The organism is Candidatus Pelagibacter sp. FZCC0015 (assembly GCF_007833635.1).
Classification (GTDB): Bacteria; Pseudomonadota; Alphaproteobacteria; order Pelagibacterales; family Pelagibacteraceae; genus Pelagibacter.
On record NZ_CP031125.1, the window covers coordinates 114,264 to 171,934 of the forward strand.

Below are 57,671 nucleotides of genomic sequence, written 5' to 3' on the forward strand. Positions count from 1 at the left end.
AGCCATTATGTGATCTAAAAATTTTCTAGCATCAGGACCTTTGAATTCATGTTTTGAAAAGTTGGCAACTTCGATTAAACCAACATTTTCTCTTACATTAATAACTTCTTTTGATACATAATCATGAGATCTTGATCTTTTTATTGTTGGTTCCTCATGAGCATCTTCTTTATTATTTGCAAACCACAAAACATTTTCCAATCCAAAGCTATCTCCCATAACAGCACCTTGATTTACAAAACGATCATACAGCGCAGTAGTTTTTTGTTTTCTTCCTTTTGGTAAAGTTTCATTAGGAAATGTCATTATAAATCTTCGTTCATAGTTTTCTGAAGATTTTATTGTTCCATATTGAGGGGATGCATAATCTCCAAATCTTGCAACATCCATTGCCCAAACATCAATGGAAGGTTCACCATCAATAATCCATTCAGCTATACATTTTCCAACACCTCCTCCTTGACAAAAACCAGCCATCACACCAACTGCAACCCAATAATTTTTCATTCCTGGTACTGGACCAATAAGAGGACTTCCATCTGGACCAAAGGTAAAAGGACCATTTACTATATTTTTTATTCCTGCTCGCTCTAATGCTGGCATTCTCTCAAATCCAATTGCCAATCTATCTTCGATATTATCTAATTTTGGTTCAAGTAGTTCATGACCAAAATTCATTGGTGTACCTTCTACTTTCCAAGGGGTTGATTTTGGCTCATAAGTTCCAAGCAACATTCCTTTGCCTTCTTGTCTAAAGTAAATATTTCCCTCAAAATCTGTACCTATAGGTAATCTTTGATCACCCATTGCTTCAATTTCTGGAATAGGTTCAGTGATTAAATAATGATGCTCCATTGGTTGAACAGGAAGATTAAGTCCAGCTAATTGTCCAACTTCTCTTGCCCACAAACCACCCGCATTAATTACTATTTCAGCATTGATATTTCCTTTTTCAGTAAAGACATCCCAGGTTCCATCTTCTTTTTGTTTCGTGTCTTTAACAACCGTGTGAGTGTAATATTTTCCACCATGAACTTTTGCGGCTTTTGCAAAAGCATAGGTAACTCCTGATGGATCAACTTCACCATCAATCGGATCCCACAATGCAAGCAAGTATCTAGACGGATCAATTAATGGGTGTTTCTTTTTTACTTCTTCTAAAGAAATAAATTCTTGATCCAGCCCCATGTATCTTGCTTTTGATCTTTCTCTCTTTAAATAATCAGCCCACACTTCATTTGATGCTAAATAAAAACCTCCGCTAGGTTTAAATCCAGTTGAATGACCAGACTCTTTTTCAATCTCTTTATATAAACCTATTGTGTAAGCCATCATCCGAGAGATATTAGGGTCAGATGAAATTACATGAACATTACCTGCAGCATGCCACGAAGAACCTGATGTTAGTTCATTTCTTTCAAGTAAAATACAATCCTTTAATCCAAATTTAGATAGATGATAAAGTATAGAGCACCCAACTACACCTCCACCTATGATTACTACTTTGGCATGCTTTTCCATTAATATTTAATTTCCTTGTTTACTTTTTTCAAAGATTTATCAGTGCCGTGGTGAAAATGTTTGCTCATATCTGGCATATATTTCATTGAAATTGGTTTTTTACCAATTGCAACAGACATTTCTCTGACATGATGAGCTTCAGCACCACAACATATACCAATAAAATTTATTTTATTCTGAACACAATCTTTTGCAAATTCTGCCATTTCAAATCTGTTACAAAATAAATTATCTAAAGCTACGGGGAATGCATTTCCACCAGGAATACAATCACAACCATGATCAGTAATATTTAAAAAACCAGGTTCTACCTCTGTAGTTCTGTAAGGAACTGGAAGTCCTGATACATGACATGAAACTTTGTCTCTAACTTTTTTTAAAAGTTTCATTGTCATCTCTGGTCCTCTGTAACAATTTAATCCAACTACATCAGCACCTAGATCTTCCATCATCTTACATGCGTCTTCAGCACTGTGTCCTTCTCTAGTTTTATCCCCTCTAGGAATTGCAAAATTGCATACCGCAATAAGTCCAGCATCCTTAATTGCTTTTAGTGCAATTTTCATTTCATCAGTCCAGCTTATTGTTTCAGCAATAACAAAGTCAACTCCAGCCTCTTTTGCCCAAGCAACTTGCTCTTCGTACATTTGTTGACACTGCTTATGAGTATTTGAATCACCTGGATCAAATACGTTTGTATTTGCCACATCTCCACAAACCATCAAATCTAAATCTTTAAATTCAGCCGCAGCATCTTTTGCAATTTTAAGAGCACCTTTTTGCATTGGTTCTAGAAGATGTTCTTTGCCAATTATTCTAAGTTTTTCTCTATGACCATAATAAGTAAATGCTTGAACAACATCTGAGCCTGCTCTGATAAATTCTCTATGTAATTGCGTTACTACCTCTGGATGTTCTAAAACAACTTCTGGAACAAATGGTCCTGCTGAAAGATAACCTCTTCTTTCCATTGCAAAAAGATAGCCTTCTGCACACATTATTGGACCTTCATTTAATCTTGTAATTAGATCTTTTTTCATAATTTACCCTCTCATTTTGTTAAGTTGGTTGCAACCCACTTATGAAACATCAAAGTAGGAGTATCCATTACAGGTGAAAAATTCCCACCATTGTAAGCTGGGGAATTTCGCCCGTTTTGCATTCCTTCTATTGCAGTTACATCTTCATTCATAACTTCTTGCCAAAATGCAAAATTTTTTTCTCTTATGTCTTTAAACTCATCACTAGAGGCACTTTCGTCTCCAACATAATATAATTCAAAATGTTCTTTAGTTTGATTGTTAGAAATTGGCTCTAACCAAAATGCATAGAAATGATCAATATGTATTCCTAACATTACGTTTGGATATAATGATACATATTCAGATTTTTCAGAAAGTTCAGTAGGCCAGTTAGGAAAGCATTTAAATTTAATGTTTCCATCAAACTGTTGTGAATATTTATTACTTCCTTGTCCTGAAAAATTTAAATTCTCATCTTCAATATGATAGTGATCTGAAATATTTGAAACTTTATTTAGTTCTGGATGTATCCACGGCAAATGATAACTTTCACAATAATTCTCAATTGCAAATTTCCAATTACTATTTACTGTCATATTAAAATATCCTTTATCAGTTGAGTGTCTAATTAATTTTTGATCTTTTTTAGAAATAAACTTAGACCATCTATCCTCTAGAGGTTTAATAAAATCTTCAAATGGCTTTGCGTTAGAATTAATATTAATAAAAATTAAATCCATCCAAATATTTGAATTAATTTCTTTTAAGTTACTATTATTTTTATCAAACCCTTTAACCTCATGTTTTCCTAGTCCTCCTATATGTGGAGTAACAGTTAATTTTCCATTAAAATCATAGGACCAGGAATGATAAGGGCATCTAATTACATTTTTTAATTTACATTCCTGATCAACTAGTTTGAAACCTCTATGACTACAAACGTTATGAAAAACTTTTACTTCGTTCTCTTTGTTTCTAACTATTAGTATTGGTATTCCTAAAAGATTAAAAGGTTTTGCATCGCCTGGATTTGGTACAGAACTTGCAACCCCAATCATCGTCCAATTATTTTTAAATATTTTTTCTTTCTCAAACTCTAAATAATCATTATTCAAATAACATTCATTAGGTAATCCATGAGCTTTCTCTATAGGATTTTTAACAACTTCAATTTTATTTGGATCTAAGATATCTGATAATTTTTTATTTAAATTCATAAACCTCCTTTTTTTAATTAATTAAAAAATTAATCGAGGCTTAAAATTATCTTTCTCTAATTATGATTTGTTGAAAAACAGTTTTGCAATTTAAAATATAAACAAATTCTTTGAAAAAAAAATTTGCAGAAAAAGTCATTCTTAAACCCTAAACAAAAATTTAGGTCAGTTAAAGACAATTTTACTTCAACCAATAGTTGAATTAAATTTGCATTATAAGCCTCAATATGTTCAATTTAACTTTTAAATGAATCAAATGTTGGGAGATATAATGAAGATTAAAAGAATACTTCTTTCACTAGCTGTTGTGTTTGGTCTTACTTCTTTTGGAAGTGTTGCAAATGCAGCTTGTGGAAATATAACGATCGCTAATATGAACTGGGCTTCAGCAAACTTTATGGCTGAAGTTGATAAGATCATATTAGAAGAAGGTTATGGATGTTCAGTAGAATTAGTACCTGGTGCTACAATGCCTACGTTTACATCTATGCAAGAAAAAGGTGAGCCAGATGTTGCTCCAGAATTTTGGGCTAACGCTGCTATCATCGCTTTGAATAAAGCTGTTGATGAAGGAAAAATGCACTCACTTAATAAAGCGCCAATTACTGGTTTGGGTGAAGGATGGTGGGTATTACCTCACACACTTAAAAAACATCCAGAGCTAACAACTGCTGAAGCAATTTTAGCAAGACCAGATCTGTTTCCTCATCCAGAAGATCCATCAAAAGGTGGTTTTCATATTTGTCCTCCAGGTTGGAACTGTGAGCTAAGTAATAGAAATCTTTACAAAGCTTTTGATATGGAAGCAAAAGGTTGGGCTATTGTTGAAACAGGTTCTGCTGCAGGATTAGATGGTTCTATTGCCAAAGCAGCTGAGCGAGGTGAAAACTGGTTTGGTTACTATTGGTCACCAACAGCTATCATTGGTAAATATGATATGAGAGCTGTAGATATGGGAGCTTGGGGTGGAAAAGATAACTGGGATAAATGTATAGTTTTACCAGAACAAGAATGTGGAGACCCTAAAGCAACTTCATGGACAAAATCTGAAGTTTACACAATCGTAACTGACAATTTCAAAAATACAGCTGGAAGCGCTGGTATGGAATACTTTAAGAAGAGAACATACCCAGGTCCAGTTATGAACGGTATGTTAGTTTGGATGGGTGAAAACCAAGCAGAAGGTGCTGATGCTGCAATTGAATTCCTTAAAACTCAAGAGAGCGTTTGGAGTAAATGGGTTTCAAGTGATGCTGCAAAAAAAATCAAAAAAGCACTTTAATTAAAAATATTATCAAACCCGCTTCGGCGGGTTTGATTTAATAAAAATTATGGACTTCTTTAATAAAATTCCTGTAATGGATAGAACAGCTCTTAGAGAGCTTAAAAAAGGAATTGACTCTAGTTTCAAAGAATTTTCAAGAGCTTATGGAGATGGGATTGAGGGTTTTTTTGATCCACTATTACATTTTTTAATTTGGTTAGAAAAATTATTAGTAAACAGTCCATGGCCTTTAGTAATTGGTGTATTTGCTTTATTAGCTTGGATTGGATCAAGAAGTATTAAGCTTGTAATTGGTACAGTGGTTTGTTTCTTGGTAATTGGCTATTTTGGAATGTGGAAAAATTGTATGGCGACCGTTGCAATAATATCTGTTTCTACATTAGTTTGTATTGTTGTTGGAATACCGATTGGAATTGTAATGTCAAAATCCGCTAGAGCAGAAAAAGCAATTTTACCTGTTTTAGATATGATGCAAACCATTCCAAGTTTTGTGTATCTTATACCTATAATTATGCTTCTTGGTATTGGTAAAGTGCCTGGTTTACTTGCTGTATGTATTTATGCCCTACCCCCTATTGTAAGATTAACAAATCTAGGGATCAGAGAAGTTGATAAAGAGACTTTAGAGGCCAGCGAAGCTTTTGGGGCAACCCCAATGCAAAAATTAAGATCAGTTCAAATCCCACTTTCTTTACCAACCATTTTTGCTGGGATAAACCAAACGATTATGATGGCTTTAGCAATGGTAGTGATTGCTTCAATGATAGGTGTAAAGGGCTTGGGAGTCCCTATTTTACAGGCTATTTCCAACCAGTATTTAGCACTTGGAATGATGAATGGTTTAGCAATCGTGGCTCTGGCAATTATCTTTGATAGAGTAACTCAACAGTACGGACAAAGAATTCAAAAGCACAGAGGTCAGTTAAAAAAGTAAATTAGTCTCAATCGAATTTTCTAGACTCATATTTCAAAATAAATAAAGATCTTCCCTATGAATTTTTCATTGGAAATAGGTCCTAAAACAGAGGTTGATACAGTTCCAGCGTTGTCTGACATTTATATAACAATGCTACCTGGGGGTGATTATAGAGAAACTGCTGATAAAGCAGTTGAACTTGTAAAAAAAGGATTTAATCCCGTACCTCATTTTCCTGCTAGATCAATGCATGATGAAAAAGAACTTAAAGATTATGTTTCTAGATGCAAAGATGGAGGCGTAAAGCAGGCCTTAATTATTGGAGGCGGGAGAGAACCAGTAGGTAAATTTGATAGTTCATTTCAACTTTTGGAGACAGGTTATTTTGAAAAAATGAAAATAGGAATTGCTGGACATCCTGAGGGGAGTCCTGATATATCCGATTCAGATTTAGAAAAAGCTATGATAGATAAAAAGCCTTACGCTGATTATATTGTAACACAGTGGTTGCTAGATCCTCAGCCTATTATAGATTTTATTTCTAAGCAAAGCGTACCAGTGCATGTGGGAATTACTGGGCCATTAAAAATATCTAGCTTAATTAAATTTGCTAATATTGTAGGGGCAAAAAATTCCTTAAACTTTCTTAAATCTAATTTTAGTAAGGCATTGGATTTATTGAAACCTAAAGACCCTAATGATTTAATTGGGAAAGTTAAATCGCATACTGATAACTTCCACATTTATACATTCGGCGGCTTGAAGGAAACTAACAAGTGGTTGAGGGAGAATAGTTATGTCTAATGAATTTGACTATACTAAATTAAAACATGTTACTTCTGTTGATCAATCAGATAGAGAAGTACCATACAATTTAAGACAAAGTGGGCCAACAAAAGTTGAAATGTTAATTTCAACAAGGGTAAGAAAGTCACCTTATTGGCATTTATCAATGCAGGCAGGTTGTTGGAGAGCAACTGTATACAATCGTATTTATCACCCAAGAGGTTATGTAAAACCTGAAGATGGTGGAGCTATGGTTGAATACGATGCGATCGTAAACCACGTTACAATGTGGAACGTTGCTGTTGAAAGACAAATAAGAGTAAAGGGTCCAGATGCAGAGAAATTTACGGACTATGTAATCACTAGAGATGCAACAAAAATTTCTCCAATGAGAGCAAGATACGTGATTTTGTGTAACGCTTATGGCGGAGTTTTAAATGATCCAATTCTTCTAAGAATTTCAGAAGATGAGTTTTGGTTTTCATTATCAGACTCTGATATTGGAATGTATTTACAAGGTGTTAATGCTGATGGAAGGTTTAATTGTACTATTGAAGAAATTGATGTCAGTCCAGTTCAAATACAAGGACCTAAATCAAAAGCATTGATGAAAGATCTATGTGGCGATCAAGTTGATTTTGATAATATGCCTTTCTACGGCTTAGCAGAAGCTAAGGTTGGAGGAAGAGATGTTGTAATTTCACAATCTGGTTTCTCAGGAGAGGCTGGTTATGAAATTTATCTAAGAAATTCTACTTTGTACGCTGAAGATATGTGGAATGCTGTGCTTGCGGCTGGAAAAAAACACAGCTTAATGGTTATTGCTCCTGCTCACCACAGAAGAATTCAAGCGGGCATTCTTTCATGGGGACAAGATATGGATCAACAACACAATCCGTTCCAATGTAATTTAGGTTATCAAGTTTCTTTGTCTGGAAAAGGAGAGTGGAACAAAACTGCTGATTATGTCGGTAAGGCTGCACTAGAAAAGATGAAAGAGGAATTAAAAGCGGGGAAAAAACCTTACAAACTTCAACTGGTTGGTATGGAATTAGGTGGTAAACCTATTGATAATTATGCACCTGACTTTTGGTTAGTTTCTCCTGAAAGTGGTGGAGATCCAGTAGGATTTTTAACATCACCATGGTGGCACCCTGAAAAGAAAACAAATATTGCAATGGGATATGTTCCTTTCGATGGAACGTTGAATGCAAATGGTTTTCCAAAAGGAAAAGTAGGAACTAAATATAAAGTTCATCTACCAGAACAATATTCAGAAACTCCAGGAACACCTGTAGATGCTGTAGTGGTGGATATTCCATTCAAAGAGTCTTTCAACGCAAATACAAGAGAAGTTGTAAAAGGCTAAAATTTACTATAGGGGAGCTAATTTCAGCTCCCCTTTTCAATTCTAATGACCAAAAGTTTTCTAATAGCAGTTTGCATTATCATTGCTATTGCTTTAATAATATTTCCATTAATTGTTTCTTATAGGGCTCAAAAAAATAAAAATAAAAAAAATTAATGTTTGCTGAATTTTTAAATATAATTTTTAAGTCAATAAAATTAGACAAAACTCTTTATTCGGATAATAAAAATTTTGGAGAAGCATCAATATACTTTGCTGGGATTATAATGATCTTAGATGGTATCGCTGGCGCAGTAGCAGCTAATACCATTATTAAAACAGCTATTGCAATGTCCGGTCTAACTGCAATAGTTACTTGGCTAATATGGGCGATTTTTATTTTTGTAATTGGAGTTAAATTATTTCCTGATAAGCAAACCAAAGTTTCATTCAAAAAAGTTTTAACAGCTGTTGGATTTGCACATGCCCCTGGTTTATTAAGATTTTTTGCAGTCACACCAGATTTAATGATACCAATAATTTTTCTTACCCAGTTTTGGATTTTTGCAGGTTTAATAATTTCAACTAAACAAATATTGAATTTAAAATCTAATTTTAAATCTTTTGGGATTGTACTTTTATCCTTTTTAATTATTGCTTTTTTATCTATCTCATTTGTAATGAGTAGAATGAATATGCTTCCAGTAAGTCAAATCAGTTAAAGTGGAAAAATAGTCTTAGACACTCTACAAGATTTACATAATTTAAACCCAGTAAGAATTAAATTTTGAGTGACACTTTCGTCTTCCTCTTTGCATTCATCACAAATATTGTTTAATTCTTCAGTATCTACCTTTAGATTTTTTTCATCTATTTTATCAATCATTATCTGTCAAACCAGCGCCTGCTGCACCCTCTTTTAAGCTGTCACTCTCTTCAACAAAAGTTTCTTCGGATAACTTGTATAAATTATTCCATTCTTCGTCTGTAAAGTTATCTTCATTTTCAAGTAGATTGACCTCAATTGTATTCGCTATCTTTGGAAATTCTTGATCAATAAAATTTGAAAAAATATTTACATTTAGATTTAGTAAAATTTTTTTTTCATCTATTTTTACATTAATTTTTTTTCCAATAATTTCTGATGAACGACTTATGAAGGAAATAAAAATTATTGGATAAGCAACATTTTTAAACTCAATTTTTTTTAAATTTTCTAAAACATTTATTTGATCTAAAAAACTAACACCTAAAGTAATTGGACAGTATGGATTGTTTGATGAAGAATTATTTTCACTAATTAAATTTAAATTTTCAAATTTACTTTTATTTTTTTGATTAAAATATTCATTAAGGTGCTTAATACCTGGTAAACTAAATAGCTCTAACAACCTTATACTTTTTCCTGTTTCCTCAGAAACTCCCCAAGAATATCCCGCTGCCTTTGAAGCTCTTTTAACAGTAGTTTCAATTTCACTCAGTGATTTCATTATTAAATATTAGTTTTATATACCCACTGCTCATCATAACTTTTTAGCTCATTTGGAAGTGGAGCACCTTGGAACATACAAATTCTTAACCATTTGTCAGATCGTGGATCAAATTTTAATGCACCAAAAAAAGATAATTTTAATCTTAGCATATCAATAGGCATTAAATCTTTACCAATTGTATTATCTTGTATTTCTGAATAAGGAAATTTTTCTACAATGAATGCTCTCCTCACGACATGTCTTAATTCAGAATTTGATGTTAAAAATTCAGCAATAGTTAAACTATTTTTTGAGACTAATAATTTGTCATAAAGTTTTTTTATATCTCTTGCTATTGCTAAAGGCTGTTCTAATTCTGATCCATGCTCCTCAAAACGATCAGCTAATCTAGGTTCCTCTTTATTTTTTGAAATAAACCAAAAGTTTTTATTATTTTCTTTTTTTTCAAAATTAATATCTAAAATGTTTGGATACTTTGCTTCAATGATATTTCGTAATTCTTCAACTTTTCTATAAGTTGGAATATTAAAATATTTTTCTTCATCTGAGCTCATTTCTTTAACCAAAGGATTTACAATATTGTTGTAGGGTTCCATCATTATTGAAACTATGTATTCGATACATTCCTCGCAAGTATTATCCTCCAACCATTGATATATTTTGTTAAAAGGATATTCGCTCTCAAAATTAAAATCTTTATCTATAAAATTTAAGAATTTTTCAACATCCTTTAATAATGAAGAAATTTTTTTTTGTTGATATTCGCTATCTGTATTCCAGCTTGTAATATTTCTTAATGATTTTTTTACACAATCTATAAATAAATCACTATCTTGACTTTCTACATCTTTGATTTCTCTAATTTTCTTAAGTGCTTTTTCTCTACTTAAAATCCAATTATTTAAAAGAGTTGGGTGATTGACTATAAATGGAGCCATACCTAGGCCAGTAGAATTGCCAATTCCCAAGTTTTTACAAATATTATCATCTAACTTAACAGCTATTTTTGGATTTTTATGATAAGCAACGTGATTAACTTGATCAAAAGTAAATTGTCTTACCAAATAAACCAACATCATTTCTAATCTGAATGGACCATTAATTTCTTCACGATTTTTAATTCTAAATCGATCTGCAAGACCAAACTTACCAGAGCCATATACTGCCGTAGTCCTATATAAATAGCCTACTTTTGATAATAAGTTTAAATCTGGCTGCTGACCTTTGCTTAAACTTTCAACTACGTGATTATAAATTCTTACTGATTTGTTTGCTCTCGATAAAGTTAATTCTTTATAAGAAAGTCTACCAACTTCTTGTTTTGGAACTTCATTTTTTAATCTTTCTATGTCTTTTTTTGTAGGAACTCCATCATGTAATGTAAAAGCTGCATCCCATTTTGTTGCAATAACTCTATCTGATCTTTCTTCGTCTTTGATTTCATTTGCAAAACAAACTAAAGAATAAACTCTTTTATTTTTTTTAAATGAATAAACAGCTTCTCCAAAACCATTTTCATTTAAATTAAATAAATCTCTTTTATATTCCCACTCTTTAAATTCATTAAGAAAACTTCTTAAAAAAGATAATTTTGATTGATGAAAAGATCCAAGCCTTGATAATTTCATTATCTTGTTTGGGTCTCTTAATTCAACTTTCATAATTAAATCGATTTATAAAAATTGTACCAGTTATTTCCAAGTATTCCATGTGTCTCTGTATCTGAAAAACCTGCTTTTTTTAGACCTTTTTCAATATTTGAGAACCCTCTTGCATCAAGAAACCAGTCAGGTTGTTTTGGAAAACCTGGTTTATTTTTCGAACCTTCACCATAATTTTTACTTTTAGACCAAGAACCATTTCTCATCCATTCAACAACAGTATCTGGATGATCTAAACAAAGATCTGATCCTATTCCTATTTTTTTTACATCCATTATTTCAGCAGTTTTTGCCACCATTTCACAAAAACTATCTAGAGTACAATTTGTGTTATCTTTTAAGTGATGAGGGTATAGTGATAAACCCAACATACCACCACTATCACTCAAAATTTTTAATAAATCTGAAGATTTATTTCTTTTTGCTGGATGCCAAAAAGAGGGATTAGCATGAGTAATTGCTATTGGTTTTTCACTGAATTCAATTGCATCAAGAGTGCTTTTTTCTGCAGAATGTGACATGTCAACCACAAGACCAACTCTATTCATTTCTCTTATAACCTCACGTCCAAAATTTGTAACTCCGCTATCTACTTTTTCATAACAACCAGTTGCTAGCAAAGATTGGTTATTATAAGTAAGTTGCATAAATCTACATCCTAATTCATAAACCTTTTCAACAAGATTTATGTCATCTTCAATTGGTGAACAGTTTTGAAAACCAAAAAATATTGCAGTTTTGTTTTCTTTATTAGCTTTATCAATATCGTGAAAGTTCTTACCAGGAAAAATTAAATCTGAGTTTTCATGAAACAATTTTTCCCATTTTTTAATTTCAAGTTGTAATTCATCAAAATCTTCATGGTAGACAATGGTAACATGGACAGCATCTAATCCAGCAGATCTATTGATCTCAAAGATTTTCCTAGACCAATTACAATATTGAAGATTATCAATTTTATAATTCATAGTATGCTTAACTCTAATCAATATGTATTTTAAATACTATTAATTTTATTGAAATTTTAAGTTAATTTTGAAATAAACAGATTGATCAATTTTCATGAAAAAAAATAGTAAATTAAAAGTTTCAATCATAATGGGAAGTCAATCTGACTATAAAGTAATGAAACTAGCCGAAAAAACCTTAAAAAAAATTGGAGTTTCATTTGAAACAAAAATTATATCTGCTCACAGAACACCACAAAGAATGTATGAATATGCTGCAAAAGTTGAGCAAAATAATATAGGAGTAATTATTGCAGGTGCTGGAGGATCTGCTCATCTTCCAGGCATGATATCAGCGCTTACACATGTGCCGGTACTTGGTGTTCCTGTTGAAAGTAAAAAACTTAAAGGTTTGGATAGTTTGTTATCAATTGCACAAATGCCTAAAGGAATTCCTGTAGGAACGCTTGCTATAGGAGAAGATGGCGCCATTAATGCTGCTTTATTAGCTGCAGCAATAATTGCTAATAATAATTCAAATGTTCGAAAAAAACTTAAAAATTTTAGAACATCACAAACTAAATCTGTAAAGAAATCTCCAAAATAAAATGTCAGAAATTACTCTTGGTATCATTGGGGGTGGTCAACTTGGAAGTATGCTTGCAATAGCGGCTAAAAAATTAAATGTTAAAACTGTTGTTTTTTGTGATGACATAGATGCGCCAGCACAAAATTTTTGTAATCAATTTGTTACAGGAGGTTATGATAATAAAGAAAAAATATCAGAATTTATAAATCAGGTTGATTTGGTCACTTATGAATTTGAAAATATTCCTTATGAAACATTAAATGAAATAAACAAATTTAAACCTGTTTTGCCAAAGCCTTCGGTTAACAGATTAATTCAACATCGATTGGCTGAAAAAGATTTTGTTAATAAATTAAATATTAGAACAACCAGATATGTTTCAATTGAAAAAAAGTCTGACATAGATGCTTTAGAAGATTTTTTACCAGGAATATTAAAAACAACAACACTTGGTTATGATGGCAAAGGTCAATATCCAATTAAATCGAGTGAAGATCTTAATTCATTGAACATTGATTTTTCAAAAGGATATATTCTTGAAAAACTTGTAAAATTAAAAAAAGAGATTTCAATTATAATTACAAGATTTAGTAATAATAAATATGAAATTTATGAACCAATAGAAAACTCACACGAAGATCAAATTTTAAAATATTCAAAAATACCTGCTGATATTAATGAAAAGATTTTTAATCAATCTAAAGATTGGGCAATGCTAATTGCTGAAGAGCTTAAATATATAGGAACTTTATGTGTAGAATTTTTTATTGATAGAAATGATAATCTTTATGTTAATGAGATTGCACCTAGAGTACATAACTCAGGACATTTAACAATAAATGCTTTTAATGTGAGCCAATTTGAAAATCATGTAAGAGCTGTATGTGGTTTAGAACAAATTCCTATAAAAAAAATATCTAATGCTAAAATGATGAATTTGCTTGGCGATCAAATTACTCATTATAGAAATATACAAAAGTTTAATGAAAATGAATTTTTCTTTGATTATTTAAAAAAAGATATAAAAGAAAAAAGAAAAATGGGTCATATCACAACTTTAGTATAAATGTTAAAATCGATAGAAGGCAATTTTGATAATCTAGAAGTTAATGAGCTTCTAACCAAACATTTTGTGGAGCTTAGAGCTGCTTCTCCAGAGGGAAGTGCTCACGTCCTAGATATTCCAGGTTTAAAAGTACCATCAATTAAATTTTGGAGTTTGTGGGATAATGAAAAACTGATTGGTTGCGGTGCTTTAAAATTTTTAGATAAAGAACATGGGGAATTTAAGTCGATAAGAATTCACGACAATTTTAGAAAACAAGGGCAAGGAATTAATGTAATTAATCATTTAATTTCTGAAGCTAAAAAACTTAAAATAAAAAGATTAAGTATTGAAACAGGAGCAGGTGATTTTTTTATACCGGCAAGAAAACTTTTCAAAAAAACTGGTTTTACAGTATGCGAACCTTTTGCACACTATAAAGAAGACATCAATTCTGTTTATTTAACAAAGCTTATTGATGATAGATAAAAATTATTTTTTAATTGTTGATCTATTTTGTTGACAAAACCCAATAAAATCTAAAGAAATCCAATATTACTTAATTATAAGTAATAATTAAACATAACAAAAAGTAAGAAGAAAAATATGAGTCTACAAGGTAAAGTAAAGTGGTTCAATCCAACCAAAGGTTTTGGTTTTATTGAAAGAGAAGATAAAGAAAAAGATGTGTTTGTACATGTTTCAGCAGTAAGAGATGCTGGTATGAACGGTTTAGATGAGGGTCAAGCTTTGACTTTCGATGTTGAAGATGGTCCTAAAGGTCCTTCAGCAGTTAACTTAAAAACTGCATAATTTCACAACTTCCTATTGGCTGAAAAATTTATTTAACTTTAATTAATTTATAATTCAGCCAATACCTTATTTAAAAACAATCTTTAAACACATTTATTAATTATAGATTTAAATTATAAAATTAATAAATTAATCAAAATTATGATTGGAATTTTAGGTGGAATGGGAACTCAAGCAGGTCTTGATTTTTGTAACAAGCTTGCGGTTCTAAATAGAGGTAAAATTGATCAAGAGTATCCATTATTTTTACTTTATAATAAATCAAATATTCCCGGAAGACCTGAATCTATAGGCTCTCAAACTAAAAATCTTTCAAACAAATCTACAAATAAAACAAGTAGAGTAAAATATAATAAAGTTTTAAAGAGCTTGCTCAAAGGTTGTAAGCTTTTAGAAAAGAATAAATGTAAATTTATAGTTATACCTTGCAATACGGCACATTATTGGTTCGATGATTTACAAAATAAAATCAATATTCCAATAATTAATATGCCAAAAGAAGTTTTCAGATTTACTAAAAAAAAATGTAAGAAAAACTCCAAAGTTGGTCTCTTAGCAACTGAAGGTACTCTTAAAACTGGAGTTTATAAAAAATTTTTTGAAAAAGATTATCAATTAATAGAGCCATCTCAAAAAATACAAAAATTATCAGTTAATAAAGCAATTAAATTAGTTAAAATGGGTAATGTAAAGGCTGCAGCAAAAGCAATTAAACCTGCAATTGATTCATTAATTAAAATGAAGTGTAAAAAAATCATTTTAGGTTGTACAGAGCTCCCTATTGCGATTTTTGCATTTAAATCATTTAAAAATGTTAAATCCTCAAAAGTTTTCTTAGACCCTAACTTAATTTTGGCTCATTCAGCTATGGTCAAGCATAAAAATTAACTTATGTCTAATAAGACTGAAAAGCCATATGTGTTAAGAGCTGCTGAATTTGTTTATGAAAATATAATAGAAATTAAAAAACAAAATCCTGAAATCAATAATATACAAGCTTTTGAAATTTTCATTACTACTAAGGATTATGACATTTTAAGTTCTGGAGAATTTCATGATAAATGGTTTTTAGAACTTAAGAATAATAAATTTATTGACCAAATAACTAAAAAAAAAATTAATGAAGAAACTTTAAGACTTTTAGAACTTCAAAAAGATTCCATGGTTAAATTTTTGATGAAGATACCAAAGCTTTATTATACTAAGAGTCATTTTCCACTAGAAATTTCACAGAGAGCTTTTGATCACTTGTGGAGAGTTTGTGAAAGCTATGAAATGTGGTGCAAAGAAACTGATCAAGAAGATTTGATATATCTAAATATTATTGAGTAGTATTATTTATATAAAGTAACGATCTAGTAACTTCTATTCGTTTTTTAAGTAATTTTTGTAAATTTTGATTATCTAATTTTTGTCTAGTCATTTTAATTCTTGTTTCAACTAATTGTCTTAAGTCTTCATCAAACGAATTTTTTTGAATTTTATTTTCTATTTCTTCCTTAACCAATGTTTCTTTAATTAAAGTTAAAGAATTTTTTCCAGTTTCTTTTTCTATATGTTGATTAATAATAAATTGAGCACTAGCTTTATAAATATTACCTGAGGTAATTGCTGTCACGCTTGGACCAACTAGTGAAAGAATAGGCACAAAACCCGTCAAAAAGAAAAAAGATAGTATAACTGTTAAAATTCTTAATAGTCTAAAACTCATAGTTGAACAATAGGTGATTTGATATTTCATATCTATATTTAATTTGTTCATTATAGGTGTTGATTTATTTGATTTTACTTAATTTATTTGTTTATTGAATATAATGATTAAAATTTTTCCTTTTATATTTATAATTCTATGGTCTTCCGCATTCATAACCACTAAACCTATTATAGATAACAGTGATCCATTTGCAGCTCTAGCTTTTAGATTTGCTTTAGTTGCCTTAGGTTTTTTTTTATTTTCTATTTATTCAAAACAAAAAATTCTAGTAAGCAAAAGAAACTTTTTTGAATCTTTTTTTAGTGGCGTCTTATTTCATGGTTTTTATCTTGGTGGTGTCTTTTACTCAATTTCAATAGGTATGCCTACCGCAATAGCAGCCTTAATTGTAACCCTTCAACCAATTCTCACAAATGCATTAAGTGGTCCAATTTTAAATGATAAAGTATCTGCAAAACAATGGATAGGTGTTTTGTTAGGATTTGCTGGTGCAGGACTTGTATTGGGTTTTGATGTTGGTTCAAAAATACCAGCAGCAGGATTGATAGCAACTATAATAGCTTTATTAGCAATTACATTTTCAACTTTATGGCAAAAAAAATTAAGTAACAACTTGCCTCTACCTGTAAGTAATATGAATCAAGCTATTGGTGGATGTATATTTCATTTATCAGCAATTATATTATTTGTTGATCCGTATATTGATTTTTCACAAACATTTATTATTGCAATGAGCCATCAAATATTTTTGGTATCGTTTGGAGCATTTACAATATTAATGTTTTTAATTAAAAATAACTCAGCAAGCAAAACTGTTTCTATATTTTTTTTAATCCCAGCAACATCTGCTTTTATGGCCTGGCTTTTTTTAAATGAAAGTTTAACTAGCTTAGATTTAATTGGATTTCTAATTACTTCTATTGGAGTTTATATCGCAACAAGAGATTGAAAATTTAAGTTTATAAAGATTCAAAACCAAACTCTAGAGAGGCGTCTGTGATAGAATGATATAAAGACTCGCCAAAACTTCTTAGAGCAAATAACCTTACTTTATTTGGATTTTCACCTAACCTATCTATTGTGAAAGCTATTCCATTATAAGTTGAGTTAATTGAATTATTGTTGTCCAATGTATTAAAATTAAAAGGACATCCTTTTTTTAGAACTTCTATTGTATCATTTCCTTCGATTTCAATAATAGCTCTAGAATTAGATAAATCTGTTACAGCAAAATCTGTATCTTCAAATTTATCCACTAAACTTTTTATTAAATCTTTTTTTGTTGAAACTAAAAGCCAGTTCTTTGGTCCATTCCACATAATCCTTGTAGTTTCATTAAATACTACTGTTAAAGGTTCATTTTTTAATTTTAAACCATCAATATCAATACTCTCAAATGAAACTGAAGAATTTTTGTACTGAACTATTTGAACAATTAATAAATTTTTGATTTCAGATATTTTAAGTATATCATCTCTATTTTTACCCTCATAATCTCCAAATTGGCCTTTCTCATGTACATTTGATAAAGCTGAAATTAATGTCATGATCTAACCCTTTCACCTTTTGGGTCTACATAATGTGATGAAACTATTTCAACTGGTATTACTTTATTTTTAAGTGGCGACATCGCAAAAAGCTTTTCACCAATCATGTTTTTTCCATCTTTCAAAATTGCCAAAGAAAAAGGATTGTCATATTCAACACTCCAACATGATGCAGATATATGACCTAACTTTGGATTTGGTAATGGTGCTTTATCATCTTTAACTAAATGTGAGCCTTCAGGTATACTTGTTTTTTTATCTAATGGAACTACCCCTACTACTCTTTGTCTATCTTCAGCTGTAAATGCAGATCGTTGTAATGATCTTTTTCCAATAAAATCTTTCTTTTTACTAACAAGACCTTCTAAAGCGTTATCGTATGGAATTGTTCTACCATCAAGTTCTGATCCAGCAACATGTCCCATTTCAATTCTAAGAGTTGATAATGCTTCTGTTCCATATGGTTGAATGTCAAATTCTTTACCGACTTCCATTATTTTTTCCCACATAAAATTTCCATAATCAGATTCAACATTTACTTCATAAGCAAGCTCACCTGAAAACGAAATTCTAAATATTCTTGCTTTAACACCAAATAAATCTCCCTCCATATAGCCCATGAATGGCAAACCTTCATTTGATACATCAGAATTTGGAAATAATTTTTGCAATAAATCTCTAGATTTAGGTCCAGCAATAGCTGCTCCAGCCCACTGTTCTGTAGTTGAAACTACGTTCACATTTAATTCAGGCCAAACTAGTTGCAAATAATATTCTAAATGAGAAAGAACGTTTGCTGCTTGAGCTGTAGTAGTGGTCATATGATAATGATTTTCTGAAATTCTTGTAGTTGTTCCGTCATCCATAACAATTCCATCTTCTCTTAACATTACACCGTATCTAGCTTTACCAACTGGTAGCTTCAACCATGCATTTGTATAAACTCTATTTAAAAACTCTGCTGCATCAGGACCTTTGACATCAATTTTTCCTAAAGTTGTTACATCACAAACTCCAACATTTGTTCTTACATTTTTTGCTTCTCTTTTTGATCCCTCAAATAAATTTTCATTTCCTCTTTTATAATATCTTGGTCTTAACCAAACACCGGCATCAACAAAAACTGCGTTATTCTTTTCATGCCATAAATGCATTGGCGATTTTCTCGTTGGTTTTGAATGTTTTCCAACTTCTCTCCCTACTATAGCTCCAATAGAAACAGGAGTATATGGGGGTCTGAAAGTTGTATGACCTACTGCAGGAACAACTTTGTTTTCAATTTCGGATACTAACTGTAATCCATTTAAATTACTTGTTTTTCCTTGGTCTGTTGCCATTCCTAAAGTGGTATATCTTTTAACATGTTCAATTGATCGATACCCTTCTCTTAAAGCTATTTCTACATCAGATACCGCTACATCATTTTGAAAATCTAAAAATCTTTTGTAATTTTTACCTTTCGGCAATGGGACACACCAAAACTTATCATGTTGAGAAGATTTTTTTTCAACAACATTTGGAATAGTTATCTGATTATCTTTTTCAGTAATTTTTTTTGATAGTTCACTTCCTGCTTTAAATGAAGTTTTTAATGTTTCATCAAGTGAAAATACTCCATTAGCTGCACCTAAAGTGATTTCATTTTGTTTTGATTGCCCTGGAACGAATGCATCAATTTCCTCTTTAAACTTTGTTTTATTTCCTGATTGTGAAGCTAAATGAATAGTTGGTGTCCAAAAACCTGAAACGCAAATACAATCACATTGAATATTTTCTATTTTACCAAGTTGTTTTTTGTCTTCTGAAATACTTGCAATATCTGCAGATTTTACTTTTTTGTATCCTTGTGCTGCAACCACAACATATGAATTTTTAATGTTAATTCCTAAATTTTTTGCTTCATCAATTATTTCTGACTCAGCGTTTTTCCTTGAGTCTAAAACAACTGGATCTACTCCATGTTTTTTAAATTCAATTGCTGTTTCATATCCACTATCGTTATTTGTAAATACCAATGGTTTTCTTCCAACTAAAACACCATATACTTTTAAATATTCTTTAGCAGCTGAAGAAAGCATAACTCCTGGCGTATCATTATTTCCAAAAACTATCGGTCTTTCAATTGATCCAGAGGAAATCAAAACTTCTTTTGCACGAATGTACCATAGTCTTTTATTAGGATGATATTTTTTGGTTGATGGTAAATGATCGCTGACTTTTTCCGACATCACAAGCATGTTGTGATCATAGTATCCAAAAATTTGGGATCTATTTTTTACAACAACATTTGGCATTGTTTTAAGTTCTGCAATTATTCCCTCAGCCCAATCTTTTCCTGATTGATTTCCAATATTGACATCACTAGTTAGTAAAGATCCACCAAATCTTGGCTTATCTTCAGCTAAAATTACTTTAGCTCCATTTTTCGCTGCAGCATACGCACCTGCTAATCCCGAGGGTCCTGAACCTGCAATTAATAAATCGCAATATTCGTATTTATGTTCATACCTTTCTTTGTCATGTTTAGTTGAAGCTACACCTAAACCAGCTGCTTTTCTTATAAAAGGTTCATAAATTCGATACCAAAAACTTTTTGGCCACATAAAAGTTTTGTAATAAAAACCTGCTGGTAAAAAAATTTTTAGAAAATTATTGATTGCACCTATGTCAAAATTAACACTTGGCCAACAATTAACACTTTTAGCCTCTAAACCCTCAAACAACTCCTGTTCTGTAGCTTTTATATTTGGCTCTGTTTCATCATTTCTATAAAGTTGAACAACTGCATAAGGTTCATCTACACCTGCTCCAAAGAAACCTCTGGGTCTGTGATATTTAAAACTTCTTCCTACTAAATGAACTCCATTTGCTAATAAAGCTGAAGCTAATGTGTCACCTTCATAACCAAAGTAAGTTTTTCCATTAAATTTAAAAGATAATTTTTTATCTCTATTTATTAACCCGCCATTTTCAATTCTAAAAGCTTGAGTCATTAAGCAACTTCCTCATCAGCTTTGAAGGTTCTGAAAATTTCATGAGTTGCGGTATCTCTCTCAACCTTTATCCATTGTCTACATCCAGAAATATGTTGCCATAGCTCTAAATGCTTTCCTCTTAAACTTTTTCTATTGTAAACAAAATTATCCCATTCTTGATCAGAAACTTCTTTATTAAGTTCTGGTCTTTTAACGCTTGCATCACCACCATACGAAAATTCATTTTGAGACCTCATTCCACAGTGCGGGCAATTTATATAAAGCATTTACGATATCCAGGTTTTTGTTCCAAGTCCCTTTTCATCAATAAGATGACCAGTGCTAAATCTATTTAAGCTATAACCAGCATTTAATTCGTGAACTCTATCTTGTGCAATTGTGTGTGCAAATGTCCATCCTGATGCAGGTGTGGCTTTAAATCCTCCATAGCACCATCCACAATTTAAATACAATCCTTCAATGTGTGTTTTATCAATAATTGGTGAACCATCCATTGACATATCCATTATACCGCCCCAAGTTCTCAACATTTTTAATTTACTTAAAAAGGGCATCATCGCTATTCCTTCGGTTAAAACGTGTTGTAATGTTGGTAAATTTCCTCTTTGAGCATAACTATTATACCCGTCAAGATCACCTCCCATTACCATCTCACCTTTATCTGATTGACTTACATAAAAATGACCAGCACCAAATGTAACTACTTTATCTAAAACTGGTTTAACTGGTTCAGAAACACAAGCTTGAAGTAAATGTGTTTCAATTGGTAAAGTCATATTTAATTTTTCAGCTAATATATTGGTGCTACCGGCAACACAAATACCAACTTTTTTTGCTTTAATATTTCCTCTTGAAGTTCTTATGCCTTTTATTTTACCTGCGTTAACATCAAAACCAATCACTTCACAATTTTGAATTATATCTACACCCATAGAGTCTGCTTGACGAGCGTAACCCCAAGCAACTGCATCATGACGAGCAGTTCCAGCACTTGGTTGCATCAATCCACCAAAGATTGGAAATCTTACGTTGTCTGAAAAATCAGCCATTGGAATAATTTCTTTAACTTGCTCTCTATTTAAAAGAACTGCATCTATTCCATTTAATCTCATCGAATTTCCTCTTCTCGCATATGCATTCATTTGTGCATCAGAATGAGCAAGGTTAATTATTCCTCTTGGAGAAAACATTACATTGTAGTTCAGATCCTGACTCATCTTTCTCCATAAATCCATTCCAAACTCACTGAACAATCCATTTTCATCGTGCATATAATTGGATCTAATAATTGTAGTATTACGTCCTACATTTCCTCCTCCAATCCAACCTTTCTCGATAATTGCAACTTTTGTAATGTTGTGCTCTTTAGCAAGGTAATATGCAGTAGCTAATCCATGACCACCACCACCTATAATTACAACATCGTATTCTTCCTTAGGTGTTGGATCTTTCCAGGCTAAATCCCAATTTTGATGATTAGAAAAAGCATTTTTAACTAAGTTAAATATTGAATACTTCTGCATTAAATAATTTTATAACAAAGAATATAAATAGTGCTTATTTTTTTTATATATATTTTTTAGAAGTTTCCAAATATCTCAAAAAAGGATAAGAAGTCACAGGTAAATGTTTTTAATTTAAAGGATTATTCATGAGCGATGTAAAGTCAGATATTCAGATAGCTAGAGAAGCTAAAATGCAACCAATTAATGATATTTTAGCAAAGATAAATGTCCCTGATGAGAGTGCAGCTTTCAGCCCAATGGGAAGACACATCGCAAAAATAAATTTGGAATATTTAGACACTCTTAAAGATAAACCAGATGGAAAATTAATTTTAGTAACTGCAATCACTCCAACTCCAGCTGGTGAAGGTAAAACAACTACTTCTGTTGGATTGAATGATGGATTAAATAAAATTGGAAAAAAATCTATTGTTTGTTTAAGAGAACCAAGTCTTGGTCCTTCTTTTGGAATGAAAGGTGGTGCAGCTGGCGGAGGATATGCTCAAGTTGTTCCTATGGAACAAATAAATTTACATTTCACAGGTGATTTTCATGCGATCACATCAGCTCACAATTTGTTATCTGCATTAATTGATAATCATATTTATTGGGGAAATAAATTAGACATAGACGTTAGAAGAATTGTTTGGAAAAGAGTCATGGATATGAATGATAGATCTTTAAGATCAATAAACATTAATTTAGGTGGTGTTGCCAACGGATTTCCAAGAGAAGATGGTTTTGATATTACTGTTGCATCTGAGATAATGGCAATCTTTTGTTTATCAAATGATCTAGAAGATTTAGAGAAAAGAATTGGGAATATTACAATTGGATATAACCGAGATAAAAAACCAGTTTATGCAAAAGATTTAAATGCTCAAGGACCTATGACAGTGCTTCTTAAAGAAGCTATTAGACCTAACGTAACACAAACATTAGAAAACAATCCTGCAATTATACATGGAGGTCCTTTTGCAAATATAGCACATGGATGTAACTCAGTTATTGCAACAAAAACTGGATTAAAACTTGCAGATTACGTTGTAACAGAGGCAGGGTTTGGCGCTGATCTGGGTGCTGAAAAATTTTTAGATATTAAATGCAGAAAATCAAATTTAAAACCTAGTTGTGTAGTTATCGTTGCAACAATCAGAGCATTAAAAATGCATGGTGGAGTTGCAAAAGAAGATTTAAAAAACGAAAATGTAGATGCACTTAAAAAAGGATTGGTTAACCTTGAGAGGCATATTGAAAATGTTAAAAAATTTGGGTTACCAGTTGCTGTTGCTGTTAATCATTTTATTAAAGATACAGATAGTGAAGTAAAAGCACTAATAGATTTTTGTAATGATTTAGGAGTTAAAGCAAGTCTTTGCACTCATTGGGCAAATGGTGGAGAAGGAACAAAAGATTTAGCAGCTCATGTTGTTGAATTATGCGAAAAAGATGAGGCAAAATTTAAATTCTTATACGAAAGTAAAACACCATTGTTCAAAAAAATTGAGACAATAGCAAAAGAAATCTATAGAGCTGATGAGGTAATAGCTGATACTAAGATTAGAGAACAGCTTAAAAACTTTGAAGCAGCTGGATATGGTGACTTACCAATTTGTGTTGCAAAAACTCAATATAGTTTTTCAACTGATCCAAATTTAAAAGGTGCTCCATCTGGTCATGCTCTTCCATTAAGAGAGGTAAGGCTATCATCTGGTGCAGAATTTATAGTAGTTATCTGTGGAGCAATCATGACTATGCCTGGCCTACCAAGAGTTCCAGCAGCAGACTCTATTAAGTTGAATAAAAAAGGTGAAATAGAAGGTTTATTCTAAATTTAAATAGTCTAACCAATTCTCTAATTCTCTCATTCTAGAAACTTTATCTAATTTATTGTTCTCAGTTTCTATATGTTTAATATGATTATCTATTTCATTTTCATCTTTAAAAGCACCTTTTTCTAAGAGTTTCTTTTTTCTAAAAATAATCAAATTGATCATTTTATTGTAAGTTATCTCAGGGTGATATTGAAGGCCCCATATATTACAGTTACCAATTTTAAAATTTATTCCTTGAACATTATTGATTGAGTTTGAAGCTAATAAAGTTGAATTTTCTGGCATAGTTACAACTTCATCAAAATTAAATGCTGGAGTATTAAATTTTTGATCTTTATTTTTATAAAGTGGATGATTTAAACCATTTTCATTAATTTCTATATTTGAAGCAATACCTCTATGAGATCCTTTTGTACATTTTTTCACTTCTCCACCAGCTGCTGTTACAGCTACTTGCATGCCCCAACAAATTGCTAGTATTTTTTTTATTTTTTTCTGACACTCTTTCATAAAATCAATTTGTCTTTTTATTTCTGGAGTATTGTTGTAGATGTTTAAACTACTTCCTCCCCAAATAAGACCATCGTAGCTTTCAAGTGCATCAATATTTTTATCGATATTTTCGTCTGAAGAAGGATTAACCACGTGGGTTTCTAATTTATCTGTGAAAAACGCTAAACTATCTTTAAGGCTTTCTGTATGTGTTTGAATTCCAGCCTCAGAAAAACTTTGATTTTCTTCTCGTAAGTTTCCTTCTACTATCAATATTTTTTTCATTAAAATAATTCTCCAGAAATACTTTTTATATACATTTCTTTTAGATCATTTTGACTTAATTTTTTGGGATTTCCTCCTGTTGATGGATCTTCAAATGCCATTGATGAAAGTTCATCTAAATCAATATTATTACAATCCATTACATCTGATAATTTGTGTGGAATATTTAAATTTTTTCTTAATTCCAAAATCCAATTTAAAAAACTATCAAAATTTTTATTTAAATTAAGATAATCACAAATCGATATTATTTTGTTTTCGATGGATGGTTTGTTAAATGTTAAAACATAAGGCATAAATATTGCGTTAGATAAACCATGGTGAACATTGAATTTACCGTTTACAGGATGGCTCAATGAGTGAATTGCTCCTAGTCCCTTCTGAAATGCAGTCGAGCCCATTGAAGCCGCTGAAAGTAAATCCATTCTAGCGTTAACGTCTTTTCCATTTGTGAATGCTTTAATTAAAGAATTTTTAATTAACTTCATCCCTTCTATCGCCATACCATCAGCCATTGGATGATATCCTGGTGCACAAAACGCTTCTAAATTATGAGCTAGTGCATCCATTCCTGTTGCTGCTGTTAATCTTGGAGATAAATCTAGTGTAAGTAAAGGATCTAAAATCACAATCGAAGGTAACATTTTTGGGTGAAAAATAATTTTTTTTACACCTGTTTCTTTATTTATGATTGCAGATGCTCTACCAGTTTCTGATCCAGTCCCAGCAGTGGTTGGAACTGCAATAATTTTTGAAATTTTTGAACTATCAGCTTTTGTCCAGTAGTCACCAATATCTTCAAAATCCCATAACGGTCGAGATTGATTACACATAAATGCTATAGCTTTTCCAACATCTAAACCACTTCCGCCTCCTAAAGCTATTACACCGTCACAGCCAGAAATATTATAAACTTTAACACCTTCTTCTACATTTTCTCCAATTGGATTTCCCGTAAAATTAGAAAAGCTAGCTAGGTTTTTAAAACTTTTTTTTAATGTTAATATTATATTTTTAGTTAAATCTAAGTTAATTAAATCCTTGTCTGTTACAAATAATGGATTTGAAATATTTAACTCTTTACAGGCTAAGGATAAATCTTCAATTCTATTTTCTCCTATCCACATAGTGGTTGGATAATTCCAATTAATACCCATAACAAAATATAATTTTATTTTTTTAAAAATTGTTAGTAAGATATATTTATAAATTTATTAATGATAGGAAAAATTCTATGTCAAAAGTAGCAATCATAGGCGCTGGTCCATGTGGACTTTCAATTTTAAGAGCATTTGAGCATTTAGAAAAAAAAGGAGAAAAAATTCCTGAAATAGTTTGCTTTGAAAAACAAGAAAGTTGGGGTGGTCTATGGAACTACAACTGGAGAACTGGTTCAGATCAGTATGGAGATCCTGTGCCTAATAGTATGTACAGATACTTATGGTCTAATGGACCTAAAGAATGTTTGGAATTTGCTGATTATTCTTTTGATGAACATTTTGGAAAGCCAATTCCTTCCTTTCCTCCAAGAGAAGTTTTGCAAGATTATATTCTGGGAAGAGTAAGTAAAGGAAATATAAAAAGTAAGATTAAATTTAATACAAGAGTTACAAATACTGTTTTTAAAAATGATAAGTTTGAAATTAGCTACCAGGACAAAGTAAATAATAAAGTTTTAAATGATACATTTGATTATGTGGTAGTCTCTTCAGGTCATTTTTCTGTACCTTTTATTCCTGAGTACGAAGGAATGAATTCTTTCCCGGGAAGAATAATGCACTCACATGATTTTAGAGATGCAGAAGAGTTCAGAGGAAAAGATGTGATTGTTTTGGGAAGCAGCTATTCAGCTGAAGATGTAGCCCTACAATGTAATAAATATGGTGCTAAAAGTGTAACAATTGGTTACAGGCATAACCCAATGGGCTTTAAATGGCCAAAAGGCATGAAAGAAGTTCATTACTTAGATAGGTTAGATGGAAAAAAAGCTATATTTAAAGACGGAACAGAACAAAATGCCGATGTAGTGATCTTGTGTACTGGATATCTTCATCATTTCCCATTTTTAGATGAAAGTTTAAAATTAAAAACACATAACAGATTATATCCACCAAAACTTTACAAAGGAGTTGTGTGGCAAGATAATCATAAACTTTTATACTTAGGTATGCAGGACCAGTTTCATACATTTAACATGTTTGACTGTCAGGGATGGTATGCGAGAGATGTGATCATGGGAAAAATCAAAATGCCTAGTGACGACGAGATAGATAAAGACATAAATAAGTGGGTTTCAATGGAGGAAAAATTAGAAAATCCTGATCAAATGATAGATTTTCAAACAGAATATACCAAAGAACTTCATGATATGTCTGATTATCCTAAAATTGATTTTGAATTAATTAGAAAACATTTCAAAGAATGGGAACACCATAAAGTAGAGGATATTCTAACTTATAGAAATAAATCGTTTTCATCTCCAGTGACTGGATCAGTTGCGCCAATTCATCATACGCCTTGGGAAAAAGCGATGGATGACTCTATGGAAACTTTTTTAAATAAATAGAAATTAATAATTTATTTTAAGTTTTTTATTTTTAGTAATCGTATCCAAAAGCGCAATCATCAATGGGATCTTACTTTTACTTATTTTTTTTCTTATATATGGAGCTATTTCATTTGCCAAATCAGCACCTTCAACAGTGTCGTTTTTCATAAATTTATTCTTAGCATTTTTAAAAGAAAATCCTTTACCCAAATATTCACCCATTTTGCTATTTCTACCTCCAACTGCACTAACATATAAATCACCTAAACCCGCTAGACCTCTGACAGTTTCTTTTTTGCCTTTAAAATGTTGAATTAAATATTCCATTTCATCAAATGATTTTCTAAATAACGCTGAAGAAGTATTATTTCCTTCACCAGATCCTATAACCATTGAATAAATGTTTTTGATAGCTGAAGAAAATTCTACTCCTATAACGTCTGTTGAATATTCTGTTGTATAATAATTGGTTGAAATCATTTTTCCAATTTTTTTAGCAATACTTATTTTTTTATTTGCAATCACAGTATAACTTTTTATTTTTCTAGCTAATTCTTTAGCTAGACAAGGTCCTTTTAGTACTGAAATATTATATTTCGTTTTTCCTAAATTTAATTGCTCAGACATGCTGATTATATTATTATTTTTTAACTTTAGACCTTTTGTTAAAACAAGAATTAGAGTTTTGTTTTTAAGATTTTTTAGATAATTTCTAATCATATCCATGCCTAGTGAACTAACTGCAATTACTATCAAATCCCATTTTTGATTCAAAAGTTCAGTATTAAATTTTTTAATGGAAAGTTTTTTTGATAAATTAATTTTTAAAGCTGGATGAAACTTTTTTTTATTATTTATTTTTTTTAATAAATTAAGGTTATACGGTTCAGTTATAGTTACTTTTTGATTATTGTCTATCAAAGGCACAGAAAACGCTGCACCCATTGCACCTGCTCCAATTATTAAAATTTTTTTCATAACTATCTTATGCCAAAGTTTTTTTAATTGCTTGCTGCCAACCTTGCAATAAATGATTTCTAATTTTTTTGTTAATTTTTGGCCTAAAAGCTTTATCTTTTTTCCATATATTTTTAATCTGATTTAATGATTTGAATTCTCCTACTTGATAACCTGCAAGCAAGGCGGCTCCAAGAGCAGTGGTTTCTAAGACTTTCGGTCGAATTACTTTTAGATTAATCACATCTGCCAAAAATTGTGAAAACCAATTATTAGCTACCATGCCCCCATCAATCTTTACTATCCTGGGCTTTAAACCATCTTTATTCATTGAATAAAATAAATCATAACTTTGATAAGCCACTGACTCGACTGTTGCTCGAACTAAAGTTTTCCAATCACTATCTCTTGTAAGTCCTGTTATTAAACCCCTTGCATCAGGTCTCCAATAAGGTGCGCCTATTCCACTAAAAGCTGGGACAACATAAACTTCATTATTGCTTTTTGTTGATTTAGCTATTTTTTCAGTTTCATACGCATTATTAATTAGTTTAATTTTATCTCTTAACCATTGTACGCCCGCTCCTGCTATAAAAATAGATCCTTCAAGAGCATAGGTAGTCTTATTATTCAATCGATAACAAATTGTAGTTAATAACTTATTTTTTGAATTTATTTTTTTTGATCCAGTGTTCATTATTATAAAAGCACCAGTGCCATAAGTACTTTTTATAGATCCTTTTTCAAAACAAGCTTGACCTACAGCAGCTGCTTGTTGATCTCCTAGAACAGCTGAAATAGGTATTTCTTTTCCTATAACTCTATTGTCTGTTTTTCCAAAATTATCTGCAGAATTTTTTACCTCTGGCAAGATACTCTTTGGAATTTTTAATTTCTGTAAAATTTCATTATCCCATTTATTGTTATTAATATTAAACAACATAGTTCTACTTGCGTTGGTAGCTTCGGTTAAATGCTGTTTACCTTTAGTTAATTTCCAGATTAAGAAGGTATCTACTGTACCAAATAATAAATTATTAGTTTTTAATAACTTTTTTGAAACTTTTATATTATCTAAAATCCATTTTATTTTAGTGGCAGAAAAATAAGGATCTATGAATAACCCTGTTTTTTCTCTAAAAGTATTTTCATAATTTTTATTCTTTAGAGATTTACAATATTCCTGCGTTCTTCTATCTTGCCAAACGATTGCATTATAAACAGGTTTTCCAGTTTTTTTATTCCACAAAATTGTAGTTTCTCTTTGGTTTGTAATTCCAATAGTAAGTATATGACCTTTTAAACTTTTAGCTTTTTTAATTACTTGTTTTAGTGCTTTAATTGTTGTCGACCAAATTTCATTTGGATTATGTTCTACCCAGCCATTTTTAGGAAAGTATTGTTTAAATTCATATTGTGAAATAAATTTAATGTTCCCTTTAGTATCGAACAAAACAACTCTCGAAGAGGTTGTTCCTTGATCAATGGAGACAATAAATTTTTTCAAAATTCTAAGCTATGCCAAGATGTTTTTTTCTTTTCTCAACCCAAGTTCTAATCAAATTATCAAAGATCAATCCTATAAACGCAACACAGACACCTAGAGTTAAACCAATTCCTGCTCCATTTTTATCTGAAAGTGCTTTTAAAATGTATTGTCCAAGATCTTCTGTTCCAATGAAGGCTCCAATTATCACCATAAATAATGCAAAAACTATTGTTTGATTCAAACCAAGCATCATGTGTGGAAATGCTAATGGAAATTCAATTTTTGTTAATCTTTGAAATTTATTTACACCAGACATTGTTGCGGCTTCATGCAAGCCAACTGGAACACTTCTTAAACCTTCAATTGTATATCTTGTTGCAGGAATTGTGGCATAAACAATTACTGCAATTAATACGGAAGTATCTGTAATTCCAAAAAGCATCATTACTGGAATTAGATATACAAATGATGGGAATGTTTGAAATATATCACAAACACCTAGCATAAACGCAGCTGATTTTTTATTTTGAAAACATAATGTTCCAACTGTAAATCCTATTAAACAAGAAATAACTACTCCAAAAGTTGCCATATATAATGTTACTAGCGCTCTATCCCACCATGGACTTAGTGCTATAAATAAAGTTAAAGCAGCAACAACTAATGCTGAACGAACTCCTCCAATTAAATATCCAGCCCCAACTGCCAGTACTAATGTAGCTACTGCAGGCATTCTCAAATATAAAGCTCTCATCGGCTGAAGCACATCTTGAATTAACCATGTATTGAATGCTTTTATATAAACAAAGAAAGTATCAAAAATCCAATCAACTCCTTTATTCCAAAAATCTGCTGTTGATATTCCTTTATTATGAGGAATTTCAAACAAGTAATTAAAACTACCTTTGAAAATAAAAGTCCCAACATATGCAAGAATTATTCCAATTACGAATGAAGCTGCAAAAAATATTACGTTTTTATTTCTTTGGAAAAATGTCAGATTACCAAAATAATCTGTTTGTTTATTTGCCCATGCCAAAGACATTTTATCAAGTAAAATTGCAATTAAACTAATACACAAACCAGCTTCTAGTGCCAACCCTATATTGAGTTGATTAAGTGCTAACAACAAATTAAATCCTAATCCTTTCGCGCCAATGAACGCAGATATAACTGCCATTGAAAAACAAACCATAATAACTTGGTTAACTCCAATTAAAATATCTCTTCTTGCTGTTGGAATTAGTACCTTGAACATTAATTGCCAATTGGTACAACCACTCATTCTTCCAGCTTCAATAACTTCTGGCGGTATGGCTCTTAAGCCTAAAATTGTAAGTAAAATCATTGGTGGCACTGCAACAACCATTGTAATGATTACAGCAGCATGATCACCAACTCCAAATAAAACAAGGGCAGGAACTAATACAGCGTATTGTGGCATAGTCTGCATCACTAGAAGAATTGGGTACAAAGCTTTTTCAACACGTTTGCTTTTGTATGCTGCAATACCCAAGCCTAAACCAAAAATAAATGAAAGTGGAGCTGCAACAAGTATAAATGAAAGTGTTTGCATTGAAGGTTTCCATTGACCAAATATAGAAATATAGATCATTGTTAAACCTGCAAATAAAGCCAATCCTTTTCCACTTAATTTATAAGAAAGTATCGCTGCTCCAGCAGCAACAATTGTCCAAGGTAAACCTGGCAATTCTAACCAAGGATAAGCATCAATAAAATCCCAGCTAGTAAATGCAACAATAGTTTCTAAACCTCCAAGCAAAATCTCTCTAATTAATTCAATTAAAAAAGTCATAAATGAAGTTAAATTTCTACTTATCTCTAATAATAATGGTCGAGTTTTAAATTCTTGAGTATCTTCGTTCCAAAACTCCATTGGCATCCACTCATTCATTAAGAAAAACAAGGAGTCGTTTATCCAAATAGGCAGCCATCCTAGAAGTGGAGGCAGTCTCCAAAATACATCGAAGGCATAATACCTAACCTCTTTACCTAAAAAAATGTAAACACTTTGGTTGGGATCTTTAACAAATTCTGCCTGGCCTCTTATAAATTTATAAGTTTCAGGAACATCAATTGCAAAACATAAAGCAAAAAATACAATTAACAAAAATAACCATTGGAATAATTTTGGATATTTTTTTAAATACTCCATATTTTAACTACCGTTGTTTCTTCCTCCAAAAACTGTATCAATTATTTTTGAAGGTTTAATTGATCCTACAATATTATTATTTGAATCAACTACTCCTACTAATTTTTCTTGAGTAAGTATTTTCTCTGCAACATTTTCTATAATTTCATCTTTTGATACTTTTAAATCTCCTAAATTATCTTTACTTGAAGCATCCATTACATCCTCAATAATCAAAACTTTCTCCCTCGGTACTTCTTCAGTAAACTTTCTTACATATTCTGTTGCAGGATTTAATACAATGTTTGCAGGAGTGTCTAATTGTTCAATTATACCATCTTTCATAATCGCTATACGATCAGCTAACTTCAAGGCCTCATCAAAATCATGGGTAATGAACATAATTGTTTTTTGTAATTTTTCCTGAAGTCTTAAAAACTCATCCTGCATTTCTTTTCTTATCAATGGGTCTAAAGCAGAAAAAGGTTCGTCTAAAAACCATATATCTGGTTCCACAGCTAATGATCTTGCGATCCCTACCCTTTGTTGTTGTCCACCTGAAAGCTCTCTTGGAAAATAGTTTTCTCTTCCATCAAGTCCAACTAGCTTTACCATTTCCATTGCTCTACTAATGCTCTCATCAGTATTAGTGCCTTTGATCTGCAATGGGAAAGCAATGTTTTCAACAACTGTTTTATGAGGCAACAATGCAAAGCTTTGAAACACCATTCCCATTTTATTTCTTCTAAGCTCAATAAGCTCTTTATTGTTTAATTCTAATAAATCTTGACCTTCGATAAAAATTTTTCCACCGGTAGCATCCGTTAATCTTGAAATACATCTAAGAAGTGTTGATTTACCTGAGCCAGACAAACCCATTACTACTAACATTTCTCCTTTTGCAACTTCAAAAGAAGCATTGTTAACTCCAACTATACATCCTTTTTCTTGAAAAGTTTTTGCATCTACATTTCCGTTAGATTCTTCAAGCATCTTTTTGGCATTTTCTCCAAAAATTTTATAAACCGACTCGCATTTGATTACAGTCTCAGACATAAATTGTTTTAAAGTTATATTAAATTCTATAAAATTAAAATGTTAATAATTGTTGCCTTTCCTCATTAAAAATTTTTAATAAAATAAACTCTAGTATCAATTCCGGTACTTAAAAAACTTAAAGCTTCTCCACTTATAGTAATACTTTCATTAACACCTACGTTATTTCCACTAACTGTAAAACCCGCAAAACATTTACTTTTTTCTTCATCCCATTTAACAAAAGTCTCATCAATTTTATTTCCATTAATTGTATATAGCTCATGTGCTCTAAAATTTAAGAAATTAGCACCCATTATTGCTCTTTGTGGAATTAGTTTAGTAGCCTTGCATACTTTCTCATATACCTCATCAGTCAGTTTATAATGATCTGTACCGTCAAATGAGACCAATATACCAGAAGGTAATTTAGATATTAGTTCGCTAAGTTTTTTTTCTTCAGCAATTCTCTCCTCCTCTAACTTCATTCTTTTTACTAAATCATCACCCTGTCCAAAAATTCCATTTAAAATGCTAAAAGACATAATTACTATAAGAGTAATAATTATGAGACCAATAAATTGCCTTAGAGACTCAGGTAAATCTTTTATTTTATTAATATAATTTTCTTTTGACATTATTCTTGTAACTTACCGTTTTTCCAAATACCTGTTTTTTGTTTTCCATCTGCCCAGGTAAATGTTCCTTGGCCATTCATAAAACCTTTAGACCACTCTCCTTCGTAGGTAGACCCATCAGGAAAAACTAAAGTTCCCTTTCCGCTCCATTCACTATTTTTAAATTCCCCTTTATAGATATAACCATTAGGCCAGGTTTCGACACCTTGACCTTGTTTTTTAGTATTAACCCATTCCCCTTCATAAGTAGTTTTATCGGTGTAAACCCATTTACCAAAACCATTTTCACAGTTACCTTCTTTGCAGCCAGTGCTTCTTGCTAAAACTGATGAGCAGATCAAAAAACTAAAAAATATTATAAGAGAGTATTTTTTCATTGTAACATTTTACACATATTGAATTAAAAAAAAATCCCCCCCAACGAAGTTGGGGGAGATCTTTAATTTTTAACTATAATCCTTATTTAGTAAATGCTTGCCAAACTGACTTGTTATCAGCTAACCATTTTTTAGCTGCATCTTCGTGAGTCATTTTGTCAACGTCAACTAAAGCTGCCATTGCACCAATTTGACTTGTAGAGAATGACATTTTTTTGAACGCTGCTGCTGCATCAGGATGAGTTTTTGGGAAATCCTCATGAACTGCTTTTTTCAAGTATCCATCAGGAGAACCACATTTACCATCTCCACCATCTTCTGGTCTGCAACCAGCTGTGTATGGAGGGAAGTCAATAAATGTAAAACCAGCACCATCTGTAAAGTTTGGCGTCCAGTTGAAGATAATTGTTCCTCTTCCTTCTTTTTCTGCTGCAGATAACTCTGCCCAAAGTGCATCAGCACTTCCAGCAAATTTAACCCACCATAAATCACCTAAACCAAGTGCATCAACTCTTTGTGGAATTAAGTCACCATGCCAAGTTTGTGGACCTTCCAACATTCTTCCTTTTCCATCTGGAGAGTCAGGTGTTGTAAAGTTTTTTGCGCAATCTGGATTTTTTAAAGCTGTCCAATCTGGTAGACCTGGGCATAATCCTTTTTCAGCAACCCAGTTTGGATATCCCATATCCTCAAGAGTTCTTGCTTCATGATCACCCCAATCTAATAAACCACCTTTATCTAAAGCAGTAGTAAAAGATTTACCGAATGCAGATTCCCATACCTCGTGAGATATAGTTACATCTCCAATTCTAATTGATTCATAAACTGCTTGTGAGTCAGCGTTTACATATTTTACGTTATTACCCATACTTTCGAAAATTCCACCAATAACATAAGCCATTACAATTTGACTTGACCAGTTATGTGTTGGGATCACGATGGGCTTTTTGCTATCAGCATTTGAAATTCCTGCAAAACTTACAACAGAAATAACTAGAGCAGATAGTAAAGATATTATTTTTTTCATATATACCCCTCTATTATTAATATATTAATATTGAAAGTATGTTCCTATTTAAAGTTATAGTCAACTCGTTTTGATTATATTATGGTCTCACTTAAATTTAAAAAATGTTAGGCATAAGCAAAGATATCAAATATCCTGGTTTAAATATCTTACCACCTGGAGTTGAAAGACATGTTGTAAATGGTGGTGGTCTTACTGGTTTTCAAATTTTTCCTGATGATGAATTAGAAATAATCAATAATGAAGGAAATCAAATATGTGAGATTATTTGTTTTGGAAAAGATGGAAATTCAGATCTTGGAATTTTAAATCTTAAATCAAACAATGAAAAAAACTTTGTAAGAAATATTCTTAGTGGGAATGATGAAACAATTTTAGCTACCAACTATCAATTAAAAAAAAGAAATTTAAAAATTTCTAATTCAAAATCATCAATTATATTTGATATAGACGCAGAACCTGGTGAAAAAATTAAATTAAAATCAAAAGATAAATGTTACGCAATATTTTCAGCACCTGGCGAAGATATGGATGTTACAAAACAAAATCCACCAACTGATTTAACTATATTTGTTAAAAGAGCTAAAATTGTTAATGATAAGGAATTAAATGTAATTCCTGATCCTGTTTTCGAACCTGTTTATGAAGAAAATATAAATAAAGAAACTTCAATATCTTATGAGGTTAAAGAAGGAGATTATATTCAAGTGATAAGTCCAACTGGCAGACAATGTTCTGACTTTGTGGCATTCGATACAAGAAAATTAGAAAAAGGAATTGAAAAAGGATTAGACTGGCAAACTACGAGAACATTCATGGGTAATACTTTCCCAGGACCAGGTTTGTTCTCTAAATTTTATGACACAGATCATGAGCCACTTGTTGAAGTAATAAGAGATACCGTTGGTAAACACGATACTTTTAATCTTGCATGTACTTCAAAATATTATGAAGATGCGGGGTATTTTGGTCACCCAAATTGTTCGGATAATTTAACTGAAAGCATGTCGAAATATGGTGTTCAGAAACAGAAAGGTTGGCATGCAATTAATTTATTTTTTAACACCTCTGCTGGAGGATTGAATTCTGTTATTTCTGATGAATCATATTCAAGGCCTGGTGATTATGTAATGTTTAAGGCGTTAAAAGATTTAACAATAGGAACAACTGCATGTCCAAGTGATATAGATCCTTGTAATTCATGGAATCCTACAAATATATTTGTTAGAACTTACGATAAAAATAAAGAATTTAAAAAGTCATTTGGTTTTAGAATGAAAACAGACTCTGAAAATAAACTTACTAGAAATTCTGGCTTTTATGAAAGAACTTCAAAATTAACTAGAAACTTTGTTGATGCTAGAGGATTTTGGCTTCCAAACGATTACACTAAACATGGTTTGGTTAATGAGTACAATGCTTGCAGAAATGATGCTGTATTAATTGATCTATCATCACTAAGAAAATTTGAAATAATCGGTCCAGATGCTGAAGAGTTAATGAACTACACTCTTACAAGAAATATAAAAAAACTTTCTGTTGGGCAGGTTGTGTATTCTGCAATGTGTTACGAAAATGGAATGATGTTCGATGATGGAACTCTTTTAAGATTAAGCGAAACAGGTTTTAGATGGATATGTGGAGATGAGTATGGTGGAGAATGGCTAAAAGAAATTGCAAAGAAAAAGAATTTTAATGCTATTGTTAAAAACTCCACAGATCAAATTAGCAATGTATCTTTGCAAGGTCCAAAAAGTAGAGAAATTTTAAAAAAAATTATCTTTACTCCACCAACACAGCCTTCGATAGATGAGCTGGGCTGGTTTAGATTTACAATTTGTAGAATAGAAGAACTTCAAGGTATTCCATTAATTGTTTCTAGAACAGGTTATACTGGAGAATTAGGTTATGAAGTTTGGTGCCATCCAAAACATGCTCCCGAAGTTTGGGATAAATTAATGGAAGCAGGTAAAGATGATGGATTGATACCAGCAGGGTTTGCTGCCTTAGACAAACTAAGAATTGAGGCAGGTTTAATTTTATTTGGCGCAGAGTTTGATGGAGAGCAAGACCCTTTTGAAGCTGGTATTGGTTTTGCCGTTCCACTGAAAACAAAAGATGATGATTTTATTGGTAAAGAGGAATTGATTAAAAGAAAAGCTAACCCTCAAAAGAAATTGGTAGGCCTAGAACTTAATGGAAAAGAAATAGCAGGCCACGGAGACTGTGTTCATATTGGAAGATCACAGGTTGGTATAGTTACCAGTGGATGCTTGTCCTCTACTTTGAATAAAAATATTGCTCTTTGCAGAATAAATGTTCAATACTCAGAAATCGGTACTGAAGTTGAAATAGGTAAAATCGATGGTCATCAAAAAAGGATTGGCGCTAAAGTTGTTGGTTTTCCATTCTACGATCCAACCAAATCAAGAGTCAGAGCTTAAAAATAATGCCAAAAGAAAAAAAGACGTTATTAGATTTTTGGGAAGATCAAATGAGGCAATCGCATACAGCCAGTAACTATTTTTTTAGAAAATCTCCTTCTCACTATCATATGATGTTATTAGTAATGTCTGCACATAAAGAAAATAAAAAACTATCTGTTGAAGAACTTAAAACTAAATTATTTAAAACATCTAGACCTAAATCCGCATTAATTATTACTGAAGCTTGTGAAAAAGGATTCTTTCGTCTTGAAAAAACATCAACAGACCAAAGGATAAAAAATATAATACCAAGTGATTCATTTATTAAAGAATTTAATGAATACCTGGATACCTTAAAAAATATAAGTTATTAGCGATAAATTTCACAAAAATCGAAATATCTAAATTATATATATAATTTTTAGTTCTATAAAAAATTATATTAATTACTATTTGCAAAAAATAATGTTTTCACATGATGTCATTACCTTCGAAAGCAAAAGTAGTTATAATCGGTGGTGGAATTCATGGTCTAAGTACTGCCTGGAAACTTTCTGAAACTTACAAAAATCCTGGTGATATCGTTGTCTTAGAAAAAAAAGATACTGCTGCTGGCGCAAGTGGAATTGCTTGTGGAGTTGTAAGAAATAATTATTTCCAACCAGCGATGAGAGAATTAATGGCTCACTCAGTTTCTGTGTGGGAAAGTGATCCTAAAGCATTTAAATATAACCCAGTTGGTTATTTACAAATATCACCTGAGGTAATGCACGAAGATGTTGCAACTATTTACGAACAACAAAAAGCTATTGGATACGAGTCAGTATTTATAGAAGGTGAAAAAGATTGTTCAAATTATATGAAGGGTATTTTTGATGATTGGCAAGCACAGGGAATTACTTCTGTACTTCATGAAAAAAAAGGTGGATACGCATTTAATAAAGATTCAATTAAAGCACTAGAGAGTAAATCTACATCAAATGGTGTGCAAGTGATGAAAGGTGTAAAAGTTACAGGATTTAAAAAAGGGAGTAACAGTCAAGCTGTTACAGGAGTAGAAACAGATAAAGGTATAATTGAGTGTGAACAAGTTGTTATTGGAGCAGGACCTTGGGCGAGAGATTTTTGGAATATGTTAGAGTTACCTAAAACAGCAAACATCAAAGGTAAAGATGGTAAAATGCATGAAACTGATATGTGGACATACTGGATGTTACAAGAAGGTGTTATTGGTGTTGAACCAGATTTTTTAAAAACAAATGATGGAAAACAACCACCTGTAGTTCATGTAGACTCGACTGCTCCGTTATATTCAGACAAAACTAAAAAATTATTAACAGATAAAATTTGGGGAATTTATTATAAACCTGATATTGAAGGATTAGGTGTTCAAGGTGGTACTTCACCTTACATAGTCAAAAAACATTTTGATCAAGTTAATGTTGATCCTTATGGAATTGAATCTCCTGAGTATCAAACAACTGATGCATTTAGTGAAATGTGGTGTTCAGCTTTAGCGCATTGTCAAAAAAGATTTGAAGGTAAATCAGATTTATATAGAAAAGGACCATCAGGTGGACTTGGATGTATGACGCCAGACTCGTTTCCAATCTTTGATAGATTTTTTGAAAACGTTTACATGATTGCAGATGCAAACCATGGATACAAAATGATTGGTGTTGGTGAGCTTGTTGCAAAAGAAATTCTTGGTACTGAAAGTGATTTATTAAAACCATTTAGATTCAACCGTTACGAGAAGGGAGAGCTTCACCCTACTTCGAACAGTCCGTTTCCTTGGAGCTAGACTCTAAGCCTAGACACAAATAAATTTTTCAGCTACGTTTGAATAAATTAAATTCATTGAGGGGTGAAAATGACAGATCTAGAAAAACACGTTAACCAACCGGGACGTGCGAAATTAGTAAAAGACGTTAGAGCAAAAATTAAAGAATTAGGAATAACTTATATTTATTTTCAATTCATTTCAGTCACTGGAAGAGTTGTTGGAAAAGGTATCCCTGCTGATCATTGGGAAAGAACTGCAGAAAAAGGTTTTCAATTAGTTTATGGTTCTACTGCAAATTTATTCTTAGATCGTCATAATAATTACATCGGTTACGGACCAGAGGCTATGGAACTTGTGGGAATTCCTGATCCAGAAACTTTCGTTCAATTACCTTGGGACAAAAGAGTTGCAAGAGTATTTTGTACATGTTTCAGAAACAGAGAAGAAAGAGAAAATCCAGGTGGTCATTTAACTTCTGACTGTAGAGGAAATTTAAGAATTTTCATGGATGAATTTAAAAAGAAACATGGATTAGAATTAAGAGTAGGTACAGAGCCTGAAATGATGTGGTTAACTAAAAATGAAGACGGAACTCCTTCAGGAAAAGGTTTTTCAAAACCTTTCTGTTACCACATTGATCAATTTGAGTCATTAAGACCTGTATTTATGCAAGTAATAGAATATGCAAATGCTATGGGTCTTGATATGATTCAGGGTGACCACGAGGATGCACCAGGTCAATTAGAATTAAACTGGACTTACGATAACGTTTTAAGAAATGCAGACAGATTATCTACTTACAGGCAAATTTGTGCTCAAGTTGCAAGAGAGCATAATTTAATTGCTTGCTTTATGACAAAACCTTTTATGGGTGTTTCTGCAAGTGGTTGTCATACAAACATGTCTTTATGGAAAGGTGGAACGGTTAAAGTAAATAAGCTTGGTCATAAATCTTTACCAGGTGTTGATGGGGTGTTTAGTTATGTTGAGGGTGGAACAAATACTTTCATGCCTGATACAAAAGATATGCAAATGCCAGGTAAAATTGGATTGCAATCAATCGCAGGTATCATGAAGCACTTGCCAGCATTAACGGCTCTTGGATCTTCAACAGTAAACTCTTATAGAAGATTGTGGGATCAAGGTTTTTGGGCTCCTGTTTACGCAGACTGGGGATATCAAAACAGAACTTGTGGTTTAAGAGTTTCTGCTCCAGGAAGATTTGAGTATAGATCAGTAGACTCGATGCATAATCCATATCTATTAGGTGCTGCTTTATTAAAAGCTTGCGATGAAGGTATAAGTAAGAAAATGAAACCAGCGGCTCCAGAATCTAGAAATATTTATGAAGCTCAAAAAGCTGGTAAAGATGTTAAAAAACTTCCATTAAGTTTAGGTGAAGCTTTGGATAGACTGGCAGAGGATGAAGTGATCAAATCTGCAATGCCAGATGAAATGTATAAAGTTTTCCATTGGTACAAAAACGATGAGTGGGAAAGATTTCTTGGTGCAACAACGCAATGGGATCTGGATACTTATCTTGATTGTCTACCGTAGGTCACAGAAATAGATAGAAAGGGTATAAATATATGTGTGGGATAGCTGGTTTAATTCATAGAGGAAAATCTTCTAATGTTGGAAGTGAACTACAAGGTATGCTTCAAGCATTAAAACATAGAGGAGAAGACTCAACAGGTTACGCTTTATATGGAGATACAGATGGTAAAAATTTCATTATGCGTTTTAAAGTTGGAGAAAACGTAGGTGAAGGAAGTTCATCAGTTATGGAAGATGTGTCTGTATATGATGAAAGAAAAAAAATTGTAGACCAAACTCTGGCTGAGATGGGTGCTAAAGTAGTTAAAGAAGAGAGAACTCTTCCCTACTCGCTTAGATATGAGATTGATTATGATACAAAAGATTTATTAGATTTTTCCCAAAGAATTGAAAGTATTCCAGGAGTTGAAATTTTATCTATGGGAAAATCATTAGAAGTAATTAAAGATCTTGGTAATGCTAAAATGGTCTGTGATAGATATAATTTAGATAAAGTGGTTGGAACACATGCTATTGGTCATGCTAGAATGGCAACAGAGTCTGGTGTGGATATTAAATCTGCTCACCCTTTCTGGGGCTATCCATTTAGTGATGTATCTGTAGTACACAATGGACAATTAACTAACTATTGGAATAACAGAAGAGTTCTAGAAAACAAAGGTATGAGATTTATGTCTGAGTGTGACTCAGAATTAATCGCAGTTTATCTTGCAGAAAAAATGAGAGATGGAGCAACTTTAGAAGAAGGAATGAAAGAGTCGTTAACTGGTTTAGATGGGGTTTTCACTTACTTTGTTGCAACCAAAGATTCATTAGGTATGGCAAAAGACACTATGGCTGCAAAACCTTTGGTTTTATATGAGTCTGACGATTTAGTTGCAATGGGATCAGAAGAAATAGCAATAAGATCTGTATTACCACAAGAAATTGATACATATGATCCATTTGATGGGGAGGTGAAAGTATGGCAAATCTAAAAACAGTATCTAAAAAGTCAAAAGCCCAATCAATGGGTATGCACACCGAAGTATTAACAGGAAGAACTCAGCAAAAATTCTTTAATCCTGATGAAGCAGAAAACTTTTATTATTTTGGCACATACGATGTAGATTTTAATAAAAGAACAGAGCTTGATGTTAAGGACATGACAGCACCAGAAGCTAATAAAGAAATCGATAACCTAATGAGCCAAGGTTATGGAACAATAGTTATTAAAAACCCTCAAGGTAAACACAGTCTAGGAGTTGGTATTTTAAATAAACTTAATTTAATTTTTGAAGGAAGTTTAGGGTACTTTGGAATGGGTTCTTGTGATGGTCCAATCGTTAGAATTAATGGAAGAGTTGGATGGTCGTGTGCAGAAAATTTAATGGCTGGTAAAGTAGTGATAGAAAAAAATGCTGGATCTTGTTTTGGTGCGGCAATTAGAGGTGGAGATTTAATTTGTAAAGGTAGTGTTGGTGCCAGAACTGGTATTGATATGAAAGGCGGAACTATAATAATTGGTGGTGACGCTGGTGCATTTACTGGTTTCATGATGCAAAGAGGAAGAATAATTATTCTTGGAAATGTAGGAATAAATTTGGGTGACTCAATGTACGATGGGACAATTTTCGTAGGTGGAGAAATTGGATCTTATGGTAGTGATGCAGTAGATGCTGAGTTAACTAAAAGCGATCAAGATTGGCTAAAAAGAAAATTAAAAGTAGCTGAGATTGGTGAAAATTTTGATGTTAGTAAAATGAAAAAAATTGTAGCTGGTAAAAAACTTTGGAATTATGACAATTTGGAACCTACAGAGAAGAAAGGAGCAATATAATGCCTAAGAAAAAATCTAAAAAAATTAAAAAAAATGGAAAAGGTGTTGGTGGAAAAGCTGATGTCCATGCACATGAAGAAGGTAAAAGAAATAAAAGTTTATTAGGACATAATGCTATCTTCACTCCTGAAGTAATAGATGACATTCATATAAAATCTCAACTTGGAAGATACAGAATGCGTGGAATGGCATTGATGAAAAAAATTCCTACATTTGATGATTTGGTTTTCTTGCCTGGAACACTAACTAGATTTGTAATCGAAGGTTACAGAGAAAAATGTGAAACAAAGACTGTAATTGGTCCAAGATGTGAAAATCCAATTGAGTTAGACATTCCGGTTTATATTACAGGAATGAGTTTCGGTGCGCTTTCTTATGAAGCAAAAACTGCTTTAGCAAGAGGAGCAACAATGGCGGGAAGTGCTACATGTTCTGGTGAAGGTGGAATGATACCTGATGAAAGAAGATATTCTGAAAAATGGTACTACCAATGTATTCAATCAAGATATGGTTTTAATCCTCATCATGCACAATTAGCAGATGGTATTGAAGTATTTATTGGACAAGGACAAAAAGTTGGAATGGGTGGACACTTAATGGGTCAGAAAGTTACTGATCAAGTTGCAGAGATGAGATCATTACCATCTGGTATCGACCAAAGATCTCCAGCAAGACATCCAGACTGGCTAGGACCAGACGATTTAGCTCTAAAAGTAGAGGAGTTAAGACAGTTAACAAAAAATAAAGTGCCAATTCAATTAAAGTTAGGTGCATCTAAAGTTTATGATGACGTGCGTATGGCTGCAAAATGTGATCCAGACTCTATTTATTTAGATGGAATGGAAGGTTCTACTGGAGCTGGCCCACATATCGCTGCTGCAAATACTGGTATTCCTGGTATTGCTGCAATTCGAGAAGCTAGAAGAGCAATCGATGATGTTGGTAAAACTGGAAAAGTAACATTAATTTATGCTGGTGGAATTAGAGATGGTGCTGACATGGCTAAAGCTTTAGCTTTAGGTGCTGATGCAATAGCTATTGGTACAGGATCAATGATTGCATTAAACTGCAACAAAGATATCCCAGAAGCAAACTTTGAAAAAGAAATGGGTGTAAAAGCAGGTGAATGTTATCACTGCCACACTGGAAGATGTCCAGTTGGTGTTGCAACACAAGATCCTAAATTAAGAGCAAGATTAAACCCTGATGATGCTGCATTAAGAGTTTATAATTATCTTCACTCAATGACTTTAGAGGCTCAGCTATTAGCAAGAGCTTGTGGTAAAACTAATATCCACTCTTTAGAGCCTGAAGATTTAGCTGCTTTAACATCGGAAGCATCAGCTTTAGCGAAAGTTCCATTAGCTGGAACTAACTACACAGTTGGTGTTGATAACTACCACAAAATATAGAGGTAACTATGCCAAAGAAAAAAAATAAAAAAGTAGCAAAAACAAAAGAGGTAAAAGGTCAGTTAGGTAAAAAGAAAGAGACTGCTAGAGAAAAAATGATTGGTCAGTCTATTGGTTACCGATACGATGTTAATCTTTTACCTGACTATTCTAAACTAACTCCATTTCTTAAGAAATACATAGAAGCAATGGGATGGGATGATTTGAATTGGTTGGAAGATGTACATATGGGCTATGAAGAAGACAGACCTGCAGTATTCTGCAGAAATGCAAATGGATGGGTTACAATTCCAAAATCAATTAAACTTCCAAATAATCAGCAAGATAGAGACATGATTGCAAGAGAACTTTTGGTTAAGTTTCAAATGTCTCCAAAACATCCACTTGTTGATTTAAAAAAAGCTTATTTAAAATTTTAATATTTCAATTGAAAGTTGATTATTTTTAAAAACCTAGCGTCCATGCTAGGTTTTTGATCTTATTTATATTTGTATCGAATCAGAAAATTTTATAGGGTTTCTTTAAACTAATATGGAGTAAATATGACTGATCAGTTAGGCGCTCTTACTACCATATTTACAGAATTTTACTACTGGGTGACAGTAGTACTGATGTTCTTAATTCACGTCGGATTCTGTATGTATGAAGTTGGGGCTTCTCGATACAAACACCATCAACATACTCTTATGAAAAATACAATGCTGATACCTTTGGTAACAGTAACTTGGTTTTTCTTTGGTTGGTGGATATACTGGGCTTTTCCAACAGGACCAGGAATAGCACCTTCAATAATGAATGAAAGTACCGCGCTAATTACAGATGAATCTGCATTTAGTGCTACATGGTACACAGCGACAAGTGAATTAATGGCTGTTAACTTAGGAGACCATATTTCTGGAGTCTTCTGGGCTGCATTCCTTTTATTCTCTTGGACAGCTGCGTCTATTGTTTCGGGAGCAATCATTGAAAGAATTACAACCTTTGCATTTGGTATATTAGCCATAGCAATCGGTTCTGTATTTTGGACAATAGATGCTGCATGGGGATGGCACTTTGATGGATGGATGCTTAAAATTTTAGGATACCACGATGCATATGCATCAGGAGTAATTCACGCAATCGCAGGTGGATTTGCTTTAGGTGTTCTGATGGTTTTAGGACCAAGAATTGGTAAATTCTCGTCAAGTGGTGAGCCAAGAAACATTGGACCAAGAAATCCTTGGCTAGTTACAGTTGGATTGTTTTTAATTTATACTGGTTTCTGGGGATTTTATGCGGCTTGTAACATACCGATCTTTGACCTTGGACCAGAATATGGAATGGAAGGTATAAGTTATTGGACAGCTACAAACATTTATGTAACCCCTACTACACTTAGTGGTATTACTTTTAACTTCTTGATGTCATTATCGGGAGGATTATTAGCAGGTTATTGGATTGCTAAAGGTGATCCTTTCTGGACATACTCAAGTGGATTAGCAGGTGTTATCTGTGCTTCAGCTGGAAATGATTTATATCACCCAATTCAAGCAATGATCATTGGTATGATTGGTGTTGTGATTGCATACAAACTACATTACTGGGTTGAACGTAAGTTCAAAATTGATGATGCAGTTGGTGCTGTAGCAGTACATGGTTATGCTGGATTTGTTGGTCTAGTAATTTGTGGTTTTGTTCTAAATGGTTATCCATCGTCTGGTTACAGTGTTGGAGCTATGTGGGATGGAACTACTTATGCTACTATTAACCCATTAGGACAATTCCTAGGAGCAATAATAATGTTCGTAGTTCTTGGACTAATACCAGGCTATATCATAGCTAAAGTACTTAACGGTATGGGTAAATTAAGAATCCCACGTGAAGTAGAAATAGCTGGATTAGACTATGAAATGATGGAGTCTGCTAAAGAAGATGAAAAAGCAGTTTCATCAGCAACCAGGTAAAGGAGATACAATATGGCAACAGTTACAAATTGGATCGATCACTTAAATAAACCTGCCGAAGAAGTTGTGGGTGCTGTTTATCCTGGTGCTGGTTCAGTAGAGGGAATGCTGGTCATTATTGGTATTATTTTATGGGTTGGTTGGCACGTTCTTACAGCCAAATCTGAAAGTGAAGAACTTTCAAGACTTGCAAAGAAGAGGCATAGTGCTAACGATCATAAAAGTAATATTACTGACTGGTAATTAAAATTAAAATTTGGGCGCTACTTAAATGTAGCGCCCTTTTTTATGTTCTAAATTTATGGAAGATAATAAAGAAGAATTAAGACCCTCAAAAATGAGAGGTGTAGCATTTCCTAAAGCTAAGTATGGAGTAATACTAGCTATAATTGTAATTATTGTTGTAAATTTAATTTATTATAAAGAAACTATTTTATCTTTTTTTAGATAATTGTGTTAACTTAACACATGTCAAAAAATTTATTCAAAATTGCTAAACAAAAAAAAATTAAATATTTTTTAATCAGTTTTGTAGATCTATTCGGTGTATTAAGATCAAAATTAGTACCAGCCCATGCAATAAAAGAAATGCAAAATGCAGGAGCTGGTTTTGCTGGTTTTGCTGCTTGGCTAGATATGTCTCCTGCAGACTCTGATATGTTTGGAATTCCTGATCCAGATAGCTTAATTCAGCTTCCTTGGAATAAGGAAGTTGGATGGTTAGCATCAGATTTATGGATGAATGGTAAACCAGTAGATGCATCGCCAAGAGTGATGTTAAAAAAACAAATAAAAAAATTAAAAAAACAAAATTTAACAATGAAATCAGGTGTTGAGTGTGAATATTTTTTAATTTCACCTGACGGAAACTCAATTGCAGATCCCAGAGATACTCAGTCCAAACCTTGTTACGACCAATCTGCGTTAATGAGAAGGTACGATTTAATTAAGGAAATTTGTGATTGTATGATTGAAATGGGATGGGGTCCTTATCAAAACGATCACGAAGATGCTAATGGACAATTTGAAATGAACTGGGATTATTCAGATTGTCTAAAAACAGCTGATAGACACAGTTTTTTTAAATTTATGGTAAAAACAATTGCTGAAAAGCATGGATTAAGAGCAACATTTATGCCTAAACCATTTGGAAATCTAACTGGTAATGGTTGTCATGCTCACGTATCAGTTTGGCAAGGAAATAAAAATAAATTTTTAGATAAAAAAGATAAGCTTGGTTTAAGCAAAATGGCCTATAATTTTTTAGGTGGAGTGATTAAAAATGCATCATCTTTGTCTGCATTTTTTAATCCAACAATAAATAGTTACAGAAGAATAAATGCACCTCCAACAAAATCTGGAGCATCGTGGTCGCCGAGCAGTATTTCGTATACAGGTAATAATCGAACACACATGATCAGAATTCCTGATCCAGGAAGATTTGAATTAAGATTAATGGATGGTTCTGCTAATCCTTACTTATTGCAAGCAAGTGTTTTAGCAGCTGGTCTATATGGTTTAAAAAATAAAGTTGATCCAGGCAAACCTTTAGATTGTAATATGTATGAAGACCACGCTAAATATCCCGACTTACCTAAGCTACCTGATGAACTTGAGCAATCATTAAATTTATTAAAAAATAATAAAGATATGAATGATGCTTTTGGTAAAGATGTAGTTGAAAGTTACATAAAGTTAAGAAGTTCAGAAATGAATGAGTTCAAGTCAAAAGATAGTTTTGATAAAACAAAAGAAGTTACAAAGTGGGAAAAAGATAATACTTTAGATTGTTAGTGCATGACTATATTATCTAACGGTCATCAATGGAAATACACAGAATTTACTGACAATAAAAATTATTCATTTAATAAAAAAGAAATTCTTAATTCTTTAACCTCAGAAGAAATTGATGATGCTTATAAGAGTATTTCTAACTGGAAAGGTTATTCTCCTACTCCTCTGCTTTCTTTAAATAAACTTTCAAAAGAATTAAATTTAAACAAAATTTTTTATAAAGATGAAAATAAAAGGTTTGATTTAAAATCTTTTAAAGCTTTAGGTGGAGCTTATGCAGTTGAAAAAGTAACTAAAGGAAATAAAGATATAGTAGTAGCAACAGCTACCGCAGGTAATCATGGAAGATCTGTTGCGTGGGGAGCTAAAAGATTAGGTCTAAGCTGCAAAATATTTATTAGTGAATTTGTGAGTGATGCAAGAGGCAAAGCTATGTCCGTACTTGGAGCAGATGTAGTAAAAGTAAAAGGTAATTATGAAAAATCATTAATGGAATGCATAAAGCAGTCTAATGAAAACAATTGGCAAATAGTTCAAGATGTTGCTTGGAAAGATTATATGATTGTACCTAAGTATACAATGGCAGGTTATACAGTTATGATGAAAGAAATAGCTGATCAAATCCAAGAGGAGAAAATAACCCACATCATTTTACAGGCAGGTGTTGGTGGCATGGCTGCTGCCATGGTTGCGGGTATTGCAAAATATTTAAATCATATTCCAGTCATTATAGTTGTTGAACCGGATAGTGCCGCGTGTGTAATGGAAAGTATTAAAACTGGAAAAATAGAAAAAATAGATATTAAAAGAGAAAGCTTAATGGGTGGTATGTCTTGTGGTGAAGTATCATTGGTCCCATGGGAAATACTCAAAAATTCAGTTAAACATTGTATTAGTTTACCAGATGATGATATTGCAAAAACTATGAAACTACTTGGAAATTCAAGCTTTAGTGATGATAAAATAATTGCAGGAGAAAACTCAGCACCTGGAGTAATCAGTTTGATAACGAGTTGTGAAGATCAAGCAATTAAAGAAAAATTAGATCTAAATGAAAAATCTAATGTTTTGGTTTTTGGTTGTGAGGGAGATACTGATCAAGAAATGTATCAAAAGTTAATTAACCAAAATTAAACCCATGAGTAACACAGGTATTTTTTGGATAAGAGAGGATTTTAGAATTGAAAATAATCCTGCTTTATCTTTTGCAACACAAAATCATGATAATGTAATTGCATTATATGTTTATAATAACAATGATTTTGATAACAAAAGAGAAGCTCAAAAATGGTGGGTTTTTAAATCTCTAGAAACTTTAAAAAAAGAATTATCAGATTATAAAATTAATCTTGAAATAGTAAAAGGTGACGAATTAGAAATTTTTTCTAAATTTAATAAAAAGGATAAGCTTTCTGTTTATTGGAATAAAATTTATGAGCCAGATGTTATAGCTATAGGAAAAAAAATACGTGACATATTTATTAAAAATGAAATTAATTATAAATATTTCAAAGGAAATATTTTAAACGAATTTCAAGAGATAACAAAAAATGATGGAACTCCCTTTAAAGTGTTTACCCCTTTTTGGAGAAATGCAGAGCAAGTTTATTTAAATAAGCCTCCAAGTAAAAATTATATTGTTAAAAAGAAAACAAAAAAGATTTCATATTTTAAAAAGTGTATTGAACCAAATGATATTTTACCAAAAAAAAATTGGTATAAAAAATTTGATAAATATTGGAAAGTTTCAGAAAATGATTCAAAAAAAATACTTAAAAATTTAATTGAAAAAAAAATTAAAGATTATGGAACTTCTCGGGATATACCATCTATCGAAGGCACCTCTAAATTATCTCCCTACATCAAACATGGCCAAATTCATGTAGGCAGTATTTGGAAAAAATGTTCTGAAATTAAATCAAAAGGTATTGGTTATAGAAAATACATTAATGAGCTTGGTTGGAGAGAGTTTTCACATAGTTTAATTAATTATTTCCCTGAATTCTTAAAAGGAAATTTTAGAAAGGAATTTGATAAATTTCCTTGGGCAAAAAATGAGAAATTCTTAAAAGCATGGAAAAGAGGAATGACCGGTTATCCTATTGTCGATGCAGGTATGAGAGAACTTTATGAGACTGGATGGATGCATAATAGAATAAGAATGGTTGTTGGTTCATTTTTAGTCAAACATTTGAGAATTAATTGGACTGAGGGTGAGAAGCATTTTAGAAATTGTCTTCTTGATTTTAACAAAGCAAATAATGTTGCTCAATGGCAATGGGTTGCTGGCTGTGGTGCAGATGCAGCACCTTATTTTAGAATATTCAATCCAATACTTCAGGGTGAAAAATTTGATAAAGAAGGTAATTATGTAAAAAAATGGGTTCCTGAACTTAAAAATGTTCCAAATAAATTTATTCATAAACCATGGGAAATGGAATTAAAATATCAAGAAGCTATAAAAACAATTATTGGCAAAGATTATCCAGGCCCTATTGTTGTTCATGAAAAAGCTAGAGCTGCAGCTCTTGAAGCGTTTCAATCTTTGAAGAAAAAATAAATTTAATTTTATTCCCCAATAAAATGATGAATTATAGTTCTTTTTTGAGTCTCTAATCTGTGTTCAAATAAATATATGCCCTGCCAAGTTCCAAGCAACAATTCACTATCTTTCACACTTAGAGAAATTTGATTATTTGTTAATGCGGATTTAATATGTGCAGGCATATCATCTTTTCCCTCCGTAGTATGAACATATAGTTTGTTATCCATAGGAGCTAATTTATCAAAATAATTTATTAAATCTGTTTGTACATCTGGATCTGCATTTTCTTGAACAATTAAAGAGGCGCTTGTGTGCTGAATACTTAAATTAAGAATACCATTTTTAAAGTTATTTTGACCAATCCAATGAATTGTATCATTAGTAAACTCATATAACTTTTGACCATTTGTCTTAATTTGAAGATTATAAAATTCTTGTTTCATTAATTATACTCCTTCGATGTAAGCTCATACAAACGACTAATGGTTCGTTTAAATGGTTTTTGTAACAATCTTGAAGAGGTAAATTGATCTAAATTTAGATCAGCTGTAACTGCTAATGAAATATTTTTATCATAAATTACATCTAACAAAGTGATAAAACGTTGTTGTTGATTTGAATTCACATCATTAAATTGAGGTATTTTATCTATTACCATAAATTTACAATTTTTAACTATTTCTAAATAATCTTCCGCTCCTAAATTTTGATCACAAAGTTGATTGAAGTCACATCTAACAATTCCCTCATAAAAGTTTTCTATTTTAAATTCTCTTCCCTTTACATTAATTGTTATTGAAGATTGTTTTTTATCCTTTGTTATGGTCCTAAAAAATTTATTAATCTTAAAATTGGTTTCTTGATTAAGTGGAAAAAAATATCTTTGTTTTTGATTATCATTAGATTTTCTATAATCATCCTCAATTTTTAATTCATACTCGATGGATTGATCTTCCATTATTTTTATAAAAGGTATAAATTGTTCGCGTTGAAGACCTTCTTTATAAAGTTCTGAAATTTTAGTATTTGAAGTAAGAATAATTTTAATATCTTCTTTAAATATTTGCTCAAATAGTTTTCCTAAAATCATTGCATCAACAATGTTTGTTACTTGGAACTCATCAAAATAAACTAATGAAGCTTTGGATTTTAAATTTTTTACAAATTGATTGATAACATTTTCTTCATTTTTTTCCTTTTGCTCATGGACAAAATCATGAAAACCTAACATGAATTCATTAAAATGCTTTTTTAATTTTTTTTTTTCAAGATGATCATAAAAGAAGTTTAAAATCATTGTTTTACCAACCCCTACACCACCATATAAATAAAATCCTTTTTTAGTTTTTTGTTTGGAAAATAATTTTGAAAAAAATGATTTGTAATTAGTATTATGGTAATCTTCTAATTTTTTAATAACTTTTATTTGATTAGGATTAACTTCTAAATTTTGATTTTCACAATAAGATATGAATTCTTTTTCAAATTTTTTTGGCATCAATTTTTTTTAGTTTTAAAGTCAATACCATACTCTGATCTTGGTCCTTTCCTTAGCCCAAATGGACCTGAGATAAATAAAGTTAATGGTTTGGTTCCTGGTTCCAAATCTACTCGATGCAAATTATTTGCTGATCTAAAACCAATATACCCTGGTGGACGCCAAAACTTGCCAGTGCTTAATGTTTCCCAATAACCACCTCTTAAAATTATAGTGATATAAGGAAATGTGTGATTATGAACTCCTTCTCCATGGTCATCTGCTAGCATCTCATGAATTAATATATTGAATGGAAACCATTTAGGTCGATACCTCATCAAAACATAGTAACGGTTCATCCAAGGCTTTGCCTCTTTAAAATTTGGATGCGAAGGTCCTCTATCTAATACAACTTTTTTTCTGCCAATTTTTTCTAAAAATTTTAAGAACATGTTTAGTTATATTGTACAATTGAACCATTTCTTACTACATATAAATTGTTATTAAATATAAACGGTTCAGACACTAATCCACTAGAAACTTTTTCAATTTTTATTATTTTTCCATCCTCAATCCCGGCTATGATCATCTTGCCATCTGAGTTAGTTAAAAATATGTTTTTGTCTCCAATTACAAAACCAATTGGATAAATATTTTTTCTTTTTTTATCTTTGTAATTCATAAATAGATCTGTAATTCGAACTATATTGCCTTTATTTTTGTCAATTAAATATAAATAACCTTCATTAGAGATTGTAAAAATTAGATTTCCAACCAAAATAGGTTTTACATTAGAATTAACTTCATTAATCCAGTTTGTTGTTCCTGTTTTTAAATCAATTGAATAAAACTGATTTTTATTATTTGAAAAAAATACAGAGTTTCCATCTGATACTAGTTTAGATGTCTTAAAGTTATAAGTTTCATTTATTATAGAGCTACTCTGTGTAGGTAGTTGCCATGTAATTAAACCTGTCTCAATATCTACAGCTGTAATATCTCCTATAGAATTATTGAAAATAACATTATCGTTTAAAATAATTAAAGAATATTTAATATTTGAAATTGTAAATGAGTCCTCTGTTTGCAAATTCCAACATTCAGAACCATCTTTAATTTTAAAACATCTCAATGTATTTTTATAATCGATAACAAATATTTTATCTTTATGCTTTTTAATATTTGAATTAAACGGATAATCATTGTTTTTGGACCAATTTAATTCTCCAGTACTAATATTAACAGAATAATATTTTGCTATACTATCAGTTACTAAAAGATTTTGACCATCTAGTAAAAAATTAAGTTTTGGTTTTAATTTTTTTTCAGATTTTGAATAATGATTTTTTTTCCAAATAACTTTTTGATTATTGTCATACCTGATAATTGTGCCCTTTTTATCGAAAAATATTATACCATTTTTTAAAAAAATTGGTTTGAAATCTAATTGATTAAGTTCCTCTAACTTTGAAAATTTAAAGTTACCAATCTTTGTTAGTTCACCTTTGTAATTTTGCAAACCAAGATTATTTTGATTTTCATTTTTTTTATTATTTATTTTTATCGATGATAAATCTAATTTTAAGTCTCTGTTAAATTCCGAAACACTTATATTTTCTTCTGCAAAAACTTTTGTAATTTTTTTATCTGTTTCTAATTTATTTTCTTTATCTTTCCAAATTCTGGAGTTTTCATTAAATGAACAGTTATTAAGAAAAAATAATGCAATGAAAGTAAAAATTAATTTATTCACTCAAGTCTCTGTTCAATCTTCTCTCTGCTTGAAGCCTTATATCTGGATTTGAATTTTCTAAAGCTATTATTTGGTTAAAAAATTCTTTAGCTTTTTGATTTTGATTATTTGCATAAAAATATTCTGCCATTAAATATAAAGAATGTGATTTCCAGACACTTTTTGAATTGATCAGTGGATTTAACATATTTAGAAGATCGCCCTCTTGAGCGTTATCTGCATTGAAGAGTGCCTTCTTGTATATAATTAAGTTGTTAATCTCACTGTCTAACGAAGTATCGTTTATCAATATATCAAATAATGAATTGATTTTGGACTGATCACTTATAAGATTATTATCAATAATAAAATAAAGTGATAGAGGTGAATAAGTTGGGTCTTTCTTGTTTATAATTTCAATCAGACTGCTAGCAGTTTTTTCTTTTGTTTTTTCTGAATAATCAATGATTATTGAATTGTAACTATCTGAGATATCCTTTTTTTTATTAATTAAATATTTATCGTAACTAAAAACACCTACTATAATAATTATTAAAATAATTATACCAGAAATAATTTTATTTTTATTGTTTACAAAAAAATTCTTAATTTTTTCATTTCTAGTATTGGTATTTATAATTGATAAATCTTCGTCCATAACTAAATCATATTCCTTAAAACGTACTGCAGAATACCTCCGTTTTTATAATACTCTAATTCATTTTTTGTATCAATTCTGCATAAAGTTTTAATTTTCTTTATTTCGCCAGAAGCATATTTGATTTCTACTGTCACTTCATCTGAGGGATTAACACCCTTTTCTATATTTAAAATACTAATTAATTCAGAACCAATTAATTTTAGATTTTTTCTATTTATGTCTTCGATAAATTGTAATGGCAATATACCCATTCCAATTAAATTAGATCGGTGAATTCTTTCAAAACTCTCTGCAATTACTGCTTTTATCCCAAGTAATTTTGTTCCTTTAGCTGCCCAATCTCTAGACGATCCAGTTCCATACTCTTTTCCACCAATTACAACTAAATCTGTTCCTCTTTTTTTATATTCAACTACCGCATCATAGACAGGAAGAACTTTTTCTTCTGGATATAACTTTGTAAAACCACCTTCTGTACCAGGAGCCATTTCATTTCTAATTCTTATATTTGCAAAAGTTCCTCGCATCATAACCTCATGGTTACCTCTTCTAGAACCATATGAGTTATAATCTTTAGGTAAAATTTGGTGTTCCATGAAATATTCACCAGTTGGACTATCTTTTTGAATACTCCCAGCTGGCGATATATGGTCAGTGGTAACCATATCACCTAAAATTAATAATGGTCTTGCGTCCTTAATTTCTTTAAATCCTTCTGGTTTATCTGGTAAAGAGTCAAAAAACGGAGGTTTTTTTACATATGTTGATCCCTCGTCCCAATTATAGATACTGCTTTTATCAGTTTTAATTTTTTGCCATTGAGTTGGGCCTTCAGAAACATTTGAGTATCTTTGTATAAACATCTCAGCATTAAGTGAGTCTTTTAATGTGTCTTCTATCTCTTTATTTGAAGGCCAAATATCTTTTAAAAATACATCTTTTCCTTCTTTATCTTTTCCTAATGGATCTTTGTATAAATCAACTTCCATATGACCAGCTATTGCATATGCAACAACTAGTGGAGGTGAAGCCAAATAGTTAGCTTTTATATGAGGAGAAATTCTTCCCTCAAAATTTCTATTTCCAGATAAAACTGAAACAGCATAAATATTTTCTTTTTGGATCGCTTCTACAATATTTTCTGGAAGTGGTCCTGAATTTCCAATGCAAGTTGTGCAGCCATACCCAACTAAATTAAAGCCAAGCTGATCTAAATAAGTGTTTAATCCAGCTTTTGCCAAATAATCTGTAACTACTTGAGATCCAGGTGCTAAAGAAGTTTTTACCCAGGGTTTAACCTGTAAACCTTTTTCAATAGCTTTTTTAGCTAATAGTCCAGCTCCAATTAGAACATTTGGATTAGAAGTGTTCGTACAAGATGTTATTGCTGCAATTAATATTGAACCATCTTTAATTTCATAATCTGTATTTGTTACTTTTGAAATTGATTTTTCATTTTTATTTGTAGCTTCCTGCAATACTTTTTTAAAAGAACCAGGTGCATCTGTTAAAAGAACCTTGTCTTGAGGTCTTTTAGGTCCTGAAATAGTTGGTACAACTGTAGACATATCTAAAGATATAATGTCAGTAAATTCTATTTCGTTACTTGCCCATAAACCTTGTTCCTTGGCATAATTTTCTACGATATCAACAGTTTGTTGATCTCTTCCAGAAAATTTTAAATACTTTAGAGTTTCTTCATCGATAGGAAAAAAGCCACAAGTAGCACCATATTCTGGTGCCATGTTTGCAATTGTAGCTCTATCTGCAAGAGTTAAATTTTTTAAACCCTCTCCATAAAACTCAACAAACTTACCAACCACACCTTTATCTCTTAACATTTTAACAACAGTTAAAACTAAATCTGTTGCAGTGGTTCCTTCTGGCAATTTGTTTTTTATTTCAAAACCAATGACTTCTGGTATTAACATAGAAATTGGTTGACCTAACATTCCTGCTTCAGCTTCAATTCCTCCAACACCCCATCCTAAAACAGATAAACCATTTACCATTGTTGTATGACTGTCTGTTCCAACTAAAGTATCTGGAAAAAGATATTTTTCTCCTTTAAATTCCTCTGACCAAACAACCTTCGATAAATATTCCAGATTTACTTGGTGACAAATTCCTGTTCCTGGTGGAACTATTCTAAAATTATCAAATGCCTGTTGTCCCCATTTCAAAAAAGAATATCTCTCACCATTTCTTTCAAATTCTATATCGACATTTTTTTCAAAAGAATCTGCTTTTGCAGATTGGTCGACTTGCACAGAGTGATCAATTACAAGATCAACTGCAGACAATGGATTGATTGTATTTGGATCTTTATTTTTTTCTTTAACTGCTTCTCTCATTGCAGCTAAATCTGCAACCGCAGGTATTCCTGTATAATCTTGAAGCAAAACTCTTGCTGGTCTATATGCAATTTCAGTTTTAGATTTTTTTGTCTTTAGCCAGTTTTTAATCGCTTCTATTTGAGATTTCGTTACACTTAAATCGTCTTCGTATCTTAATAAATTTTCTAGTAAAACTTTAAGAGACTTTGGAAGTTTATTTATTCCTTCAAGTCCATTTTTTTCTGCTTCATTTAATGAGTAATAATTATACTCATTGTCATTAACTGTGATTTTTTTAAGTGAATTATAAGAATTTTTGTTTCCTGGGGTCATATTATAAATAAAAAGTTATTATGCTTGTTAAAAGAAGCAGTGACATAGCATAATTAAAGTAATTAATAAATTTCTGATTTGTCGCAAATTTCCTGAAAAATTTACCTAAAAAAGTCCACAGAGTTATACTAGTCACTGAAACAATTAAAGCCATAATGATAATTTGAGTCGTATAACTTACAAAGGTCTCTCCTGGATTAATGTAAGTTGAAACAAGAATAATTGATGCAATAACGCCTTTAGGATTTAAAAATTGAAAAACAAAAGTTTCATGAAACTTAATTGGATTTTTGTTTTTATTTTCCTGATCAGAAGATCCTGAAAAAGAAATTTTGTATGCTAAATAAATTAAAAATAGAGTTCCTAAATATTTCAATACTTCTTGAATTAAAGGATAAAGCTTAAAAATATTTATCAACCCTAAAGCTAAACATAATAACAAAAAAGGAAATCCTAAAGTTACACCAATTATATGAGGTAGTGTTCTTAGAATACCAAAGTTGAAACCGGAATAGAAAGCAACGAAATTATTTGGTCCAGGAGTAAATGCAGCAACTATTCCAAATAAAGTTATAGAGAGAATTTCAGGATGCATTACTAAGCGATC

General features: G+C 31.5%; 57 protein-coding genes (2 of these 57 cut by a window edge). 28 read left to right on the forward strand and 29 right to left on the reverse strand.

Annotation, left to right across the window (positions count from 1 at the left end; genetic code table 11):
- The 3 genes in view from DT059_RS00655 to DT059_RS00665 are tightly spaced (at most 11 nt apart) and all read right to left on the reverse strand, a layout consistent with a single transcriptional unit that may run on beyond the window.
- Window positions 1-1,521, reverse strand: partial view of a GcvT family protein gene (locus DT059_RS00655; RefSeq protein WP_145595898.1) — the 5' portion only. It extends 885 nt beyond the left edge of the window; the window shows 1,521 of its 2,406 coding nt (coding positions 1-1,521); its start codon is at window positions 1,519-1,521; the stop codon falls past the left edge of the window.
- A complete protein-coding gene (locus DT059_RS00660) occupies window positions 1,521-2,561 on the reverse strand; it encodes a homocysteine S-methyltransferase family protein (protein ID WP_145595899.1) in 1,041 nt (346 codons plus the stop codon). The genes DT059_RS00655 and DT059_RS00660 overlap by 1 nt, the downstream gene beginning before the upstream one ends.
- A gap of 11 nt (window positions 2,562-2,572) precedes the next feature.
- Window positions 2,573-3,760: an aromatic ring-hydroxylating oxygenase subunit alpha gene (locus DT059_RS00665; RefSeq protein WP_145595901.1), complete on the reverse strand. Its 1,188-nt coding sequence runs from the start codon at window positions 3,758-3,760 to the stop codon at window positions 2,573-2,575.
- Between the two features lie 271 nt (window positions 3,761-4,031).
- Here DT059_RS00665 and DT059_RS00670 point away from each other — a divergent pair, with 271 nt between their 5' ends.
- The 5 genes from DT059_RS00670 (at window position 4,032) to DT059_RS00690 (ending at window position 8,817) form a co-directional block, all read left to right on the forward strand.
- Window positions 4,032-5,042 (forward strand): glycine betaine ABC transporter substrate-binding protein, encoded by a 1,011-nt coding sequence (locus tag DT059_RS00670; RefSeq protein ID WP_075536413.1) that lies wholly within the window; start codon window positions 4,032-4,034, stop codon window positions 5,040-5,042.
- Window positions 5,043-5,091: 49 nt separating this feature from the next.
- Entirely contained in the window at window positions 5,092-5,979 is an 888-nt protein-coding gene (locus DT059_RS00675; protein ID WP_145595903.1) for an ABC transporter permease, read from the forward strand.
- A gap of 57 nt (window positions 5,980-6,036) precedes the next feature.
- Window positions 6,037-6,765 carry a methylenetetrahydrofolate reductase gene (locus DT059_RS00680; protein WP_145595904.1) on the forward strand — a complete coding sequence of 243 codons (729 nt, stop codon included), beginning with the start codon at window positions 6,037-6,039 and terminating at the stop codon, window positions 6,763-6,765.
- Window positions 6,758-8,116, forward strand: coding sequence for an aminomethyl transferase family protein (locus DT059_RS00685; RefSeq protein ID WP_145595906.1), 1,359 nt, complete (start codon window positions 6,758-6,760; stop codon window positions 8,114-8,116). Before DT059_RS00680 ends, DT059_RS00685 begins: the two co-directional genes overlap by 8 nt.
- A gap of 155 nt (window positions 8,117-8,271) precedes the next feature.
- Window positions 8,272-8,817, forward strand: coding sequence for a hypothetical protein (locus DT059_RS00690; RefSeq protein ID WP_075536389.1), 546 nt, complete (start codon window positions 8,272-8,274; stop codon window positions 8,815-8,817).
- Here DT059_RS00690 and DT059_RS07265 read toward each other — a convergent pair.
- Genes DT059_RS07265 through DT059_RS00705 form a run of 4 tightly spaced genes read right to left on the reverse strand, consistent with a single transcriptional unit; the run spans window position 8,814 to window position 12,217 of the window.
- The gene (locus DT059_RS07265; protein ID WP_168189248.1) at window positions 8,814-8,981 is read right to left on the reverse strand and encodes a hypothetical protein; all 168 of its coding nucleotides are present in this window, start codon (window positions 8,979-8,981) and stop codon (window positions 8,814-8,816) included. The genes DT059_RS00690 and DT059_RS07265 overlap by 4 nt on opposite strands.
- Window positions 8,974-9,585: a DUF3726 domain-containing protein gene (locus DT059_RS00695; protein WP_145595908.1), complete on the reverse strand. Its 612-nt coding sequence runs from the start codon at window positions 9,583-9,585 to the stop codon at window positions 8,974-8,976. The genes DT059_RS07265 and DT059_RS00695 overlap by 8 nt, the downstream gene beginning before the upstream one ends.
- A gap of 2 nt (window positions 9,586-9,587) precedes the next feature.
- Complete coding sequence (locus tag DT059_RS00700; RefSeq protein WP_145595909.1) at window positions 9,588-11,249, reverse strand: hypothetical protein; 1,662 nt, start codon at window positions 11,247-11,249, stop codon at window positions 9,588-9,590.
- Window positions 11,250-11,251: 2 nt separating this feature from the next.
- The gene (locus DT059_RS00705; RefSeq protein WP_145595911.1) at window positions 11,252-12,217 is read right to left on the reverse strand and encodes a membrane dipeptidase; all 966 of its coding nucleotides are present in this window, start codon (window positions 12,215-12,217) and stop codon (window positions 11,252-11,254) included.
- A 94-nt stretch (window positions 12,218-12,311) separates the two neighbouring features.
- Between DT059_RS00705 and purE the strand changes: the two genes are divergently transcribed.
- From purE to DT059_RS00735, 6 genes are all read left to right on the forward strand, one after another.
- Window positions 12,312-12,803: a 5-(carboxyamino)imidazole ribonucleotide mutase gene (gene purE / locus DT059_RS00710; RefSeq protein ID WP_145595912.1), complete on the forward strand. Its 492-nt coding sequence runs from the start codon at window positions 12,312-12,314 to the stop codon at window positions 12,801-12,803.
- Between the two features lies 1 nt (window position 12,804).
- Window positions 12,805-13,851: a 5-(carboxyamino)imidazole ribonucleotide synthase gene (locus DT059_RS00715; RefSeq protein ID WP_145595913.1), complete on the forward strand. Its 1,047-nt coding sequence runs from the start codon at window positions 12,805-12,807 to the stop codon at window positions 13,849-13,851.
- Window positions 13,852-14,319, forward strand: a complete 468-nt coding sequence (locus DT059_RS00720; RefSeq protein WP_145595915.1) for a GNAT family N-acetyltransferase — start codon at window positions 13,852-13,854, stop codon at window positions 14,317-14,319. It abuts the gene before it with no gap.
- Window positions 14,320-14,436: 117 nt separating this feature from the next.
- Complete coding sequence (locus tag DT059_RS00725; RefSeq protein ID WP_008545539.1) at window positions 14,437-14,643, forward strand: cold-shock protein; 207 nt, start codon at window positions 14,437-14,439, stop codon at window positions 14,641-14,643.
- A 141-nt stretch (window positions 14,644-14,784) separates the two neighbouring features.
- On the forward strand, window positions 14,785-15,531 hold the full coding sequence (locus DT059_RS00730; RefSeq protein WP_145595916.1) for an aspartate/glutamate racemase family protein: 747 nt from the start codon (window positions 14,785-14,787) through the stop codon (window positions 15,529-15,531).
- 3 nt (window positions 15,532-15,534) lie between these two features.
- Window positions 15,535-15,975, forward strand: coding sequence for a hypothetical protein (locus DT059_RS00735; RefSeq protein ID WP_145595918.1), 441 nt, complete (start codon window positions 15,535-15,537; stop codon window positions 15,973-15,975).
- Here DT059_RS00735 and DT059_RS00740 read toward each other — a convergent pair.
- Window positions 15,965-16,405, reverse strand: a complete 441-nt coding sequence (locus tag DT059_RS00740) for a hypothetical protein (protein WP_145595920.1) — start codon at window positions 16,403-16,405, stop codon at window positions 15,965-15,967. The genes DT059_RS00735 and DT059_RS00740 overlap by 11 nt on opposite strands.
- Window positions 16,406-16,457: 52 nt before the next feature.
- Between DT059_RS00740 and DT059_RS00745 the strand changes: the two genes are divergently transcribed.
- Complete coding sequence (locus DT059_RS00745) at window positions 16,458-17,306, forward strand: DMT family transporter (RefSeq protein WP_145595922.1); 849 nt, start codon at window positions 16,458-16,460, stop codon at window positions 17,304-17,306.
- 10 nt (window positions 17,307-17,316) lie between these two features.
- On the opposite strand, the gene DT059_RS00750 is transcribed toward DT059_RS00745, so the two are convergent.
- From DT059_RS00750 to DT059_RS00765, 4 genes are read right to left on the reverse strand one after another with little or no spacing between them, the layout of a single operon-like run.
- The gene (locus DT059_RS00750; protein ID WP_145595924.1) at window positions 17,317-17,904 is read right to left on the reverse strand and encodes a sarcosine oxidase; all 588 of its coding nucleotides are present in this window, start codon (window positions 17,902-17,904) and stop codon (window positions 17,317-17,319) included.
- Window positions 17,901-20,897, reverse strand: coding sequence for a sarcosine oxidase subunit alpha family protein (locus DT059_RS00755; RefSeq protein WP_145595926.1), 2,997 nt, complete (start codon window positions 20,895-20,897; stop codon window positions 17,901-17,903). The genes DT059_RS00750 and DT059_RS00755 overlap by 4 nt, the downstream gene beginning before the upstream one ends.
- Window positions 20,897-21,136 (reverse strand): sarcosine oxidase subunit delta, encoded by a 240-nt coding sequence (locus DT059_RS00760; protein WP_240704602.1) that lies wholly within the window; start codon window positions 21,134-21,136, stop codon window positions 20,897-20,899. Before DT059_RS00760 ends, DT059_RS00755 begins: the two co-directional genes overlap by 1 nt.
- A gap of 30 nt (window positions 21,137-21,166) precedes the next feature.
- Window positions 21,167-22,423, reverse strand: coding sequence for a sarcosine oxidase subunit beta family protein (locus DT059_RS00765; protein ID WP_145595927.1), 1,257 nt, complete (start codon window positions 22,421-22,423; stop codon window positions 21,167-21,169).
- A gap of 128 nt (window positions 22,424-22,551) precedes the next feature.
- Here DT059_RS00765 and DT059_RS00770 point away from each other — a divergent pair, with 128 nt between their 5' ends.
- The gene (locus tag DT059_RS00770) at window positions 22,552-24,237 is read left to right on the forward strand and encodes a formate--tetrahydrofolate ligase (protein ID WP_145595929.1); all 1,686 of its coding nucleotides are present in this window, start codon (window positions 22,552-22,554) and stop codon (window positions 24,235-24,237) included.
- Here the strand turns inward: DT059_RS00770 and DT059_RS00775 are convergent.
- Window positions 24,229-25,017: a type 1 glutamine amidotransferase gene (locus tag DT059_RS00775; protein WP_145595931.1), complete on the reverse strand. Its 789-nt coding sequence runs from the start codon at window positions 25,015-25,017 to the stop codon at window positions 24,229-24,231. The two genes, DT059_RS00770 and DT059_RS00775, sit on opposite strands and share 9 nt — an antisense overlap.
- Window positions 25,017-26,174, reverse strand: coding sequence for an iron-containing alcohol dehydrogenase (locus DT059_RS00780; RefSeq protein WP_240704603.1), 1,158 nt, complete (start codon window positions 26,172-26,174; stop codon window positions 25,017-25,019). The genes DT059_RS00775 and DT059_RS00780 overlap by 1 nt, the downstream gene beginning before the upstream one ends.
- Before the next feature lie 77 nt (window positions 26,175-26,251).
- Here DT059_RS00780 and DT059_RS00785 point away from each other — a divergent pair, with 77 nt between their 5' ends.
- The gene (locus DT059_RS00785; RefSeq protein WP_145595933.1) at window positions 26,252-27,583 is read left to right on the forward strand and encodes an NAD(P)-binding domain-containing protein; all 1,332 of its coding nucleotides are present in this window, start codon (window positions 26,252-26,254) and stop codon (window positions 27,581-27,583) included.
- A 3-nt stretch (window positions 27,584-27,586) separates the two neighbouring features.
- Here DT059_RS00785 and DT059_RS00790 read toward each other — a convergent pair whose 3' ends face one another.
- The 7 genes from DT059_RS00790 to DT059_RS00820 form a co-directional block, all read right to left on the reverse strand.
- Window positions 27,587-28,543 carry a 2-dehydropantoate 2-reductase N-terminal domain-containing protein gene (locus tag DT059_RS00790; RefSeq protein ID WP_145595935.1) on the reverse strand — a complete coding sequence of 319 codons (957 nt, stop codon included), beginning with the start codon at window positions 28,541-28,543 and terminating at the stop codon, window positions 27,587-27,589.
- A gap of 7 nt (window positions 28,544-28,550) precedes the next feature.
- On the reverse strand, window positions 28,551-30,029 hold the full coding sequence (gene glpK / locus DT059_RS00795; protein WP_145595937.1) for a glycerol kinase GlpK: 1,479 nt from the start codon (window positions 30,027-30,029) through the stop codon (window positions 28,551-28,553).
- Between the two features lie 4 nt (window positions 30,030-30,033).
- The gene (locus tag DT059_RS00800; RefSeq protein ID WP_145595939.1) at window positions 30,034-32,187 is read right to left on the reverse strand and encodes an ABC transporter permease; all 2,154 of its coding nucleotides are present in this window, start codon (window positions 32,185-32,187) and stop codon (window positions 30,034-30,036) included.
- 3 nt (window positions 32,188-32,190) lie between these two features.
- Window positions 32,191-33,222 (reverse strand): quaternary amine ABC transporter ATP-binding protein, encoded by a 1,032-nt coding sequence (locus tag DT059_RS00805; protein WP_145595941.1) that lies wholly within the window; start codon window positions 33,220-33,222, stop codon window positions 32,191-32,193.
- Between the two features lie 65 nt (window positions 33,223-33,287).
- Window positions 33,288-33,839, reverse strand: a complete 552-nt coding sequence (locus tag DT059_RS00810) for a hypothetical protein (RefSeq protein ID WP_145595943.1) — start codon at window positions 33,837-33,839, stop codon at window positions 33,288-33,290.
- On the reverse strand, window positions 33,839-34,216 hold the full coding sequence (locus tag DT059_RS00815) for an MORN repeat-containing protein (protein ID WP_145595945.1): 378 nt from the start codon (window positions 34,214-34,216) through the stop codon (window positions 33,839-33,841). Before DT059_RS00815 ends, DT059_RS00810 begins: the two co-directional genes overlap by 1 nt.
- Before the next feature lie 82 nt (window positions 34,217-34,298).
- Window positions 34,299-35,243: an ABC transporter substrate-binding protein gene (locus DT059_RS00820; RefSeq protein WP_023854169.1), complete on the reverse strand. Its 945-nt coding sequence runs from the start codon at window positions 35,241-35,243 to the stop codon at window positions 34,299-34,301.
- Window positions 35,244-35,347: 104 nt separating this feature from the next.
- On the opposite strand from DT059_RS00820, the gene DT059_RS00825 reads away from it, so the two are divergent.
- From DT059_RS00825 to DT059_RS00885, 14 genes are all read left to right on the forward strand, one after another.
- Window positions 35,348-37,687: a DUF1989 domain-containing protein gene (locus DT059_RS00825; RefSeq protein ID WP_145595947.1), complete on the forward strand. Its 2,340-nt coding sequence runs from the start codon at window positions 35,348-35,350 to the stop codon at window positions 37,685-37,687.
- 5 nt (window positions 37,688-37,692) lie between these two features.
- Window positions 37,693-38,043 (forward strand): hypothetical protein, encoded by a 351-nt coding sequence (locus tag DT059_RS00830; RefSeq protein WP_072090444.1) that lies wholly within the window; start codon window positions 37,693-37,695, stop codon window positions 38,041-38,043.
- A gap of 101 nt (window positions 38,044-38,144) precedes the next feature.
- Window positions 38,145-39,473 (forward strand): NAD(P)/FAD-dependent oxidoreductase, encoded by a 1,329-nt coding sequence (locus tag DT059_RS00835; protein ID WP_145595949.1) that lies wholly within the window; start codon window positions 38,145-38,147, stop codon window positions 39,471-39,473.
- Between the two features lie 69 nt (window positions 39,474-39,542).
- A complete protein-coding gene (locus tag DT059_RS00840) occupies window positions 39,543-41,012 on the forward strand; it encodes a glutamine synthetase family protein (RefSeq protein ID WP_145595951.1) in 1,470 nt (489 codons plus the stop codon).
- A gap of 32 nt (window positions 41,013-41,044) precedes the next feature.
- Window positions 41,045-41,989 (forward strand): glutamate synthase, encoded by a 945-nt coding sequence (locus tag DT059_RS00845; protein ID WP_023854174.1) that lies wholly within the window; start codon window positions 41,045-41,047, stop codon window positions 41,987-41,989.
- A complete protein-coding gene (locus tag DT059_RS00850; protein ID WP_023854175.1) occupies window positions 41,977-42,831 on the forward strand; it encodes a glutamate synthase in 855 nt (284 codons plus the stop codon). The genes DT059_RS00845 and DT059_RS00850 overlap by 13 nt, the downstream gene beginning before the upstream one ends.
- The gene (locus DT059_RS00855; RefSeq protein ID WP_023854176.1) at window positions 42,831-44,243 is read left to right on the forward strand and encodes an FMN-binding glutamate synthase family protein; all 1,413 of its coding nucleotides are present in this window, start codon (window positions 42,831-42,833) and stop codon (window positions 44,241-44,243) included. Before DT059_RS00850 ends, DT059_RS00855 begins: the two co-directional genes overlap by 1 nt.
- An 8-nt stretch (window positions 44,244-44,251) precedes the next feature.
- The gene (locus tag DT059_RS00860) at window positions 44,252-44,662 is read left to right on the forward strand and encodes a hypothetical protein (RefSeq protein ID WP_145595953.1); all 411 of its coding nucleotides are present in this window, start codon (window positions 44,252-44,254) and stop codon (window positions 44,660-44,662) included.
- Window positions 44,663-44,785: 123 nt separating this feature from the next.
- Complete coding sequence (locus DT059_RS00865) at window positions 44,786-46,186, forward strand: ammonium transporter (RefSeq protein ID WP_023854178.1); 1,401 nt, start codon at window positions 44,786-44,788, stop codon at window positions 46,184-46,186.
- Between the two features lie 12 nt (window positions 46,187-46,198).
- Window positions 46,199-46,429 carry a hypothetical protein gene (locus DT059_RS00870; RefSeq protein ID WP_023854179.1) on the forward strand — a complete coding sequence of 77 codons (231 nt, stop codon included), beginning with the start codon at window positions 46,199-46,201 and terminating at the stop codon, window positions 46,427-46,429.
- Between the two features lie 58 nt (window positions 46,430-46,487).
- The gene (locus DT059_RS07270) at window positions 46,488-46,637 is read left to right on the forward strand and encodes a hypothetical protein (protein WP_023854180.1); all 150 of its coding nucleotides are present in this window, start codon (window positions 46,488-46,490) and stop codon (window positions 46,635-46,637) included.
- 17 nt (window positions 46,638-46,654) lie between these two features.
- On the forward strand, window positions 46,655-47,980 hold the full coding sequence (gene glnT / locus DT059_RS00875; RefSeq protein WP_145595955.1) for a type III glutamate--ammonia ligase: 1,326 nt from the start codon (window positions 46,655-46,657) through the stop codon (window positions 47,978-47,980).
- A 3-nt stretch (window positions 47,981-47,983) separates the two neighbouring features.
- The gene (locus DT059_RS00880) at window positions 47,984-49,114 is read left to right on the forward strand and encodes a diaminopropionate ammonia-lyase (protein ID WP_145595957.1); all 1,131 of its coding nucleotides are present in this window, start codon (window positions 47,984-47,986) and stop codon (window positions 49,112-49,114) included.
- 4 nt (window positions 49,115-49,118) lie between these two features.
- On the forward strand, window positions 49,119-50,540 hold the full coding sequence (locus DT059_RS00885; RefSeq protein ID WP_145595959.1) for a cryptochrome/photolyase family protein: 1,422 nt from the start codon (window positions 49,119-49,121) through the stop codon (window positions 50,538-50,540).
- 8 nt (window positions 50,541-50,548) lie between these two features.
- On the opposite strand, the gene DT059_RS00890 is transcribed toward DT059_RS00885, so the two are convergent.
- The 8 genes in view from DT059_RS00890 to DT059_RS00925 are tightly spaced (at most 2 nt apart) and all read right to left on the reverse strand, a layout consistent with a single transcriptional unit that may run on beyond the window.
- Window positions 50,549-50,968 carry a secondary thiamine-phosphate synthase enzyme YjbQ gene (locus DT059_RS00890; RefSeq protein ID WP_145595961.1) on the reverse strand — a complete coding sequence of 140 codons (420 nt, stop codon included), beginning with the start codon at window positions 50,966-50,968 and terminating at the stop codon, window positions 50,549-50,551.
- Window positions 50,968-52,023, reverse strand: a complete 1,056-nt coding sequence (gene zapE / locus DT059_RS00895; protein WP_145595963.1) for a cell division protein ZapE — start codon at window positions 52,021-52,023, stop codon at window positions 50,968-50,970. The genes DT059_RS00890 and zapE overlap by 1 nt, the downstream gene beginning before the upstream one ends.
- Entirely contained in the window at window positions 52,023-52,454 is a 432-nt protein-coding gene (locus DT059_RS00900; RefSeq protein ID WP_075504010.1) for a hypothetical protein, read from the reverse strand. The genes zapE and DT059_RS00900 overlap by 1 nt, the downstream gene beginning before the upstream one ends.
- 2 nt (window positions 52,455-52,456) lie before the next feature.
- Window positions 52,457-53,755, reverse strand: coding sequence for an outer membrane protein assembly factor BamB family protein (locus tag DT059_RS00905; protein ID WP_145595965.1), 1,299 nt, complete (start codon window positions 53,753-53,755; stop codon window positions 52,457-52,459).
- On the reverse strand, window positions 53,748-54,392 hold the full coding sequence (locus DT059_RS00910; RefSeq protein WP_145595966.1) for a hypothetical protein: 645 nt from the start codon (window positions 54,390-54,392) through the stop codon (window positions 53,748-53,750). The genes DT059_RS00905 and DT059_RS00910 overlap by 8 nt, the downstream gene beginning before the upstream one ends.
- A 2-nt stretch (window positions 54,393-54,394) precedes the next feature.
- Window positions 54,395-57,064, reverse strand: a complete 2,670-nt coding sequence (gene acnA, locus DT059_RS00915; RefSeq protein WP_145595968.1) for an aconitate hydratase AcnA — start codon at window positions 57,062-57,064, stop codon at window positions 54,395-54,397.
- 1 nt (window position 57,065) lies between these two features.
- On the reverse strand, window positions 57,066-57,659 hold the full coding sequence (locus DT059_RS00920) for a LysE family translocator (RefSeq protein WP_145595970.1): 594 nt from the start codon (window positions 57,657-57,659) through the stop codon (window positions 57,066-57,068).
- A gap of 2 nt (window positions 57,660-57,661) precedes the next feature.
- A protein-coding gene (locus tag DT059_RS00925; RefSeq protein ID WP_075536140.1) for a tRNA-binding protein crosses the window boundary here: on the reverse strand, window positions 57,662-57,671 show its final stretch. The gene runs 332 nt beyond the window's last position; only the last 10 of its 342 coding nucleotides appear in the window; its start codon lies beyond the right edge, outside the window — the gene reads right to left on this strand; its stop codon occupies window positions 57,662-57,664.

Bases quoted from the DNA above. Each gene is read 5' to 3' on its own strand.
- DT059_RS00660 (WP_145595899.1), bottom strand. From the start codon at position 2,561: ATGAAAAAAGATCTAATTACAAGATTAAATGAAGGTCCAATAATGTGT.
- DT059_RS00665 (WP_145595901.1), bottom strand. From the start codon at position 3,760: ATGAATTTAAATAAAAAATTATCAGATATCTTAGATCCAAATAAAATT.
- DT059_RS00670 (WP_075536413.1), top strand. From the start codon at position 4,032: ATGAAGATTAAAAGAATACTTCTTTCACTAGCTGTTGTGTTTGGTCTT.
- DT059_RS00675 (WP_145595903.1), top strand. From the start codon at position 5,092: ATGGACTTCTTTAATAAAATTCCTGTAATGGATAGAACAGCTCTTAGA.
- DT059_RS00680 (WP_145595904.1), top strand. From the start codon at position 6,037: ATGAATTTTTCATTGGAAATAGGTCCTAAAACAGAGGTTGATACAGTT.
- DT059_RS00685 (WP_145595906.1), top strand. From the start codon at position 6,758: ATGTCTAATGAATTTGACTATACTAAATTAAAACATGTTACTTCTGTT.
- DT059_RS00690 (WP_075536389.1), top strand. From the start codon at position 8,272: ATGTTTGCTGAATTTTTAAATATAATTTTTAAGTCAATAAAATTAGAC.
- DT059_RS07265 (WP_168189248.1), bottom strand. From the start codon at position 8,981: ATGATTGATAAAATAGATGAAAAAAATCTAAAGGTAGATACTGAAGAA.
- DT059_RS00695 (WP_145595908.1), bottom strand. From the start codon at position 9,585: ATGAAATCACTGAGTGAAATTGAAACTACTGTTAAAAGAGCTTCAAAG.
- DT059_RS00700 (WP_145595909.1), bottom strand. From the start codon at position 11,249: ATGAAAGTTGAATTAAGAGACCCAAACAAGATAATGAAATTATCAAGG.
- DT059_RS00705 (WP_145595911.1), bottom strand. From the start codon at position 12,217: ATGAATTATAAAATTGATAATCTTCAATATTGTAATTGGTCTAGGAAA.
- purE (WP_145595912.1), top strand. From the start codon at position 12,312: ATGAAAAAAAATAGTAAATTAAAAGTTTCAATCATAATGGGAAGTCAA.
- DT059_RS00715 (WP_145595913.1), top strand. From the start codon at position 12,805: ATGTCAGAAATTACTCTTGGTATCATTGGGGGTGGTCAACTTGGAAGT.
- DT059_RS00720 (WP_145595915.1), top strand. From the start codon at position 13,852: ATGTTAAAATCGATAGAAGGCAATTTTGATAATCTAGAAGTTAATGAG.
- DT059_RS00725 (WP_008545539.1), top strand. From the start codon at position 14,437: ATGAGTCTACAAGGTAAAGTAAAGTGGTTCAATCCAACCAAAGGTTTT.
- DT059_RS00730 (WP_145595916.1), top strand. From the start codon at position 14,785: ATGATTGGAATTTTAGGTGGAATGGGAACTCAAGCAGGTCTTGATTTT.
- DT059_RS00735 (WP_145595918.1), top strand. From the start codon at position 15,535: ATGTCTAATAAGACTGAAAAGCCATATGTGTTAAGAGCTGCTGAATTT.
- DT059_RS00740 (WP_145595920.1), bottom strand. From the start codon at position 16,405: ATGAACAAATTAAATATAGATATGAAATATCAAATCACCTATTGTTCA.
- DT059_RS00745 (WP_145595922.1), top strand. From the start codon at position 16,458: ATGATTAAAATTTTTCCTTTTATATTTATAATTCTATGGTCTTCCGCA.
- DT059_RS00750 (WP_145595924.1), bottom strand. From the start codon at position 17,904: ATGACATTAATTTCAGCTTTATCAAATGTACATGAGAAAGGCCAATTT.
- DT059_RS00755 (WP_145595926.1), bottom strand. From the start codon at position 20,897: ATGACTCAAGCTTTTAGAATTGAAAATGGCGGGTTAATAAATAGAGAT.
- DT059_RS00760 (WP_240704602.1), bottom strand. From the start codon at position 21,136: ATGAGGTCTCAAAATGAATTTTCGTATGGTGGTGATGCAAGCGTTAAA.
- DT059_RS00765 (WP_145595927.1), bottom strand. From the start codon at position 22,423: ATGCAGAAGTATTCAATATTTAACTTAGTTAAAAATGCTTTTTCTAAT.
- DT059_RS00770 (WP_145595929.1), top strand. From the start codon at position 22,552: ATGAGCGATGTAAAGTCAGATATTCAGATAGCTAGAGAAGCTAAAATG.
- DT059_RS00775 (WP_145595931.1), bottom strand. From the start codon at position 25,017: ATGAAAAAAATATTGATAGTAGAAGGAAACTTACGAGAAGAAAATCAA.
- DT059_RS00780 (WP_240704603.1), bottom strand. From the start codon at position 26,174: ATGGGTATTAATTGGAATTATCCAACCACTATGTGGATAGGAGAAAAT.
- DT059_RS00785 (WP_145595933.1), top strand. From the start codon at position 26,252: ATGTCAAAAGTAGCAATCATAGGCGCTGGTCCATGTGGACTTTCAATT.
- DT059_RS00790 (WP_145595935.1), bottom strand. From the start codon at position 28,543: ATGAAAAAAATTTTAATAATTGGAGCAGGTGCAATGGGTGCAGCGTTT.
- DT059_RS00800 (WP_145595939.1), bottom strand. From the start codon at position 32,187: ATGGAGTATTTAAAAAAATATCCAAAATTATTCCAATGGTTATTTTTG.
- DT059_RS00805 (WP_145595941.1), bottom strand. From the start codon at position 33,222: ATGTCTGAGACTGTAATCAAATGCGAGTCGGTTTATAAAATTTTTGGA.
- DT059_RS00810 (WP_145595943.1), bottom strand. From the start codon at position 33,839: ATGTCAAAAGAAAATTATATTAATAAAATAAAAGATTTACCTGAGTCT.
- DT059_RS00815 (WP_145595945.1), bottom strand. From the start codon at position 34,216: ATGAAAAAATACTCTCTTATAATATTTTTTAGTTTTTTGATCTGCTCA.
- DT059_RS00820 (WP_023854169.1), bottom strand. From the start codon at position 35,243: ATGAAAAAAATAATATCTTTACTATCTGCTCTAGTTATTTCTGTTGTA.
- DT059_RS00825 (WP_145595947.1), top strand. From the start codon at position 35,348: ATGTTAGGCATAAGCAAAGATATCAAATATCCTGGTTTAAATATCTTA.
- DT059_RS00830 (WP_072090444.1), top strand. From the start codon at position 37,693: ATGCCAAAAGAAAAAAAGACGTTATTAGATTTTTGGGAAGATCAAATG.
- DT059_RS00835 (WP_145595949.1), top strand. From the start codon at position 38,145: ATGATGTCATTACCTTCGAAAGCAAAAGTAGTTATAATCGGTGGTGGA.
- DT059_RS00840 (WP_145595951.1), top strand. From the start codon at position 39,543: ATGACAGATCTAGAAAAACACGTTAACCAACCGGGACGTGCGAAATTA.
- DT059_RS00845 (WP_023854174.1), top strand. From the start codon at position 41,045: ATGTGTGGGATAGCTGGTTTAATTCATAGAGGAAAATCTTCTAATGTT.
- DT059_RS00850 (WP_023854175.1), top strand. From the start codon at position 41,977: ATGGCAAATCTAAAAACAGTATCTAAAAAGTCAAAAGCCCAATCAATG.
- DT059_RS00855 (WP_023854176.1), top strand. From the start codon at position 42,831: ATGCCTAAGAAAAAATCTAAAAAAATTAAAAAAAATGGAAAAGGTGTT.
- DT059_RS00860 (WP_145595953.1), top strand. From the start codon at position 44,252: ATGCCAAAGAAAAAAAATAAAAAAGTAGCAAAAACAAAAGAGGTAAAA.
- DT059_RS00865 (WP_023854178.1), top strand. From the start codon at position 44,786: ATGACTGATCAGTTAGGCGCTCTTACTACCATATTTACAGAATTTTAC.
- DT059_RS00870 (WP_023854179.1), top strand. From the start codon at position 46,199: ATGGCAACAGTTACAAATTGGATCGATCACTTAAATAAACCTGCCGAA.
- DT059_RS07270 (WP_023854180.1), top strand. From the start codon at position 46,488: ATGGAAGATAATAAAGAAGAATTAAGACCCTCAAAAATGAGAGGTGTA.
- glnT (WP_145595955.1), top strand. From the start codon at position 46,655: ATGTCAAAAAATTTATTCAAAATTGCTAAACAAAAAAAAATTAAATAT.
- DT059_RS00880 (WP_145595957.1), top strand. From the start codon at position 47,984: ATGACTATATTATCTAACGGTCATCAATGGAAATACACAGAATTTACT.
- DT059_RS00885 (WP_145595959.1), top strand. From the start codon at position 49,119: ATGAGTAACACAGGTATTTTTTGGATAAGAGAGGATTTTAGAATTGAA.
- DT059_RS00890 (WP_145595961.1), bottom strand. From the start codon at position 50,968: ATGAAACAAGAATTTTATAATCTTCAAATTAAGACAAATGGTCAAAAG.
- zapE (WP_145595963.1), bottom strand. From the start codon at position 52,023: ATGCCAAAAAAATTTGAAAAAGAATTCATATCTTATTGTGAAAATCAA.
- DT059_RS00900 (WP_075504010.1), bottom strand. From the start codon at position 52,454: ATGTTCTTAAAATTTTTAGAAAAAATTGGCAGAAAAAAAGTTGTATTA.
- DT059_RS00910 (WP_145595966.1), bottom strand. From the start codon at position 54,392: ATGGACGAAGATTTATCAATTATAAATACCAATACTAGAAATGAAAAA.
- acnA (WP_145595968.1), bottom strand. From the start codon at position 57,064: ATGACCCCAGGAAACAAAAATTCTTATAATTCACTTAAAAAAATCACA.
- DT059_RS00920 (WP_145595970.1), bottom strand. From the start codon at position 57,659: ATGCATCCTGAAATTCTCTCTATAACTTTATTTGGAATAGTTGCTGCA.